Below are 44,852 nucleotides of genomic sequence, written 5' to 3'. Positions count from 1 at the left end.
ACGAAACCGACGGCTGGGGAAGGATTACGAGTACCACCCTGAGGTAACGGAAGCCTGGATGTATTTAGGCATGATACGCTTGCTGGTGAAGCGGCTGGCCAGGGCCGCTTAGGCTGGATAAGGAGGGTTTTACGACAGTCTCTAAGAAAGCGGAACAGCCTTTTCATTTGCGTCACCTCCTCTGGCAAGGCTCGGCGTAGTTAGGTCAATGTATACGGGATAACTCTGGTCCACACATATTGTACAACAAACCTGGCTTAGCTTACAATCCCCCCATGCTTGCTTCTCCTCTAGTAGCCTTCTCCCTCGAGCCCCACCCTGGCCTCGCCCCCTTGAAGGACCACCCCCTCCTCATCCTGGTGGGCCTCACCGGGGTGGGGAAGAGCACCCTGGTGGAGGCCCTGGGCTTTCCCCGGCTTCCGGACCGCAGGGAGCTGGTGGACCTCTATGTCCTTCCCCGCTACGGGGCAACCCCTCCCATTCCCCGGGAGGAGCGCTTCCGCCTGACCCGCCGCTTCCGGGAGGAGTTCCCCGGGGGGGTGGCGGAGGTCCTGGCCCGGGGGTTTGTGGAGCCCCGCTTCCCCCTTCTTTTTGATGGGCTTAGGGGGGAGGCGGAGGTGGCCTATGCCCTGGCCCACCTGCCCAAGGCCCTCTTCGTGATCCTCCACGCCCGGGAGGCCACTCGGCTTAAAAGGCTTCTTTCCCGCCAAGACGCCTTTGACCGGGTGGCCCTACGCCCGGAGGAGATGGGGGAGCTCAAGGCCCTGGCGGAAGGGGTTTTGTCGCCTGGGGAGCTGGAGGAAGCCTTGGCCCTGGCCCCTTGGGAGGAGGTCTTGGCCAAGCTGAAAATCGTGGCCGAGGAGAAGCGGAACTACGATCCCATAGGCCCCTTGCGCCTCCTTGGGGACCACCCCCGGGCCTTAATCTTGGACACGGAAAGGCTTTCCCTGGAGGAGGAGACGGAGGCGGTTAGGGGTTTCCTCAAGCGGTTTGGCCTCTAAAATGGCCTCATGGCCAGTATCCGCCACCTCAGGCTGATCCCTTTTCGCATCCCGCTAAAGGCCCCTTTGCGTTGGGGCAAGGCCTCGGAGTTGGCCCATTTGGAACACGCCCTTTTGCAGGTGGAGCTCAGCGATGGCTCCTTGGGACGGGCGGAAGTGGCCATCCGCCCCACCATCTACGGGGAGACGCTGGGGAGTGTTAAGGCGGGGCTCGAGTACCTGAGGCCCAAGCTTGTGGGCCTCGAGGCGGACGACCAGGAGGCCATCCGTGCAGCCTTGGAGGCCTTTCCCTGCAACCTGGGCCTCAAGGGGGCCCTGGACCTGGCCCTTTGGGAGGCTTGGGCGAGAAGCGAGGGGGAGGAGCTACACCAGGTCCTGAAGCCTGCCAAGCACCGGGTGCGGGTCGCCTACATCCTGGGTATAGCCTCGGAGGAGGAGATGCTCTCCGACGCCCGCATGGCCTACGGGGCAGGGGTGCGGGTTTTCAAGGTGAAGGTGGGCCGGAACCTGGAGGAGGATGGCCGGAAGATCGCCCGCCTTAAGGAGGCCTTCCCTGAGGCCGAGCTTTACGCCGATGCCAACGAAACCCTTTCGCCTAAGGAGGCGGAAGCCTACCTCATGGCCTGGAAGGAGATGGGCCTCCTTTACGTGGAAGAGCCCCTGCCCATAGAGGAGGTGGAGGCCAGGAGAAAGCTCAGGGAGAAGAAGATCCTTCCCCTCATCGCCGACGACTCGGCCATGACCCCCAAGGACCTTCGCCGGGAGCTTCTTCTGGACACCTTTGACATCCTGAACCTGAAGCCGGCCCGCACCGGGGTCACCTGGACCCTGGAGATGCTCTCCTTAGCCCGGGAAAAGGGCAAACGGGCCATGGTGGGAAGCCAGGCGCAAACCTCTTTTGGCGCCTACCAGTCCGCCCTTTTGGCCTTTCAGCAGGGGGTTACCGAGCCCAACGAGCTGGCCTTCCACCTCAAGGCGGAAGGGGGCTTCCTGGACTTCCCCCCTTTCCGCCAGGGGTGGCTTTACTGGGAGGACCTGGTGGAGGCCCGGTTTGACGAGGAGGCCTTCGGGAGGTATGCCCTAGAGGAGGGCTAAGGCTTCCCGGAAGTCCCGCAAAACCCCCTTCGCTCCCGCCTCGAGGAGCCCTCCCTCTTCGTGCCCCGTAAGAAGCCCGTAGGTGGCTATCCCCGCCCCCACGGCGCTTTTTACCCCCGAGGGGGAGTCCTCAAAGGCCAGGGCTTCCTCTGGGAGGATGCCTAGCCTTTTCAGGGCCACCCGGTAGGGCAGGGGGTCGGGTTTGCCCCGGCCCACCTCCTCCGCCAGGACCAGCAGGGGAGGTTCCAGACCCAAGGCCTTAAGCACGTGAAGGGCATTCTCCCTAGGGGCATTGGTCACCACGCCCCAGCTAAGCCCTTGGGCCCAGGCCCATTCCAGAAGCTCCAGAAGGCCGGGCGTGGGCCTTAGGTCCTGGGCCAGGGCTCGGAAACGGGCCTCCTTGGCTTCCACAAGCCGGGTAGCCGCCTCCCCTTCCAGCCCCAAAAGATCCCTCACGATATCCGGGTTGAGCCGGCCAGAGATGCGCTGGCGGTAAAAGGCCTCGTCCACCTGGATGCCAAAAGGCGCCAGGGCTTCCCGCCAGGCCAGGAGGTGGAGGGGGTCGGTGTCGGCCAGGGTGCCATCCAGGTCAAAGAGCAGGGCCTTAAGCATAGACCACGCTCCGTTCCAGACTGGAGATCAAGAGGAAAAGGGCCGTAGCCAGGAAGAGGAGCCCATAGGGGATTCCCGTGGTGGGCAACAGGGCAAAAAGGGCAGGGATCACGGTGCTTCCTGTGGCCCCCGCATAGAGCAATCCACCCAGGGCCCGGTGGCCGTATCGGGCCTGCACCAGGGCAAAAAGGGTGGAGAAAAGGGGGCCCAGGAGGAAACCGGTCAGGGGAAAAAGGAGGGCTGTGGCGGGGAGGAGGTTGAGGGTGAGGAGGGCTAGGACCCCAAGGAGAAGCCCTTTTAGGGCGCCTAAGGGGTTCTGCGCCACCCGCCTGGCCAAAAAGAGGCGGCCCAGGGCTAGGAAAAGCCAATACAGGGAAAGGAGGAAGCCGCCCAGGGCCGGGGAATGGCCCAGGTGCTCCAGATAAGCCCGGTTCCAGGCGGCCAAGGCCCCTTCCAAGCCCGTGTAGACCGCCACCACCAACAGGAAGGGCCAAAGCCCGGGCCCGCGTTCCCTGGGTGCCTGGTTTACCGCTGGCGCCTGCCAAAGGAGGAGGGCCCCCACCCAGGCCAGGAGGCCGGCTAGGGTGAGCACGCCGGCATAGGGCAAAAGGGTGAGGGCGAAGGGGGTGAAGACCGCCCCTAGGCCGAAGGCCACGTTCACCCGGTTGAGGAGTTCCACCCGCCTTCTGGGGTCAAGCTCGCCCACCAGGCTGTTGCCGTGGACGTTCATCACCCCTTCCCCGAGCCCCAGGAGGAAGGCCAGGGCCACCACCAAGGGGAAGGTGGGGGCCAGGGCCGTCCCCCAAAGGGCCAGGCCCACAAGCCCAAGGGCGGCGGGGAAAAGGGGGTGGCGCCTTCCCCCTTGGGCCAGGCGGATCCCCAGGAGGAGGCCCAGGAGAAGGGCGGTAAAAAACCAGGAAACCTCCTCACCCACACCGTAGCGTGCCCGCCACTGGGGGAGGGCGGCCCCGGGCAGGGCCACGATCACGCCCACCAGGAAAAGCGCCAGGAAGGAGCCCCAGAAGAGGCGCACCTTGGCCATTCTCCCCCTATCTGACCCTTTGGTCAATAATGGGAAGCATGGAGGAGGCTTTGGAAAGGGCTTTGGCGGGCGAGGGGTATTTCGCCTTTCCCGGGGTTTTGCTGGTGCGGGGGCCCGATGCCCTTTCCTTTCTCCAGGGCCAGTGCACCCGGGACCTGAGGCGGCTATCCGGGCCCCTGGGGGCCCTCTTCCTCAACCATCGGGGCCAGATTGAGGAGGCGGCCACGGTATTTCCGCATCCGGAAGGCTTTCTCCTAGCCCCCTGGGGTACCCTGGAGGGCTTAAGGGCCCGGCTTAGGCGCTACATCGTCTTTGATCAGGTGGAGCTTTTGGACCTCCCCCTCTACCGCCGGCTTTATGCCCATGGCCGGGAGGAGGTGGCCGAGGAGATGGGGGAGGCTTACCCGCAGGACCTTTATCCCCTTTTCTCCCTTCTCAAGGGGTTTTACCTTCTTTCCGACATCCGGGGGGAGCTGCCCCAAAGCGTGGGGCTTCTTCACCTGGTGGACTACGGCAAGGGGTGTTACGTGGGCCAGGAGATCATGGCCCGCCTCGAGGGGAAGGAGGTGCACCACCGCCCCGCGGGCCTCGTATCCTTCCCTCCTTACCGGGAGGGGGAAAGCCCCTTGCCCCTCTTTTGGGAGGGGCGGGAGGTGGGGGAGGCCAAGCGGGTTATGGCCACCCCCTACGGGGCTTTGGGCTTTGGGGTGGTGCGCCGGGAGGTGCCCTTGGGCGCGGTGGTGGCAGGGGATGGGGGGCGCTTTCGGGTGGAGGCCTGGCCCTTAGAGGAGGCTATATGGAGCGGGCGGAGATCATCGGAGTAGGCACGGAGCTCATCTACGGGGAGACCCTGGACACCAACACGGCGGAGATCGCCAGGAGCCTCGAGGCCTACGCCCTCAAGGTGGAAAGGACCCTCAGGGTGGTGGACGAACCCCTGCCCCTGGCCCGGGAGGTGGCCCAGGCCTGGGAACGGGCCAGGCTCTTGGTGCTTTCCGGGGGATTAGGCCCCACCCCCGACGACGTGACCCGGGAGGCGGTGGCTGAGGCCTTGGGGGAGCCCTTGGAGCTGGACGAGGGGATGCTTTCGGAAATAGAGGCCCTCTTCCGGACCCGGGGGCGGAGCATGCCCGAGGCGAACCGCAAGCAGGCCTTGAAGATCCCCTCCGCCACCTGGCTTAAAAACCCCCGGGGCACCGCCCCCGGCTGGTGGGTGCGCAAAGGGGGGAAGGACCTGATCCTCCTCCCTGGGCCCCCGCCCGAGTGGCGGCCCATGTGGGCGGAGGTCTTGCCCAAGCTGAATCTCCCCCGCCGCCCCTACGCCAAGCGGGTTTTAAAGACCTGGGGCATCGGGGAGTCGGAGATCGTGGAGCGGCTTGGGGAGCTTTTTAAACGGAACGGGGAGGTGGAGGTGGGCACCTACCCCAAGCTCCAGGGGGTGGAGGTGGTGGTGAGGGGCCGGGAGGACCTGGTGGCGGACCTGACGGACAGGATAAAGAAAAGGCTTCTTAAGGAGGTCTGGGGGGAGGGGGACTTGACCTTGGCCGAGGCGGTGAAGCGCCGCCTGGAGCTGGAAGGGGCCACCCTTGCCACCATGGAAAGCCTCACCGGGGGGCTTTTGGGGGCGGAGATCACTCGCCTTCCCGGGGCGAGCCGCTTCTACCTGGGGGGCGTGGTATCCTATTCCATAGGGGCCAAGGCCCGCTTCGGTGTGCCGGAGGAACTCCTCTCCAAGACGGTTTCCGCCGATACGGCCAAGGCCATGGCGGAGGCCAGTCGGGTGCTTTTCGGTTCCACCTATGCCCTTTCCACCACGGGGGTGGCGGGGCCGGACCCCTTGGAGGATCAACCCGTGGGCACGGTTTTCGTGGCCCTGGCGGGGCCTAAGGGGACGGAGGTGCGCCGCTACCGCTTCCCCGGGGACCGGGAGACCGTGCGGCTCCGAAGCGTGTATGCCGCCTTGGCCTTACTCCTAACATGAGGCTCTTCTACGCGATCTTTCTTCCTGAAGAGGTGAAGCGGGCCTTGGTGGAGGCTCAGGGAAGGGTGGCCCGCTACAAGGGGTGGAGGGAGGTGGCGCCCCACCACCTCCACGTTACCCTTCTTTTCCTGGGGGAAAGGCCGGAAGGGGACCTGGCGGATCTCCTGGCCTTGGGCCACCGCCTTGGGCGGCTTCATCCCCCTTTTACCGCCCGCATCCGGGGCACGGGCTACTTTCCCAACGAGGGCACCCCAAGGGTCTGGTTTGCCAAGGCGGAAGGAGAAGGGTTCGCCCTGTTGGCGGAAGGGCTTCGGGAGGGGGTTCGGGAAACCCTGGGGGAGGAGGCTCTCCTGGCCGGTGGGGACAAGCCCTTTAAGCCCCACATCACCCTGGCCCGGCGCAAGGCCCCGGCTCCCCGGGTGCCCCCGGTGGTCTTCGGCCTGGAGTGGCCAGTGACGGAGTTCGCCCTGGTGCGCTCGGAGCTTAAGCCCAAGGGGCCCGTCTATACCATTTTGGAAAAGTTCCCTTTGCGAGGTGAGCATGGACGAGAACAAGAGGAAAGCGCTGGAGAACGCTCTCAAGACCATTGAGAAGGAGTTCGGCAAGGGCGCGGTCATGCGCCTGGGGGAGATGCCCAAGTTGCAGGTGGACGTGATCCCCACGGGCTCCTTGGGCCTGGACCTGGCCTTGGGGATCGGGGGCATTCCCCGGGGAAGGGTCATTGAGATCTACGGCCCCGAGTCCGGGGGGAAGACCACCTTGGCCCTCACCATCATCGCCCAAGCCCAGAAGCAAGGGGGTGTAGCTGCGTTTGTGGATGCGGAGCACGCCTTAGACCCCCTTTACGCCCAGAAGCTGGGGGTAAAGGTGGAAGACCTCCTGGTCTCACAGCCCGACACCGGGGAGCAGGCCCTGGAGATCGTGGAGCTTCTGGCCCGCTCGGGGGCGGTGGACGTGATCGTGGTGGACTCGGTGGCCGCCTTGGTGCCCAAGGCGGAGATCGAGGGGGAGATGGGGGATCAGCACGTGGGCCTGCAGGCCAGGCTTATGAGCCAGGCCCTGCGCAAGCTCACCGCGGTGCTTTCCAAGAGCAACACCGCCGCCATCTTCATCAACCAGGTGCGGGAGAAGGTGGGGGTGATGTACGGCAACCCCGAGACCACCCCTGGCGGCAGGGCCCTTAAGTTCTACTCCAGTGTGCGCCTGGACGTGCGCAAAAGCGGCCAGCCCATCAAGGTGGGCAACGAGGCGGTGGGCATACGGGTCAAGGTGAAGGTGGTGAAGAATAAGCTGGCCCCGCCCTTCCGTGAGGCGGAGCTGGAGATCTACTTCGGCAAGGGCTTGGACCCGGTGATGGACCTGGTGAACGTGGCCGTGGCCGCAGGCGTCATTGAGAAGGCGGGAAGCTGGTTCTCCTACGGGGAGGCCCGCCTGGGCCAGGGTAAGGAGAAGGCCGCGGACTACCTTCGGGAGCGGCCCGAGCTTTTGGAGGAGATCCGGGCCAAGGTGCTGGAGAGGGCCCACGAGGTGGTGCTGGCGGGAAGCGAGGAAGGGGAGGAGTAGATGACCCTGACCCTTTTGGACCTGGGGCTTTTTCTCCTGGTCTTGGTCCTCTTGGGGGCCTTGCTCCTTAGGCGCAAGGGGGAGGACCGCACGGGGGTGGAGGCCAGAAGGCTTCTGGAGGCGGCCCGAGAGGAGGCCAAGGAGGCCCTCGAGGCGGCCCGAAAGGAGGCCAAGGAGATCCTGGAGGCGGCCCGGGCCGAGGCTAAAACCCTGCGCCAGGAGGCGGAGGAGCGGGCCAAGGCCCTGCGCCAGGAGCTGGAATCGGAGCTCAAACGCCGCACGGAGGCCTTGGAGGCGGAGGCCAAGAAACGTTTGCAGGAGGCGGAGGAGCGCCTAAGGGCCGAGCGGGAGGAGCTTAAGGCCGAGCGGGAAAGGCTTAAAGCCCTGCAGGAGGAGCTGAAGGCGGAAAGGGAGCGCCTCAAGGGGGAGCGGGAGGAACTTAGGCGGGAAGCGGAAAGGCTTTCCAAGCGGGGTGAGGCCTTGGACGCCCGGGCCCTGAAGCTGGATGCCCTGGAGGAATCCCTCTCCCAAAGGGAGGAGGCCTTAAGGGCCCGGGAAGCCCAGCTTCAGGAGCGGGAAGGGGAGATAGAAAGGCGGCTTTACCAGGTGGCGGGCCTTTCCCCGGAGGAGGCCCGGCGCCTCATCCTGGAGAAGCTGGACCGGGAGCTGGAGGAGGAAAAGGCCCAAAGGGTGCGGGCGGCTTTGGAGAGGGTGCGCCTCGAGGCCCGCAGGGAGGCCCAGAAGATCCTGGCCCAGGCCATGCAGCGTCAGGCCTCGGAAACCGCAGCCCAGCTGGCGGTCTCCGTGGTGCCCATCCCCTCCGATGCCATGAAGGGGCGGATCATCGGGCGGGAGGGGCGGAACATCCGCACCTTTGAGGCCTTGACCGGGGTAGACCTCATCATTGACGACACCCCGGAGGCCGTCTTGCTCTCCTCCTTCAACCCCATCCGCCGGGAGATCGCCCGCATGGCTCTGGAAGAGCTCCTTAAGGATGGGCGCATCCACCCAAGCCGCATTGAGGAGGTGGTGGAAAAGGCCAAGCAGGAGATGAAGACCTTCATCTACGAGCGGGGTGAGGAGGCGGCTTTGGAGGCGGGGGTGGTGGGGCTCAAGCCCGGCCTCATCCAGCTTCTCGGGCGGCTTCACTTCCGCTCCAGCTACGGGCAAAACGTCCTCAAGCACTCCGTGCAGGTGGCCCACCTCTCGGGCATCATGGCTGCGGAACTGGGTCTGGATGCCGCCTTGGCCCGGCGGGCAGGGCTCCTTCACGACATCGGCAAGAGCGTGGACCGGGAGGTGGAGGGAAGCCACGTGGAGATCGGGATTGCCCTGGCCCGCCGCTTCGGGGAGCCTTTAGAGGTCATAGACAGCATCGCCCACCACCACGACCCGGAGAATGCGGAAACCGTGTATGCGGTTTTGGTGGCGGCCGCCGACGCCCTCTCCGCCGCCCGGCCCGGGGCCAGGCGGGAGAGCCTGGAGGAGTACTTGCAGCGCCTCGAGGCCCTGGAGCGCATCGCCCTTTCCTTCCCTGGGGTGGAAACCGCCTTTGCGGTCCAGGCGGGAAGGGAGGTTAGGGTCATCGTCAAACCCGACAAGATCACCGACGCCAAGGCCACCCTCCTGGCGCGGGAGATCGCAGGCCGCATTGAGCGGGAGATGAACTACCCGGGCCAGGTGCAGGTGACGGTGGTGCGGGAGACCCGGGCGGTGGAGTACGCTAAGTAGCATGGACTGGCGTAGGCGGATCACCGTGGACCCGGAGGTTATGGGAGGGCGGCCTTGCATTCGGGGTATGCGCTTTCCCGTAGCCGCCCTCCTCCAACTCCTCAAGCACCAGACTCCTGAGGAGATACTCGAGGATTACCCTTATTTGGAGCGGGAGGATCTAGAGGCGGCCTTGGACTTCGCCGCCTACCTTGCCGAAGGGCGTGAGGTGGTCCTTTGAAGGTGGTGGTGGACGTGTGTTTGAGTCCTAAGTGGGTCCCCTACCTGAGGGCCAAGGGGTTGGAGGCTTTGCTTAACGTGGAGAGGTACTTGGAAGGAGGGGGCGTGGCGGTGGTGGAGGACCAGAGGGTCCGCTACCGGTCCCTTCCTTGAGTAGAATGGGGCGATTATGTTGAAGGGCGAGGACATCGGGATCGACCTGGGAACGGCCAGCGTTCTCATCTACGTGCGGGGGAAGGGGATCGTCTTGCGCGAGCCCTCCGTGATTGCGGTGGTGCAGGGGAAGCGGGAGGTGAAGGCGGTGGGGGCCGAGGCCTACCGCATGCTGGGGCGCACCCCCGGGAACATCGTGGCGGTGAGGCCCCTTAAGGACGGGGTCATCGCCGACTATGCCCTCACGGAGCGGATGCTTCTTTTGTTCCTCCAGAAGGTTCTTTCCCCCATGAGCCGCTTTTTCCGGCCCCGGGTCATGGTGGGGGTGCCCTCGGGGGTCACCGACGTGGAGAGGCGGGCGGTGGTGCAGGCAGTTTCCTCCATGGCCCACAAGGTCTACCTCATAGAAGAGCCTTTGGCGGCGGCCATCGGAGCGGGGATCAACGTGGCCGAGCCCACGGGCAATATGGTGGTGGACATTGGGGGAGGTTCCACGGACATCGCCGTCATCTCCCTGGGGGGCATTGTGCGCTCCGAGAGCCTGAGGATCGCCGGCAACGAGATGGATCAGGCCATCATCCGCTACGTGCGGCAAAAGTACAACCTCCTCATCGGGGAGCGCACGGCCGAGGAGCTCAAGATCCAGCTGGGGCGGGCCAAGATCCTTCCCGGCGAGGAGAAGGAGGTGGCCGAGGTGCGGGGCCGGGACCTCATCACCGGCCTTCCCCGGACGGCGGAGATTCCCGCCGAGGACGTGGCCGAGGCCTTGAAGGAACCCTTGGACAAGATCTTCCAGGGGGTTAAGGCGGTCTTGGAAACCACACCCCCCGAGCTGGCCTCGGATATTTACGAGAGGGGGATTCTCCTCACCGGGGGCGGGGCGCTTCTCAAAAACTTGGACGTGGCCCTGCAGGAGGCCACGGGGGTGCCGGTGGTGGTGGCGGAAAACCCCATTGAGGCGGTGGCCCTAGGCACGGGCAAGGCCTTGGAGATGCTCCACGTGCTGGAGGACACCATCCTCTCCTCGGACGACGTGCTTAAGAGGTGAGCGGTGGAGATCGCCGAGATTCTCCGCCTGCTGCCCCACCGGTACCCTTTTCTCCTCATTGACCGGGTTCTTCATGCCGATGAGAGGACCTTCCGGGCCCTGAAGAACGTCACCTTCAACGAGCCCCACTTTCAGGGGCATTTCCCCGGCTACCCCATCATGCCCGGGGTGCTGATCCTCGAGGCCATGGCCCAGGCGGCGGTGGGCGCCATCGCCCGGCAGCCGGGCTTCAAACCCGGGGGCCTGGTCTTTCTGGTGGGGGTGGAGGAGGCCCGCTTCAAAAAGCCCGTGGTGCCGGGGGATACCTTGATCCTGGAGGGGGAGCTTCTCCTCTTCCGCCGGGGCCTGGGCAAGGTGGCGGTTAGGGCCTTGGTGGAAGGGGAGGAAAGGGCCAGCGCCCGCCTAAGCTTTGTGGTCCGGGAGGGCGCGGAGTAGGGGGTGCCAGACCTCGAGGATCCGCCCCAGGATGGGGAGGGGAAGGGCTTGGGGGTCATGTGCCGCCCCGTGGCCAAAGCCCATCCTGGCCGGCATTCGCTAGGAGAGGCTTGGGGAGATCAGCCCGGCCTTTTCCAAGGCGGAGGGCTTCCCTAAGCCTTGCCCCTTCCCTTGGGGTATCATCTTTCCTGGTGGCGGACCTCATGGCCTACCTGAAGCGGGCCCGGGGCGGACGGGTGGTGGAAACCGGCTTCCTGGACCCGGAGGAACAGGCCCTTCTGGAGGAAAGGGCCCGGATGGAAGGGCTTAAGGTGGCCTTTTTCGGGGGATTCCCCCTGGCAAAGAGGAAGGTGGCGGTGCTGTATCCCCCGGAGGTCCCTTCCGTGCACGATCCGGTGGCGGTGGTCTTCCTGGAGAAGGAACCCCCGGACTTGGGGGAGGCCATGGGGGACCAGGAGGCCTTTGGCGAAGGCCACCTGGTGGCGGTGTCCGCCAAGGGGAAGCAGGCCTTGGAGGAGGCGGGTTACACCCTCCTTCCACCTCCGGAAGGGGCCTTGCGGGCGGCGAACGAGCGGGTGCGCACCCTGGTGGTGCCTTCTTTAAGGGTGGACGCCGTGGGGGCCAAGGGCTTTGGGGTTTCCCGTAGCTATTTCGCTCAAGGGGTGAGGGCGGGGAAGGTGCGGCTAAAGGGCAAGGTGGCCTCGCCCAAGGACGAGATGGCCCCCGGGGATACCCTGCTGGCCGAGGGCTTAGGAAGCCTTAGGCTTTTGGAAGTGCTTGGCGAAACCCGGCGGGGGAACTATAAAATCAAGGTGGAGGTGGAACGGTAGGAGCAAAAAGGCCAGGGTCGGGTAGGCTTGACGGCTTAAGGCACTGCCCTATAAGCTAAGGTTTGTGCTCTTTGGTCGGGCCAAGGGAGCACGGTAAGAGCCAGCCGCCGCAAGGGGAGGCCCCCTTGCGGAAGAACCCTGTTAGCTTACCTCGGGCGGCCCGCTTTCCCAGAGGTGACGCATGGAGATTAAGCGATTCGGTCGCATCCGAGAGGTTATACCCCTTCCCCCTTTGACGGAAATCCAGGTGGAGTCCTATAGAAAGGCCCTCCAGGCCGATGTTCCCCCGGATAAACGGGAGGATGTGGGCATCCAGGCGGCCTTCAAGGAGACCTTCCCCGTGGAGGAGGGGGACAGGGGCAAGGGCGGTATGGTCCTGGATTTCTTGGAGTACCGCATCGGGGAGCCGCCCTTTTCCCAGGACGAGTGCCGGGAGAAGGACCTGACCTACCAGGCTCCCCTCTACGCCCGCCTCCAGCTCATCCACAAGGACACGGGGCTCATCAAGGAGGACGAGGTCTTCCTGGGCCACATCCCCCTCATGACCGAAGACGGCTCCTTCATCATCAACGGGGCCGACCGGGTGATCGTTTCCCAGATCCACCGCTCCCCCGGGGTCTACTTCACCCCGGACCCCGCCCGGCCCGGGCGTTACGTGGCCAGCATCATCCCCTTGCCCAAGCGGGGGCCTTGGATTGACCTGGAGGTGGAGCAAAACGGCACCGTTTCCATGAAGGTCAACAAGCGCAAGTTCCCCCTGATCCTCCTCCTCAGGGTTCTGGGCTACGATGCGGAAGCCCTGAACCGGGAGCTTGGGGCCTACGGGGAACCCTTGGGGGGCCTTCTGGACGAGGCGGTGCTGGCCATGCGCCCGGAGGAGGCCTTGGTGCGCCTCTTTACCCTGCTCCGCCCCGGCGATCCCCCCAAGAAGGACAAGGCCCTGGCCTACCTCTTTGGCCTTTTGGCCGACCCCAGGCGGTACGATCTGGGGGAGGCGGGGCGGTACAAGGCGGAGGAGAAGCTGGGCGTGGGGCTTTCCGGCCGCACCCTGGTGCGCTTTGAGGACGGGGAGTTCAAAGACGAGATCTTCCTGCCCACCTTACGCTACCTCTTTGCCCTGATGGCCGGGGTTTCCGGGCACGAGGTGGACGACATTGACCACCTGGGCAACCGCCGCATCCGCACCGTGGGGGAGCTCATGGCCGACCAGTTCCGGGTGGGCCTAAGCCGCCTGGCCCGCGGGGTGCGGGAGAGGATGGTGATGGGCTCCGCCGATACCCTTACCCCGGCCAAGCTGGTGAACAACCGGCCCCTCGAGGCGGCCATCCGCGAGTTCTTCAGCCGCAGCCAGCTTTCCCAGTTCAAGGATGAGACCAACCCCCTCTCCTCCCTGCGCCACAAAAGGCGCATCTCCGCCTTGGGGCCTGGGGGCCTCACCCGGGAGCGGGCAGGCTTTGACGTGCGGGACGTGCACCGCACCCACTATGGCCGCATCTGCCCGGTGGAGACCCCGGAAGGGGCCAACATCGGCCTCATCACCTCCTTGGCCGCCTACGCCCGGGTGGATCCCTTGGGCTTCATCCGCACCCCCTACCGCCGGGTGAGGGGTGGGGTGGTGACCGACGAGGTGGTCTACATGACCGCCACCGAGGAGGACCGCTACACCATCGCCCAGGCCAACACCCCCCTGGAGGGGAACCGGATCGCCACCGATCGGGTGGTGGCCCGGCGCCGGGGGGAGCCGGTGATCGTGGCTCCGGAGGAGGTGGAGTTCATGGACGTGAGCCCCAAGCAGGTCTTTTCCGTCAATACCAACCTCATCCCCTTCCTGGAGCACGACGACGCCAACCGGGCCCTGATGGGTTCCAACATGCAGACCCAGGCGGTGCCTCTCATCCGCGCCCAGGCCCCGGTGGTGATGACGGGCCTCGAGGAGCGGGTGGTGCGGGACTCCCTGGCCGCGGTGTACGCCGAGGAGGACGGGGAGGTGGTGGCGGTGGATGGCCGCCGCATCGCCGTGCGCTACGGGGACGGCCGCTTGGTGGAGTACGCCCTGCGCCGCTTTGCCCGTTCCAACCAGGGCACCGCCTTGGACCAGCGCCCCCGGGTGACCGTGGGCCAGAGGGTAAAGAAGGGGGACCTTTTGGCGGACGGCCCCGCCTCCGAGGAGGGCTTCTTGGCCCTGGGGCAGAACGTCCTGGTGGCCATCATGCCCTTTGACGGCTACAACTTTGAGGACGCCATCGTCATCAGCGAGGAGCTCCTAAAGCGGGACTTCTACACCTCCATCCACATCGAGCGCTACGAGATCGAGGCCCGGGACACCAAGCTGGGCCCGGAGCGCATCACCCGGGATATCCCCCACCTCTCCGAGGCGGCCCTGAGGGACCTGGACGAGGAAGGGGTGGTGCGCATCGGGGCTGAGGTGAAGCCCGGGGACATCCTGGTGGGCCGTACCAGCTTCAAAGGGGAACAGGAACCTTCTCCCGAAGAGCGGCTTCTTCGCTCCATATTCGGGGATAAGGCCCGGGACGTGAAGGATACCTCCTTGAGGGTTCCCCCGGGCGAGGGGGGCATCGTGGTGGGCACCCTGCGCCTGAGGCGGGGGGACCCCGGGGTGGAGCTGAAGCCCGGGGTGCGGGAGGTGGTGCGGGTTTACGTGGCGCAAAAGCGCAAGCTCCAGGTGGGGGACAAGCTGGCCAACCGCCACGGGAACAAGGGGGTGGTGGCCAAGATCCTCCCCGTGGAGGACATGCCCCACCTGCCGGACGGCACCCCCGTGGACATCATCCTGAACCCCCTGGGCGTGCCCAGCCGGATGAACCTGGGGCAGATCCTGGAAACCCACTTGGGCCTGGCGGGCTTCTTCCTGGGCCAGCGGTACATCTCCCCGGTCTTTGACGGGGCCACGGAGCCGGAGATCAAGGCCCTTTTGGCCGAGGCCTTTGACCTCTACTTCGGCAAGCGCAAGGAGGAGGGCTTCGGGGTGGACAAGAGGGAGCTGGAGGTGCTGGCCCGGGCGGAGAAGCTGGGCCTGGTGAGCCCCGGCAAGAGCCCGGAGGAGCAGCTTAGGGAGCTTTTCACCCAGGGCAAGGTGGTCCTCTACGACGGCCGCTCCGGGGAGCCCATCGAGGGCCCCATCGTGGTGGGGCAGATGTTCATCATGAAGCTCTACCACATGGTGGAGGACAAGATGCACGCCCGCTCCACTGGCCCCTACTCCCTCATCACCCAGCAGCCCTTGGGTGGCAAGGCCCAGTTCGGCGGCCAGCGCTTTGGGGAGATGGAGGTGTGGGCCCTCGAGGCCTACGGGGCCGCCCACACCCTGCAGGAGATGCTCACCTTGAAATCCGACGACATCGAGGGCCGCAACGCCGCCTACGAGGCCATCATCAAGGGGGAGGACGTGCCCGAGCCCAGCGTACCCGAGTCCTTCCGGGTTCTGGTAAAGGAGCTTCAGGCCTTGGCCCTGGACGTGCAGACCCTGGATGAGCGGGATAACCCCGTGGACATCTTCGAGGGCTTGGCGTCCAAGCGGTAAACCGCACGGAAGAAGCGGGATTGCTCTCAGCGGAGGAAGAATGAAAAAGGAAGTTCGCAAGGTCCGCATCGCCCTGGCCTCTCCGGAAAAGATCCGCTCCTGGAGCTACGGGGAGGTGGAGAAGCCCGAAACCATCAACTACCGCACCCTGAAGCCCGAGAGGGATGGGCTCTTTGACGAGCGCATCTTCGGCCCCACCAAGGACTACGAGTGCGCCTGCGGCAAGTACAAGCGCCAGCGCTTTGAGGGCAAGGTGTGCGAGCGCTGCGGGGTGGAGGTCACCAAGAGCATCGTGCGCCGCTACCGCATGGGGCACATCGAGCTGGCCACCCCGGCGGCCCACATCTGGTTCGTGAAGGACGTGCCCTCCAAGATCGGGACCCTTCTGGACCTCTCCGCCACCGAGCTGGAGCAGGTCCTCTACTTCAGCAAGTACATCGTCTTGGACCCCAAGGGGGCGGTGCTGGATGGGGTGCTGGTGCAGAAGCGGCAGCTCCTCACCGACGAGGAGTACCGGGAGCTCCGCTACGGCAAGCAGGAAACCTACCCCTTGCCCCAAGGGGTGGACGCCCTGGTCAAGGACGGGGAGGAGGTGGTGAAGGGGCAGGAGCTTTTCCCCGGGGTGGTGAGCCGCATGGATGGGGTGGCCCTTTACCGCTTCCCCCGGCGGGTGCGGATCGATTACCTGCGCAAGGAGCGGGCAGGCCTCCGCCTCCCCCTCTCCGCCTGGGTGGAGAAGGAGGCCTATAGGCCAGGGGAGGTCTTGGCCGAGCTGCCCGAGCCCTACCTCTTCCGGGCGGAGGAGGAGGGGGTGGTGGAGCTGAAGGGGCTGGAGGAGGGCCACCTCCTCACCCTGCTCAAGGACGACGAGCCCGTGGCCCGCTACTTCCTCCCCGTGGGGCTTGCCCCCTTGGTGGTCCAGGGGGAGGTGGTGGAAAAGGGCCAGCCCCTGGCGGAAGGGCGGGGGCTTTTGCGGATGCCCCGGCACATGAGCGCCAAGGAGGTGGAGGCGGAGGAGGAGGGGGATACCGTCTACCTCACCTTCTTCCTGGAGTGGACGGAGCCTAAGGACTATGCGGTGGCCCCCCACATGAACGTGGTGGTGCCCGAAGGGGCCCACGTCCAGGCGGGGGAGAAGGTGGTGGCGGCCATTGACCCCGAGGAGGAGGTGATCGCCGAGGCCGAGGGGGTGGTCCACCTGCACGAGCCCGCCAGCATCGTGGTGATGAAGGCCCGCCTCTACCCCTTTGAGGACGACGTGGAGGTGACCACCGGGGACCGGGTGGCCCCGGGGGATGTCCTGGCGGATGGGGGCAAGGTCAAGAGCGAGATCTACGGCCGGGTGGAGGTGGACCTGGTGCGGAACGTGGTGCGGGTGGTGGAGTCCTACGACATCGACGCCCGCATGGGGGCCGAGGCCATCCAGGCCCTTCTGAAGGAGCTGGACCTGGAGAAGCTGGAGGCCGAGCTTTTGGAGGAGATGAAGCACCCCTCCCGGGCCCGGCGGGCCAAGGCCAGGAAGCGCCTCGAGGTGGTCCGGGCCTTCCTGGACTCCGGCAACCGCCCGGAGTGGATGGTCCTGGAGGCGGTCCCCGTGCTACCTCCCGACCTCCGGCCCATGGTGCAGGTGGACGGGGGGCGCTTCGCCACCAGCGACCTCAACGACCTCTACCGCCGCCTCATCAACCGCAACAACCGCCTGAAGAAGCTCCTGGCCCAGGGGGCTCCGGAGATCATCATCCGCAACGAGAAGCGCATGCTCCAGGAAGCGGTGGATGCGGTCATCGACAACGGCCGCCGCGGCTCTCCCGTCACCAACCCGGGCTCCGAACGGCCCCTTAGGAGCCTCACCGACATCCTCTCCGGCAAGCAGGGCCGCTTCCGTCAGAACCTCTTGGGCAAGCGGGTGGACTACTCGGGGCGAAGCGTGATCGTGGTGGGGCCCCAGCTCAAGCTCCACCAGTGCGGCCTGCCCAAGCGCATGGCCCTGGAGCTCTTCAAGCCCTTCCTCCTTAAGAAGATGGAGGAAAAGGGCATCGCCCCCAACGTGAAGGCGGCCCGCCGGATGCTGGAAAGGCAGCGGGACATCAAGGACGAGGTGTGGGATGCCCTGGAGGAGGTAATCCACGGCAAGGTGGTGCTCCTGAACCGGGCCCCCACCCTGCACCGCCTGGGCATCCAGGCCTTCCAGCCGGTCCTGGTGGAGGGGCAGTCCATCCAGCTCCACCCCCTGGTGTGCGAGGCCTTCAACGCCGACTTTGACGGGGACCAGATGGCGGTGCACGTGCCCCTCTCCTCCTTCGCCCAGGCGGAGGCCCGCATCCAGATGCTCTCCGCCCACAACCTCCTCTCCCCGGCTTCCGGGGAGCCCCTGGCCAAGCCCAGCCGGGACATCATCCTGGGGCTTTACTACATCACCCAGGTGCGCCGGGAGAAGAAGGGGGCGGGCCGGGAGTTCGCCACGGTGGAGGAGGCCCTGGCCGCCTACCAGCGGGGGGAGGTGGCCCTAAACGCCCCCATCAAGGTGGCGGGCAGGGAGACCAGCGTGGGCCGCTTGAAGTTCGCCTTCGCAAGCCCCGACGAGGCCCTTTTGGCGGTGGCCCACGGCCTTCTGGACCTGCAGGACGTGGTCACGGTGCGCTACCTGGGCAAGCGGCTGGAGACTAGCCCAGGCCGGGTCCTCTTCGCCCGCATCGTGGGCGAGGCGGTGGGGGACGAGAAGGTGGCCCAGGAGCTTTTGCAGATGGACGTCCCCCAGGAGAAGAACTCCCTCAAGGACCTGGTCTACCAGTCCTTCCTGCGCCTGGGGATTGAGAAGACCGCAAGGCTCTTGGACGCCCTCAAGTACTACGGCTTCACCCTCTCCACCACCAGCGGGATCACCATCGGCATCGACGACGCCGTCATCCCTCCCGAGAAGCAGAGGTACCTGGAGGAGGCGGACAGGAAGCTCCGGCAGATCGAGCAGGCCTACGAGATGGGCTTCCTCACCGACCGGGAGCGCTACGACCAGGTGATCCAGCTCTGGACCGAGACCACGGAAAAGGTCACCCAGGCGGTCTTCAAGAACTTTGAGGAGAACTACCCCTTCAACCCCCTCTACGTGATGGCCCAGTCCGGGGCCCGGGGTAACCCCCAGCAGATCCGCCAGCTTTGCGGCATGCGCGGCCTCATGCAAAAACCCTCGGGGGAGACCTTCGAGGTGCCGGTGCGCTCCTCCTTCCGGGAGGGCCTCACCGTCTTGGAGTACTTCATCTCCAGCCACGGGGCCCGCAAGGGTGGGGCCGACACCGCTCTTAGGACCGCGGACTCCGGGTATTTGACCCGGAAGCTGGTGGACGTGGCCCACGAGATCGTGGTGCGGGAGGCGGACTGCGGCACCACCAACTTCATCTCCGTGCCCCTCTTCCAGCCCGACGAGGTCACCCGCACCCTGCGCCTGAGGAAGCGCTCGGACATCGAGTCCGGCCTCTATGGCCGCGTGCTGGCCCGGGAGGTGGAGGTCCTGGGCCAACGCTTGGAGGAAGGGCGGTACCTGACCCTCGAGGACGTGGCCCTCCTCATCAAGGCGGCGGAGGCAGGGGAGATCAAGGAGGTGCCGGTGCGGAGCCCCCTCACCTGCCAGACCCGCTACGGGGTGTGCCAGAAGTGCTACGGCTACGACCTCTCCATGGCCCGGCCCGTGTCCATCGGCGAGGCGGTGGGGGTGGTGGCGGCGGAGTCCATCGGCGAGCCCGGCACGCAGCTCACCATGCGCACCTTCCACACGGGTGGCGTGGCGGTGGGTACCGACATCACCCAGGGTCTGCCCCGGGTCATCGAGCTCTTTGAGGCCCGCAGGCCCAAGGCCAAGGCGGTCATCTCCGAGATCGACGGGGTGGTGCGCATTGAGGAAACCGAGGAGAGGCTTTCGGTCTTCGTGGAGTCTGAAGGCTTTTCCAAGGAGTACAAGCTCCCCAAGGATGCCCGCTTGGTGGTGAAGGATGGGGATTATGTGGAAGCCGGCCAGCCCCTAACCCGCGGGGCCGTGGACCCCCACCAGCTTTTGGAGGCCAAGGGCCCCGAGGCGGTGGAGCGCTACCTGGTGGACGAGATCCAAAAGGTCTACCGGGCCCAGGGGGTGAAGCTCCACGACAAGCACATCGAGATCGTGGTGCGGCAGATGCTCAAGTACGTGGAGGTCACCGACCCCGGGGATAGCCGCCTTCTGGAGGGCCAGGTCCTGGAGAAGTGGGACGTGGAAGCCCTGAACGAACGGCTCATCGCCGAGGGCAAGACCCCGGTGGCCTGGAAGCCCCTCCTCATGGGGGTGACCAAGAGCGCCCTTTCCACCAAGAGCTGGCTTTCCGCCGCCAGCTTCCAGAACACCACCCACGTGCTCACCGAGGCGGCCATCGCCGGCAAGAAGGACGAGCTCATTGGCCTTAAGGAAAACGTGATCCTGGGCCGCCTGATCCCCGCCGGCACGGGAAGCGACTTCGTCCGCTTCACCCAGGTGGTGGACAAAAGGACCCTCAAGGCCATCGAGGAGGCCAGGAAGGAGGCGGTGGAGGCCAAGGAGCCCGCCCTTCGCCGCCCTGCTCGCCGGGAGCAGCCCGGCAAACAGGCCTAAGGCCACCCCATGGGGGACGGGTTCCCTGGCTTCCGCCCAGGACCCTGGTAATACCACCCCACCCTGGCTTGCGCCAGGGTGGGGGCCCCGGAAAGGGCCTCCGGTAGGCGTCATCTCGTTGGGGCTTAGCGAAGGAAACAAGAGGAAAGGGTATAAGGCCTTTTTCCAGGGCGTTGCCGGACCCCGATAAAGGGCATTGCCCGGTGGCCCTGTTAGGGCCGGGAGTGCGCCATAATGGGGCCATGTTGGCCCGGCTTTATGGGGTCTTTCGTCAGGTGGGGGAGGACCTCTTCCACCATAGGCTCATCTCCGCCACCGCGGGGAACTTTTCCGTGCGCACCAAGGAGGGCTTTCTCATCACCAAAAGCGGGGTGCAGAAGGGGAGGCTTACCCCGGAGGACCTGGTGGAGGTGCCCCTGGAGGGTCCCTTTCCCCAAGGGGCCAGCGTGGAAAGCGTTATCCACCGGGAGGTCTACCTAAGGACCCCAGCCCGGGCCATCGTCCATGCCCACCCCCGGGTGGCGGTGGCCCTCTCCCTGCACCTGGATCTTCTTGTTCCCCTGGACCTCGAGGGCCAGTACTATCTAAAGGAAGTGCCGGTGCTGGCCCCCAAAACCGCGAGCGCCACCCTCGAGGCGGCCATGGCCGTGGCCGAGGCCCTTAAGGAGCACCGGGCCTGCCTCTTAAGGGGGCACGGGGCCTTTGCCATAGGGCTTAAGGAAAAGCCCGAGGAGGCCCTTTTGGAAGCCTATAGCCTCCTCACCACCTTGGAGGAGAGCGCAGAGATCCTCTTTTACCACCGCCTTTGGGGGAAGGGATGAGGGTGCTTTTCGTGGAGGGGAAGGACAAGGGGGCCCTTCTGGCCCTAGCCCGGCAGCTTCCCTACCCCTTTTGGCTTCTTGAGGGGGAAGGGGTGTGGCTTCTGGAGGTATTCGGCGCCGGGGAGGAGGCCTTGGGAAAGGCCCAGGCCCTCCCCGGGGTTAAGGTTTGGGCCTTTACCCTGCAGGATGGGGTAGTCTATAGGGGATGCGGGAAGAAATCGGCTACATCCCCGTAGGGGAAGCGGAGCTCTACGTGGAGGACGTGGGGGACGAGCATGCCCCCGCCATCCTCGTTCTCCACGGCGGGCCTGGGGGCAACGCCTATGCCCTTAGGGAAGGGCTTCAGGACTACCTGGAGGATTTCCGGGTCATCTACTTTGACCAGCGGGGGTCGGGCCGGAGCCTGGAGCTTCCCCAAGACCCGAGGCTCTTCACCGTGGACGCCTTGGTGGAGGACACCTTAGCCCTGGCCGAGGCCCTAGGGATCGAGCGGTTTCACCTTCTGGCCCACGGCTTCGGGGCCCTGGTGGCCCTGGGGCTCCTTCGCCGCTACCCAGAGGTGGATGGGGCCCTCCTGCTGGCCCCATGGGTGAGCTTCCCCTGGCTTTCCGCAAGGCTGGCGGAGGCGGCGGGCCTGGAGCCTTTGGGGGATCCGGAGGAAAACCTGAGGGCCGCTTTGCAGAAGGCGGAGCCCAAGGCTCTCTTTGACCGCCTCATGTTCCCCACCCCCCATGGCCGCCTGGAGTACGAGTGGGTGGCGGAGGGCTCGGGCATCCTGGGCCCCGACACGCCCGCCTGGGCGTTCCTGAGAAACGGCCTTTGGCGGCTGGACTATACCCCCCACCTTACCCCAAGCCGCAAGCCGGTGGCGGTGGTGGTGGGGGAAAGGGACGGCACCAGCTACCCCTACGCCGAGGAGGTGGCGGAGCGCCTTCGGGCTCCCATCCGCGTGGTCCCGGAGGCCGGGCACTACCCCTGGATCGACCAGCCGGAGGCCTTTGGCGAGGTCTTTCGGGAGAGCCTCGAGGGCCTGCTGGCTCCTTGGAGGGTGTGAAAGGGGCCTGGGTTGCCCTTCTGGGGCCGGGGAGGGTGGTAAACTCTAGGCGTCACCGGGGGTGCTCCTCCCATGGGGCTGAGAAATACCCTTGGAACCTGAACCGGGTAATGCCGGCGTAGGGAAGGTGACCAAGGCCCCTCCCGGTGACAAGGAGGGGTTGTATGTTAAGGCTTTGGTCTTTGCTGGTCCTTTTGGCTTTGGGCTTTGCCCAGGAAGTCACCGTCCTCACCCACAGCAGCTTTTCCCTGGATAAGGGGCTCATCGCCCGGTTTGAGCGGGAAACGGGCCTGAAGCTCCGCTTCCTCAAGGGGGGGGATGCCGGGGAGACCCTGAACCGGGCCATCCTCACCAAGGGGGCCCCCATCGCCGACGTCATCTATGGGTTGGATAACACCTTTCTTTCCCGGGCCCTCGAGGCGGACATCCTACTTCCCTATCGCAGCCCGGAGATCCGCAACCTGAAGGCCACCTTGCTTCTGGACCCCACCCTTCGTGCCCTGCCCGTGGACTACGGCTGGGTGAGCCTGAACTACCACCGGGCCTACTTCAAGGACCGGCCCTTGCCCAAGGTACCCGACGACCTCGCCCGGCCCGAGTACGCCAGGCTTTTGGTGGTGCAAAACCCCGCCACCAGCTCCCCGGGCCTGGCCTTCCTCATGACCACGGTGGCCCGTTTTGGCGAGGACGGTTACCTGGACTTCTGGGCCCGGCTTCGGGATGGGGGGGTGCGGGTGGCCAAGGGCTGGAGCGAGGCCTACTACACCCACTTCACCCTCTACAAGGGGGATAGGCCCCTGGTGGTTTCCTACACCACCAGCCCCGCCGCCGAGGTCTACTACTCTGAGGGGAAGTACCAAGAGCCCCCCACGGGGAACCTTTTCCCTGAGCTGGCCTTCTTCCAGGTGGAGTTCGTGGGGATCCTGAAGGGGACCAAGAACCTGGAAGGGGCCAGGAAGGTGGTGGACTGGTTCCTTTCTAAGCCGGTGCAGGAGAACATTCCCACGGAGATGTGGATGTACCCGGCCCGCCGGGAGGCAAGGCTTCCTGAGGTCTTCCGCTTTGCCCCAGAGCCCTTGGGGAGCGTGCGTCTGGACCCTAAGGCCATGGCCCAGAACCGGGAGCGCTGGATTGAGGAATGGACCAAGGTGGTCCTCCAAGGGCAAAGCCCCGAGGCGGTGCGCCGTTCCCGGCGCTAACGCGCCAAGGGGTTATACCACCCCCTGGCTTGCGCCAGGGTGGGGGCCCCGGAAAGGGCCTCGGGTAGGCATCATCTCGTTGCGGCTTAGAGAACGAAACAGGAGGAGAGGGCATTTGGGGGCCATGGCCTACGGGGGTCTATTGGTCTTCCTCTTCCTGGGCTTGGCCCTTTTCTACCCCTTGGGGCGCATCCTGGCCCTGGGGGTGGGGGAGGGGTTCGCCAGGGCCCTGACGAACCCCTACTACTGGGAGCGGTACCTTTGGAGCCTGGAGTACGGGGTTCTTTCCGCCCTCCTGACCCTGATTCTGGCCCTACCCCTGGCCTTTTCCTTCCGCCGCCGCTTCCCCTTAAGGGAGGTCTTCCTGGCCCTTTCCACCCTGCCCTTCGTTCTGCCTACCCCGGTGGTGGCCCTGGGGTTTTTGGCCCTCCTGGGGCCCAGGGGGCTTTTGGGGGTGGACCTTTACGGCACCAAGGCCCTCCTCTTCCTGGCGGCGGTGTTTTACAACCTGGGCCTGGCCCTAAGGATTCTCCTGCCGGTGGCCCTGAACCTGGAGGGCCCCTTGCAGGCGGCCCGGGTCCTGGGGGCCACGCCCTTTAGGGCGTTTTTGCGGGTGGGGTTTCCCCTGATCCTTCCCGCCTTGGGCTCTGCGGGACTTTTGGTGTTCATCTACGCCTTTTCCGCCTTTGGGGTGCCCCTTCTCTTGGGCGGGCCCCGGTACGCCACCCTCGAGGTGGAGGTCTATACCCTCTTGGCCTACCGCCTGGCCTTTCCCGAGGCCAGCGCCCTGATGCTCCTGGAGATCCTCACCCTGGCCCTGGCTGTGGCCCTCTATCTCTGCCTCAAGCCCTACCCCCTGCCACCAGGAGGCCTCCTCCCCGCTCCCCCTTGGGCCTACGCCCTGGGCCTAGGGGTCTTCTTTTTGCTCCTCTTTGCCCCCTTGTGGGGGCTTCTTCTGCGCCTGGACCTGGGGGCCTTGGCCTCCGCCTGGGCCTCGGAGGACTTCACCCCCCTTTCCCTAGCCTTGGGAAATAGCCTCCGCTTCACCTTTCTGGCCCTCCTTTTGGCCTTACCCCTGGGGGTGGCCTATGCGGCGGCGGCCCGGAGGAACCCCCTCATGGACCTTTTGGGCCTTTTTCCCCTTATGGTGAGCCCGGTGGCGGTGGGCCTCGGCTACCTTCTCGCCTACCCCCAGCTTCGGGGCTCCCTGCTCCTCCTGCTTGCCGCCTATGCCCTTCTGGCCTACCCCCTCCTTGCCCGGGCCCTCTTACCTGCCTTGCGCAGCCTATCCCCGAGCCTCCTCGAGGCGGCCCGGGTCCTGGGGGCCACGCCCCTTAGGGCCTTTTTCCGGGTGGAGATCCCCTTGGTCCTTCCCGCCTTGCAATCCGGGCTTGCCCTGGCCTTGGCGGCCATCCTGGGGGAGTTTGGGGCCAGCCTGGTGCTCTGGCGGCCCGAGTGGACCACCCTGACCCTGGCCATTTACGAGCGCCTGGGCCGGCCCGGGGAGGCTCCTTTCCGGGAGGCCTTGGCCATAGCCGCCCTTTTGGCCCTTCTTTCCGGGGTCATTTTTTACCTGCTGGACCGGGGCAGGGGGCGGGTGGGCTAGGGTCCTTGGCACCGCGGGCAGTAGTGGGTGCTCCTTCCCGCCACCACCCTCTTGGCGATGGGTGCGCCGCAGGCGGGGCAGGGAAGGCCCGTTCGCCCATAGACGGCGTGTTCCTTCTGGAAGCTCCCCGGAAGGCCATCGGGCTGCTGGTAGGTGCGGTCGGAAAGGGTGCTTCCCCCTAGGGCCACCGCCTCGGCCAGCACCTCCTTAAGGGCCAGGAAAAGCCTTTGGGCCTCCTCCTCCCCAAGCTCCCGCCCCCGGCGGAAAGGGGAGAGGCGGGCCCTGAAGAGGGCCTCGTCGGCGTAGATGTTCCCCACACCGGCGGCCAGGCGCTGGTCCAGGAGGAGGGCTTTGAGGGGCTTTTGGCTTCGCCTCAGCCCTTCCCAGAACCCGGGGAACCGGAACTCCTCCGAAAGGGGCTCCGGGCCCAGGCGGGAGAGGAGGGGGATTTCCCCATACTCTCCCTTCCGCACCACAAGGATCCGGCCAAAGCGCCTAGGATCGTGGAAGAAGACCTCCCGGTCCTCGAGGCGGATGACCACCCGGGTGTGGGGGGTTTCCTCCAGGCGGAAGCCCCCCGTCATACCCAAGTGGACCACCATCTCCCACCCTTCCGTGAGGCCAAAGAGGAGGAACTTACCCCGGCGGCAGAGGTCCTCCACCCGTTGGCCAAGGGCCCGCTCCGTGTTCCGGTAGCGAAGGGGGTCTTGGTGCTGGATCGCAAGAAGCCTCTTCCCCAGGAAGAGGGGAAGGAGCTTCCTCCTGGTGGTTTCCACCTCGGGTAGCTCGGGCATGGCTAGTCCACGGGCACGGGCTGGCCCTTCTCGTTCACCGCCACGTAGGTGAGCTCCCCCTTGGTGGCCAGCACCCGGCCGTTCTCCTGGCCAAAGCGCTCCTTGTAGACCTCCACCTCCACGGTCAAGGAGGTGCGCCCCACCCGCACCACCTTGGCCACCACCTCCAGGAGGTCCCCGGTGCGGATGGGTACCTTGAACTCCACGCTGCTTACCGCCACGGTCACCACGGGTTTTCTGGCCCTCCTGGCGGCGGCGTAGGAGCCCACCTTGTCCATGAGGCCCAGCACGAAGCCACCGAACGCAGCGCCTAAGGGATTGGTGTGCTCGGGGAAGACCAGCTCTAGGGTGCGCGCCTCCATACCCTTCCTAGGCTACCCTAGGAGGTCGGTGAGGCGGGCCATCTCCCGGTCCTTTTCCGTGATGCCCCCGGCGCTATGGGTCCACCACTCCACCGTCACCCGTCCCCACTCCAGGGTGAGGCGGGGGTGGTGGTTTTGGGCCTCTGCCAGTTCCCCCACCCTGTTGGCGAAGGCCATCGCCTCTTGGAAGTTGGCAAAGCGGAAGGTCTTAACCAGGCGCTCAGGGTCTTGTTGGATCTCCCAGTCCATGCCCCCAGGGTAAGGGAAAGGCCCAGACCCCATGGGGTCTGGGCCCTCTTTTGGTTGCGGGGGCGGGATTTGAACCCGCGACCTTCGGGTTATGAGCCCGACGAGCTACCAGGCTGCTCCACCCCGCGTCGCCATCCTTAACTATAGCCAGGGGAAAAGCTTATGTCAAGCACCTTGCCCGGGTTCAAAAGCCCCTCGGGGTCCAAGAGGGCCTTTAGTTTTCGCATCCAATCCAAGGCGGGGCCGTGTTCCAAGGGAAGGTACTTTTTCTTCCTTAGCCCCACCCCGTGCTCGGCGGTGCAGGTGCCGCCAAGCTCCAAGGCCCTTCGCACCAAGGCCTCGGCGTAGGCTTCCGCCTTGGGGTAGTCCTGGGGGAGAACGGGCACCAGGGTGTGGAAGTTCCCATCCCCCACGTGGCCCAGGATGTTTCCCGTAAGGCCCATTTCCCCTAGAAGCCCTTGGGCGTAGCGCACCATGGTGGGGAGGTGGGAAAGGGGAACGGCCACATCGGTGATCACGAAGCGGTGCCCCGGAAAGAGGTGCACCAAGGCCCAGTAGGCCTGGTGGCGGGCTTCCCACTGGCGCCGGCGCTCCTCTTCCGTCTTGGCGGCCTCCACCTCGAGGGCTCCCTCCTCCCGCATGATCTCCAGGGCCAGGGCGCTTTCCGCCTCCAGGGCCTCCTTGGTGGAGGAGTGGAACTCCAAAAAGAGGGCCGGCTTCTCGGGAAAGCCCGCTTGCAGGTGGCGGTTTAGGGCCCTGAGGGCCAGCTCGTCCAGTAGCTCCAGCCGGGCCACGGGAAGCCCGCTGGCCATCACCCGGTAGCTGGCCAAGGCGGCTTCCTCCACCCCGGGGAAGAAAACCCTTAAGGTGTGGATGTGTTCGGGCAGGGGGTGGAGCCTAAGGGTGAGGCGGGTGATGATCCCCAAGGTCCCCTCCGAGCCAATGAAGAGGTCCTTTAGGTCGTAGCCCGCGCTGGTCTTACGCACCCCCCGGCCCAGTTCCAATACCTCCCCGCCTGCCAAGACCACCTGGAGGGCCAAAACATTGGCCCGCATCCCCCCGTAGCGCACCGTGGTGGTGCCGCTGGCATTGGTGGCGGCCATGCCGCCCAAGGTGGCGTCGGCCCCGGGGTCCACGGGGAAGAATAGCCCCGTGCCCTTGAGGGCTTCGTTTAAGGCCTTGCGGGTGAGGCCAGGCTCCACCACGCAAAGGAAGTCCTCGGGGCGCACCTCCAGGATGCGGTTCATGCGGCTGAAGTCCAGGCTCAAGGTTTCCTTAAGGGGGTAAAGGTGACCCTCGAGGCTGGTCCCCGCCCCAAAGGGAATCACCGCCAGGCCCTTTTCCCTGGCAAATCTCAAGGCCTCTTGCACATCCGCCACGCTTTCCGGGTAGACCACCGCCAGGACCTCCCCCTCCTCGGGGTACCCCTCGTCCCGCCCATGCCGGCGGCGCTCCGAGGGGGAGGCGTCCACCTTGCCCGGGAAAAGGCGCCTTAAGGCTTCCAGGGTGTCCATGGAGGCCAGTTTAGTCCGGCTTGGCGTCGGGGAGAAGGGTTTCCGCTTCCCGCACGTGGGGGATCAGGTATCCGGAAAGGCCCCATACAACTCCCAGGCTACGGATCCACCTGGGGCTGGCCCCGGCGCCGAAATAGGCCCCTTTACGCCTCGCCTTTCAGGATGGCCTCAATCCGCTCCAGGGCTTCCTTGGGCAGATCCACCCCAGCGGCCCCCAGGCTTTCTCGGATCTGCTCCGGCCGGGTGGCCCCGGTGATGGCGCTGGTGATCCCCGGGAGCCTGAGCACCCAGGCAAGGGCCAGCTGGGTGCGGGTGAGGCCCAGCTCATCCGCCACCGCCTTAAGCTTCTGCACCTTCCTCCGGTTTTCCTCCGTGAGGAAGCGCTCGGCGAACTGGGGGTAGCGGGCGAAGCGGCTTTCCGGCGGGATGCCTTGGTCGTACCGTCCGGTGAGCATGCCCATGGCCAAGGGGCTCCAGACCACCAGGCCCATGCCGAAGCGCTGGGCTTCGGGGAGGATCTCCCCTTCCACCCGCTCGCGGTAGAGCATGGAGTACTGGGGTTGCTCCACCACGGGCGGGTGGAGGCCGTTTTCCCGGGCGAAGGTCACCGCCTCAGCGATCCGGGGGGCGGGCCACTCCGAGGTACCCCAGTAGAGGGCGTAGCCCTTCTCCACGATGGTGTGCATGGCGTAGACGATCTCCTCCATGGGCACCTCGGGGTCATAGCGGTGGGCGAAGAAGAGGTCCACGTACTCGGTCCTTAGGCGCTTTAAGCTTTGGGTGATGCTTTCCAGAAGGTGCTTACGGCTTAGGCCGCGGTCGTTGGGGTCTTCCGACATGGGCCAGTAGGCCTTGGTGGAGAGGACCAGGGTGTGCCGGGGAAACTCCCTGAGCACCTCCCCCATGACCTCTTCCGCCAGGCCCCGGGCGTAGACGTCGGCGTTGTCAAAGAAGTTCACCCCGCCCTCGTAGGCGATCTTGACGATCTCCCGGATGGTTTCCTTGTCCTTCACCACATCCCCAAAGGTGACCCAGGCCCCCAGGGAGATCTCCGAGACCTTCAGGCCCCACTTGCCCAGTTTGCGGTAGCGCATCTCGCCCATGGCTCCCCGAGTGTACCCCTTGGGGCCGGGGATGACCAGCGGGTCAGTCTTCCACCTCCAGTACCCCGCCCGGGGCCTGGAAGCCGATCCTCTTGTGGGTGCCGTCGCAGAAGGGTTTATTGACCGAGCCTCCGCAGCGGCACAGGAAAACCCGGGGCCTTTCCAAGACCTCCTCCCTTTCCCCCATCCGGATCCGGAAGCGTTTTCCCTCTAGCCGGATGGGGCCGTTTTCCAGGAACTCGAGCCGCATGGGGCCATTTTAGCCCCTGAGCGTTGGGCTAAGTGGTATACTCGGTCCAACTATGAAACGCCTCTTGCGGGTTTTAGCCTGGCTTCTGGGGCTGGCGGTTGCCGCCCTTGGCCTTTTGGCCTTGGGGGCCTATGTGACCTTGCGGGCTTCCCTGCCCCAGGTGGAAGGGCGTATGGCCCTAAAGGGCCTGGATGCCCCGGTGGAGGTGGGGCGGGATGCCAAGGGGGTGGTGCGCATCCGGGCCCAGAGCCTACAGGACCTCTTCTTTGCCCAAGGCTTTGTCCACGCCCAGGAGAGGCTTTGGCAGATGGAGTTCCAGCGCCGGGTGGGCCAGGGAAGGCTTTCCGAGGTGCTGGGAGAGGCCACCTTGGCCCAGGACCGCTTCTTGCGCACCTGGGGCTTTTACCGGGCGGCCCAAGGGGCCTACGAGAGGCTTTACCCTGAGGAAAAAGAGGCGGTGGATGCCTATGTGGCTGGGGTGAACGCCTTCTTGGGAAGCGGGGCGCCCTTGCCTCCGGAGTTCCGCCTTCTGGGGTTCCGCCCCGAGCCCTGGACGGGCCCCGACGTCCTGGTCTGGGCCAAGATGATGAGCTTTGACCTCAGTGGCAACTGGGAGGAGGAGCTTTTGCGCCACCGCCTCCTAAGCCGGGGGATAAGCCCCCAGAGGCTCCTCGAGCTCATCCCCCCCTACCCTGAGGACGCCCCCACCATCCTGCAAGGGGAGGACCTAAGGCTTCCCATGGAGCGGGAAGAGGCCCCGGCGGCCTTACTTGAGTTGGCCCCACCCCGGTTCCTGGAGGCCAGCAACAACTGGGTGGTGGCGGGAAGCCGCACGGTCACGGGAAAGCCCCTCCTGGCCAACGACCCCCACCTGCGCCTGGGGGCGCCAAGCCTTTGGTTTCTCATGGCCCTGGAGGCCCCCGGCTACCGGGTCATCGGGGCCAGCCTCCCCGGGGTCCCCGGCATCGTGATCGGGCGCAACCACCGCATCGCCTGGGGGGTGACCAACGTGGGGGCGGACGTGCAGGACCTCTACCTCCTGGAGGACGTGGAGGGGAAAGGGTACCGCTACAAGGGCCAAATCCTCCCCTACAGGGTTAGGGAGGAGCGCATCCGGCTAAAAGGGGGCAAGGAGGAGGTCCTGCGGGTGCGGGAAACCCTCTATGGGCCGGTGATCACCGACGCCCTGGAGGACCCCCCTAAGACCCCTATGGCCCTGCGCTGGGTGAGCCTGGATGCGGAGGACCACATCCTCATGGCCTATCTGGGGATCAACCGGGCGCAAAGCTGGCAGGAGTTCGTGGCCGCTCTAGGCCACTACTCCGCCCCCAGCCAAAACTTCGTCTACGCCGATGTGGAAGGGAACATCGGTTACATCGCCCCTGGGAAGTTCCCCATCCGCAAGGAGGGGCACACCGGGATGGTACCGGTGCCGGGCAATGGGGAGTGGGACTGGCTGGGCTACCGCAAGCCGGAGGAGTGGCCCAAGGTGCTGAACCCCAAGGAGGGCTTCCTGGTCACCGCCAACAACAAAGTCACGCCCAAGGGCTTCCCTTACGCCCTCACCTACGACTGGGCCGAGCCCTACCGGGCGGAGCGCATCCGGGAGCTTCTTCTCTCCAAGGAGAAGCTTTCCCTGGAAGACATGAAAGCCGTCCAGCAGGACCAGAAGACCCTCCTCTTCCGGGATTTCCGTCCTGCTTTGGAGCTTCTCCATCCCCTTTCCGAAAGAGGCCGGGCCTGGCGGGAAAGGCTTTTGGCCTGGGATGGGGTGATGGACAAGGCCTCGGAGGAGGCCCTGGTCTTCGCCCTCTGGTATACCGAGCTCACCCGCTTGCCGAGGGGAGAGGTGGGGGATGAGTTTTGGGACGAGCCTCGGTATCTCCTAAGAGCCCTTAAGGAGGGGGACAAGAACTGCGACCAGCCAGAGACCGAGTACCGGGAGTCCTGCCTGGACTTCGCCACCTTGGCCCTGGAAAGGGCCTTGGATCGGAAGGAGGCCCTAAAGGTCCGCTCTTGGGGCGAGGCGCACTGGGCCACCTTCCCCCATGCGGTCCTCACTCACACCCCCTTGAGGCGCTGGACGGACCGTAGGGTTCCCTTTGGCGGCGACCGGTACACGGTGAACGTGGGCCCCTTTGATCCCAAAACCCTCCTCATGTCCCACGGGCCCAGCTATCGGCAAATCGTGGACCTGGCCAATCCGGAGGCCTCCCTCTTCGTCCACCCCATGGGCCAGACGGGGCATTTCCTATCCGCCCATTACGCGGATCTCCTTCCCGGGTGGGCCCAAGGCCGCTACCTTTCCATGGCCTTCCGGGTGGAGAGGGAAAAGGTTCTGCTTTTAGAGCCGGGGCGGTAGGGTTGGGCCACCCCGGCCAATCCTTTTTCGGGCCACGCCCTTGGGCACCCACGGAGCACCTTGGGGGGAGGAAGGGGATCATACCACCCCACCCTGGCTTGCGCCAGGGTGGGGGCCCCGGAAAGGGCCTCCGGTAGGCGTCATCTCGTTGGGGCTTAGCGAAGGAAACAAGAAACAAGAGGAAAGGGTATCACTCCTCCTTCTCTAGCTTCTGGAAATGCTCCAGCACCTCCCGCACCCTATCGTGGACCCAGTAGGCCTTGCGCCCGAAGAGGAGCTCTATGGCCTCGTCCACCCCCTCCACCGCATAGAGGTGGAAGCGCCCTTTCTCCACCACTTCCACCACCTCCTTGCGCAGGGTGAGGTGGGGAAGGTTAGCCTTGGGAAGCACCACCCCCTGGCTTCCCGTAAGCCCTAAGGTTTGGCAGACCCGGAAAAACCCCTCCACCTTCTCCGCCACCCGGCCCACGGCCAGGACCCTCCCCGTCTGGTCCAGGCTTCCGGTCACCGCCAGGTCCTGCCTCAGGGGAAGCCCGGAGATGGCGGAAAGCACCGCCAAAAGCTCCGCTAGCCCCGCGGAATCCCCTTCAATGCCCCCATAGCTTTGCTCAAAGACCAGGCTCACCGTGGCGGAAAGGGCCCCCAGGCTGGCATAAGTGCCCCGCAGGTAACCCGCCAGGGTGAGGACCGCCTTGTGGAAGACCTGCCCCCCCAGGCCCACCTCCCGGTCGATGGAGAGGATGCCTTCCCGCCCGGGGCCCGCCTGGGCGGTGATGCGCACCGGCCGCCCCTGGGGCAGGGGGCCTTCCACCACCACCAGACCGTTGATCTCTCCGATCCGCATCCCCTGGACCTCGAGGGCCACCACCCCCTCCTCCAGGTCCTTCAGGTAAAGCTCCTCCTCCAAGCCGAACCGCTCCTGCCTTGCCAGGAGGGCCTTTTCCACCGCATCCCGGTCCACGGGCTCTTTCAGGGCCGAGGCCTCTTTGGCCAGGTCCAGAAGGCGGTAAAGCCTGGCGTCCAGGCGTTCCTTATGCCCCGCCCAGCGCCGGGCCTCGTCCGCCAGGGCGGAAAGGCCCTCGGGGGTCAGGGCCACCCCCTCGGCCTCTAAAAATCCCCCCAGGTAGGCCACGTTCTCCTTCGTGTAGGGGATGTCGGGACTGAACTCCACGCGGAAGGGGAATAGCTCCAAAAACTCCTCGTCCTCCTCCAGGAAGGCGATCACCTCCGGGGGGCCCACCAAAAACACCTGGGCCTTGAGGGGGGCGGGCTTGAGGCGGGGGCCCTTGACCTCGGGCCTGGGGGCTAAGGGCTCCACCTCCCCTGTGGCCAGGGCCCGCTTTAAGAGGGTGTAGCTTCCTAGCTCCCACACCCGGTGGGCCTCGAGGACCAAAACCCCCCCCGTGGCCCGGTGCAGGGCCCCGGGGCGCAAAAGCCCCAGGTGGGTGGAGAGGTGGCCCTCTTGCATCTCGTACTCCAGGTGGCCGAAAAGCCTTTCCGGACTGGGGTTGGGTTCGTAGACCACCCGGCTTCCCCCCTCCACCAGAAGGCGGGGTAGGAGCCTTTCTAGGGCCGGGGTTTCCTCGAGGGCGGCCGCCCGCAGGAGGGTTTCCGTGATCCAGTCCAGGTACCGCCCCGCCTGGGGAAAGCGCCCTTTCAATTCCTGGGCCTTGGGCAGGAGGAAGCGCTCGGCAAAACCCCGCCTCAAGGCGGCCACCTCCGCCTCCGCGCGCTGGCGCACGTCCACGTAGGCTAAGACGGTTTCCTCCAGCTTGGCGGAAAGCTCCGGGGGTAAGGGGCCCTTGCCCGAAAGCCTCAGGCCTTCTTCGCCTTCCAAAAGGGCAAACCCATAACCCTCCGCCTCCTGGGCCAAGGCCTTCAGGAGGGCTTCGGCCTCCTTCTCGTAGCGGGATTCCACCAGGCTTTTGGCGTAGAGGAAGCCCTTTTCCCGGAATAGGGCGGGAGTGAACTCGGTCATGAGGGCCTCCACCCCTTCCACCAGGGCCCGGCCTTGGCCCTCGGGGAAAAGAAGGGGAAAGGCTTCCTCCCCCAAGGGCAGGTAGACCAGTTCTTCCTTGGGAAAGGTGCGCCCTTCCAGGAGGGCGAGGAGGCGCTTTCGTTTGCCTAGGCCGCTTGGCCCCACCAAATAGCCGTGCCCCCCCTGGCGGAAGGCGGCCTCGAGGGCCTTTAGAGCCCGCTCCTGGCCGAAGAAGAGGGGCGCAGGCTTGGGATGAATGGCCGGGGTGAACCAGCGCAAGGGGAAGACCCGCATCGGGCTTCACTATACCCGGACGTTTGCCCCAGGGCTTTGGGGTAAACTGGCGGGCAAAGGAGGGATTCTATGGTGAAGGTGGAGGTTTTGGGGATGATCCTGGCGGGGGGGCAGGGAAGCCGCCTTTATCCCCTTACCGCCAAGCGGGCGAAACCTGCGGTGCCCTTCGGGGCCAAGTACCGCATTATTGACTTTGTTCTTAATAACTTCGTGAACTCCGGGATCTACTCCATCTACGTGCTCACCCAGTTCAAGGCCCAGTCGCTCACCGAACACATCCAGCGCTACTGGCGTTTCGGGGCTTTTTTGGACGACCACTTCATCCTCCTGGTGCCGGCCCAGATGTACCGCTATGAGGAACTGGGCCCCGTGTGGTACCGCGGCACCGCCGACGCCATCTACCAGAACCTGCACCTGGTGCACAACCATGCCCCCCAGGCGGTGGCCATCTTCGGGGGGGACCACATCTTCAAGATGAACATCCGCCACATGGTGGAGTACCACTACGAAAAACGCGCCGACATCACCATCGCCGCCTACCCCGTGCCGGTGGAGGAGGCCAGCCGCTTCGGGGTTTTGCAGGTGGACGAGGACTGGCGCATCACCGAGTTCCAGGAGAAGCCCAAAAGCCCCAAACCCCTACCCAACAAGCCCCACCTGGCCCTGGCCTCCATGGGCAACTACATCTTCCGCACCGAGGCCCTCTTTGAGCTTCTGGAGGCCGACGCCCGGGACAGCACCTCCAGCCATGACTTCGGCAAGGATGTGATCCCCAGGGCCCTCAAGGAGGGGTATAGGGTCTTTGCCTATGATTTCCACCGCAACCCCATCCCCGGCCAGGAGGGTCCCAACCTGTACTGGCGGGATGTGGGCACCCTGGACGCCTACTTTGAGGCCAGCATGGACCTGGTCAAGGTCATTCCCGAGTTTGACCTCTTCAACCCCGAATGGCCCCTAAGGACCGCCAACCTCTTCAGCCCCCCTGCCAAGTTCGTGCACGAGACGGGGGAGCGGGTGGGCCGGGCGCTGAACAGCCTTCTGGCCGGGGGCGTCATCGTGAGCGGCGGGACGGTGCGGGAGTCGGTCCTCTTCCGCCGGGTGCGGGTGAACTCCTACAGCCTGGTGGAGCGCTCCGTCCTCTTTGACGACGTGGAGGTGGGCCGCTACTGCAAGATCCGTAACGCCATCATTGACAAGGACGTGAAGATCCCTCCCCATACCGAGATCGGCTATGACCTCGAGGCCGACCGGGCCCGGGGGTTCACCGTTACCCCGGAAGGGGTGGTGGTGGTGCCCAAGGGTTACCGCTTCTAGCCATGGAGAAGCATCCGGGTAAGCTTTTCTACCGCCTTTCCCGCCTGGCCCAAGGGGAGGAACTTCCCCTAAAGCGGAGGCCCAAGGCTAAGGTCTACGCCAATCCCCTGGAAACCCAGGCCCTGCCCCCCTTCCGGGAGGAGGGAGGGCCGCCTTTGTTCCGGGTGCTTTCCCAGCTCAGGCCCCTTTTGCCCGAGGTGGGCTCGGCCCTTACCCTGAAGGACCTTTCCCAGGTCCTCTATCCCTTGGCGGAACGCTTGGGGAGGCGGGGGTTTCCCTCGGCGGGGGAGGCGTACCCCTTGGAGGCCTATTTGGTGGTGCGCCGGGTGGAGGGGGTGTTCCCTGGGGTGTACCATTACTTCCCCAAGGAGCACCAGCTCTTCCAGATTGCCGCCAAGGTGGAGGAGGCCTCCTGGTCGGAGGCGCTTTTGGGGCTGGATTTGGGGAAGGCGGCGGCCCTTTTGGTCTTCACCCTGGTGCCGGAACGGAGCGAGGCCTTGTTTGGGCTAAGGGGGTACCGGTATGCTCTTTTGGAGGCAGGCTATGCTGCGGGCCTGGTCCTCTTGGCGGCGGTGGGCCAGGGTTTGGCCGCCTACCCGGCGGAAACCTTTTATGATGAGAGCGTGGCCCGGCTCTTGCGGCTTCCGGAAGGGGAGTATCCTGGAGTGGTGGTGATTCTTGGGCGTTAGGATTAACGGGGTATTCAGGAAGGCATTATGGCGCGGATTCTCTTGGTGGAGGACGATCCCCAGGTGGGGGAGCTGGTCAAGCGATTTCTGGAAAAGGAGGGGCTTGGGGTGGACTGGGCCCGCACGGGCCGGGAGGCCTTACATCAGGTCTGGAATAAGGCCAAGCCGGACCTGGTGGTCCTGGACCGGGGGCTTCCCGACCTGGAGGGCCTCGAGGTCCTCAAGGCCTTGCGGGACCTGGACCCAATGCTTCCGGTTTTGCTCCTAACCGGTAAGGCGGACGAGGATAGCCGGGTGGAGGGGCTATTGGAGGGGGCGGACGACTACCTGGGCAAGCCCTTCTCCCTTAGGGAACTTTTGGCCCGCATCAAGGCCCTTCTCCGCCGAAGCGGCAAGGAGGGAAGGCGGCATTTCGGCCCCCTGGAGCTGGACCTGGAGGCCAAGAAGGCCTACCTGGAGGGTCAGCCCTTGAAGCTTTCCGCCACCGAAACCAACCTCCTCTTTGTTCTGGCCCAGACCCCGGGAAGGGTGTACACCCGGGAGGAACTTTTGGAAAGGGTTTGGGGACCTGAGTTTGAGGGCTCCGAGCGGGTGGTGGACGCCTATATCCGGCTCCTGCGGAAAAAGCTCAAGGACAACCCCCAAAGCCCCCGGTTCATTGAAACCGTGGTGGGGATGGGCTACCGCTTCCTGGGCGAGTGATGGAGCGGGTGTTTGTCTACGGCACCCTGAAGCGGGGGGAAAGGAACTACCCTTTGGTGGAGGGGCTGGTGGTGAAGGTCCTGCCCGGGCACGTGGAGGGCTTTCGCCTTTTTCACCTGGCCGAGGGGCGGGACCGCCCTTACCCCTATCCCGGCATGGTTCCCGGGGAGGGAAGGGTCTACGGGGAGGTCCTCTTTTTGCCGGAGGAGGCCCTTTCCCTCCTGGACGGGCTGGAGGAGGAGGGGGAGGAGTACCGGCGGGTTCGGGTCTGGGTGGAAACGGAGGAGGGCCCCCTTTCCGCCTGGACGTACCTCTACCTGGGGGACCTCGAGGGGGCTATCCCCCTGCCCCAAGGGGAGTGGCGGGGTTAGGCTTCCCCCGGGTCGGGGAGTACGGGGAACCCTTCCCTAAGAGCCGCTCCTGCCAAGCGCAGATCCAGGGTTACAAAGGGAAGGTCCTGGGGCCGTCCCCGGCTGGCCACCCAGGCTGCAGCCAGCTGCAGGGCATCCCCGGTGCGCAAGGGGTGGGCGAAGAGGAGGCGGCGCACGGTTTTCCGCACCTCCTCCCCCGGTAACACCTCGTACCATGCCCTTTGTAACCTTTCCAGACGATCCAGGGCTTTGGCCAGGGGCGCATCCTTCAGGACTCCCTCGCGGGCTTTACGGGCAAGAGCGGAAAAGAGCTCCGGCTCAGTTCCCCACCAGACCACCACCAGGGGATTTTCCAGATAGAGCCTTTGCATCCTTTCCGTGGCGGCCTCCAGGGCCAGGAGGGGAAGAAGAGCTGAGGCGTCCCAGAACCTCATCCTTCCTCCCGGCGCTCCTCCAAAAGGGCCTCCACCAGCCCGGGTATCCGGGGCATTCCGGCAAAGTCCAGAACCTCCCCACTCCCCGGACGCACCATTCCCAGGCGCACCAGCTCTTCCAGGCCCTCGGGCAAGGCGGCGGGCACCAGCCTGGCCACGGGTCTGCCGCGGTCCAGGATGAGGATCTCCTCCCCTGAGCGCACTTCCCTTAGGAGCTTGGAGAGGTGGGCCTTGGCCTGGCTCACCGACACCCTACGCATACGACCATTATAGTCGATTATATTGTGACCATGAAGGTCCTTATGGTGGCCCCTGAGGCCTACCCCTTGGTAAAGGTGGGCGGGCTTGCGGATGTGGTGGGGGCCTTGCCCAAGGCCTTGAGGCCCTTAGGGGTGGAGGCCTGGGTTCTTCTGCCTTGGCACCGGGGTCTTGTGGCCGAAAGGGTAGGGGAGGTGGCCTATACCTTTGCGGGCCGGGAGGAAAGGGCCCCTTTGGGAGAGCGGGTGGAGGGAGGGGTGCGGTTTTTCCTCCTGGGCGTGAGTGGTTTTGACCGGGAGAGGGTCTACGGCTACCCCGACGATGCCGAGCGCTACCTGCGCTTTGCCCTGGCGGCAAGCCGGGTGGCCCGGGGGTTTGACCTGGTCCACGCCCATGACTGGACGGCCGCGCTCCTTGCCCTGACCGCCCCCGTGCCCGTGGTCTACACCATCCATAACCTGGCCCACCAGGGCCTTGTGGATCCCGCCCTGTTCTTTCACTGGACGGGGCTTCCCTGGAGCCTATTCCATATGGAGGCCCTGGAGTTCTTCGGCCAGGTGAACCTGATGAAGGGGGGCATCGTCTTTGCCCGGGCGGTGACCACGGTGAGCCCCTCCTATGCGGAGGAGATCCAGACCCCGGAGTTCGGCATGGGGCTGGACGGGGTGCTGAGGCGGCATAGGGAAAAGCTCTTTGGCATCCTGAATGGCTTGGACCTGGAGGTCTTTGACCCCGCCCGTGACCCCCACCTTCCCGCTCCCTACTCCCAGGAGGATCCCAGGGGCAAGGCCCTGGCGCAAAAGGCCCTTTCCCAGCGCACAGGCCTGGCCCAGCCCATTTTGGCCTACGTGGGCCGCCTGGATGGGCAGAAGGGCCTGGACCTCATCCTAGAGGCCATCCCCCGCTTGCGGGAGCTGGGTTTTCGCCTCCTAGTCCAGGGGGTGGGGGAGGAGGGCTTGGGGAAGGCCCTTAGGCGGGCGGAGGAGGAGAACCCTGGCTTTGTGCGGTTTGTGGAGGCCTACGACGAGGCCCTGGCCCGCCTGGCCTATGCGGGGGCCGATGCCCTTTTGGTTCCGAGCCGCTTTGAGCCCTGCGGCCTGGTGCAGATGATCGCCCAGCGCTACGGCACCCCTCCCGTGGCCCGGGCGGTGGGGGGGCTTAAGGACACCGTTGAGGACGGGCGCACGGGGGTGCTCTTCCAAACCTACCACCCGGAGGGCCTGCTCTATGGGGTCCTGCGCCTTTTCCGCTTGGGGCCGGAGGCCCTGGGTCTAAGGGGCATGGAAAAGGACTTCTCCTGGGCCAAAAGCGCTGAGGCCTACCGCCGGGTTTACCGTTTGGCCTTAGGCTAAAGGGGATGGTGAAGGACCTCGAGGCCAAGGCCCTGGCGGGGGATCTCGAGGCCCAGGCCCTGCTTCACTTCGTGCGGCTTCTTCGGCACAAGGACTATCCCGGGGCCAGGGCCTATGCGGAAGGCTTTCCCGAAGGGCCTAAGGAAAGGCTTTTAGCGGGGCTTCGCCTCTTGGAGGAGGCTCCGGAGCGTTTGGAAGACCCCCTGTTCGCCGCGGAAAGGGAGGTGGTCCTGGGGGTCAAGGCGGTGGGGGAGGGGAGGCGGCAGGAGGCCGAAGCCCACTTCCACAAGGCCCTTTCCCTTGATCCCCAGCACCACCGGGCCCTGGTCAACCTGGGCAACCTCTATCAGGAACGGGGGGAACTGGAGGCGGCCTTGGACCTTTACCAGCGGGCCTTGAAGCTGGCCCCGGACGACCCCTTGGTCCACGAGAACCTGGCGGCCCTTTATAAGAAGAAGGGGGACCTGGACAGGATGGTGGCCCACATGAAGCGGGCCACCCGGCTCAAGATGCGCCCGCCTGTCCCCCTAGATCCCCTGACGGGAAAGCCCCAGCCCCGCCCGCTTCACCGCCGCATTCCCCTTTGGGTTTGGGTTTTCCTCCTCGCCCTCCTGGCCTACTTTCTCCTGAAGAAGCCTTAGGGCCTGGTCCAAGGCATCCAGGGAACGCCCTTCCGAAAGGAGGCGCCGCCAAAGCCTTCCCCCGGCTTGTCCCCGGAAGAGGTTCAGCAGGTGCCTCAGCACCGCCCAAGGGGGGGTGCCCCTTTCCGCCTCTTCCGCCAAATAGGCCCGCATGCGCTGGGCCACCTCCAGGCGGTTTGGCCTGTGGTCCAGGCCATACACCTGCCGGTCCGCCTCCGCCAATACAAAGGGGTCCTCGTAGACCGCCCGGCCCATCATGACCCCATCCACCTTCTCCAGGTGGGGAAGGGCTTCCTCCAGGGTGCGTACCCCCCCGTTCAGGACGAAGGTGAGGTGGGGGAAATCCTCCTTGAGCCGGTGGACCCAGTCGTGGCGCAAGGGGGGAACCTCCCGGTTCTTCCGGGTGGAGAGCCCCAGCAAGGCGCTACGGGCATGGACGATGAACACCCTGACCCCCGTTTCCCCATAGCGTTCCACCCAACGGGCGAGGAGGGGATACCTTTCCCCCTCCACCCCCAGGCGGAGCTTCACCGTGACGGGGATTTCCACCGCCTCCACCATGGCCCTGAGGATCTCGGCCACCCTTATGGGGTCTAGGAGGAGACAGGCGCCAAACCCTCCCTCTTGGGCCTTCTCCGAGGGGCAACCCAGGTTCAGGTTCACCTCGTCGTACCCCCAGGCCTGGCCTATCCGCGCCGCCTCCGCCAGGCTCTTGGGGTCCGAACCCGCAAGTTGCAAGGCGATGGGGTGCTCCGCTGGGTGGAAGGCGAGAAGCCGTTCGGCCTTTCCCCGGAGCACCGCCTGGTCCACGGTCATTTCCGTGTAAAGCCGCACCTTACGGCTTATCTGGCGGACCAGGTAGCGGAAGTGCCGGTCCGTCCGGTCCACCATGGGGGCCACGGAAAGGCGGTGGTCAGACACCCCTTAAGACCTCCTCCGGGGACAGGGCCCTGGGTTCGCGGAAGACGATGCCCTCCTCCTCGCCTTCCTCGATCACCTCGAGGCCCGGATTTTTTGCCTGCAGGAGCGCCACCAGCTCCTGCACCAGGTCCTCAGGGGTGCTGGCGGCGGAGGTGATCCCCACACTCTCGGCACCCTGAAGCCATTCCTCCCGGAGATCCCGGGCGCTTTCCAGGCGGTAGGCCCTGCCGGTGAGGCTCTGAGCCAGTTCCAAAAGGCGCATGCCGTTGGAGGAGTGGGGGCTGGTGAGCACCAGGAAGAGATCCACATGGGGAGCGATGCGCCGGACCGCCTCCTGGCGGTTCTGGGTGGCGTAGCAGAGGTCTTTTCTGGCGGGGACCACCAGTTTGGGGAAGCGCTTTTTTAAGATTTCTATGGTCTTAAGGGTGTCCTCCACACTCAGGGTGGTCTGGGTGAGGACCACCACCCGCTCCGGGTCGGGAACCTCCACGGTACGGGGATCAGCCAAGCGGGGGTCCTTGCCCACGTGGGTGTGCACCGCCACCAGGATGGTCCTTTCCGGGGCCTCCCCGTAGGTGCCCTTCACCTCCTGGTGGTCGGCGGAATCCCCCACCAGGAGGATCCAGTACCCTTCCCGGGCGTAGCGCCTGGCCTCGGTGTGCACCTTGGTGACCAAGGGGCAGGTGGCGTCCAGGATGTGGAAGCCCATCTCCGCCGCCTTTTTGCGCACGGCGGGGGGGTGGCCGTGGGCGGAGAAGACCAGGGTGCCGGCCAAGGGTCTTTCTTGGCGAAGTCTTTCTATTTCGGCGAGGTCCTCCACGAAGTGCACCCCCTGGGCCTTAAGGCGTTCCACCACGGTCCGGTTGTGGACGATCTCGTGGTAGACCACAAGCTCCCCCCTTGGCCGCAAGGCCTCGGCCCAGCGCTCCACCGTCTGGATGGCCATCACCACCCCGGCGCAGAAACCCCTGGGCCGGGCCAGGTACACCCGCTTAAGCCCCATGCCCCCCATTCTAGGCCTTCTTCTCCTCTTCCTTTGTGGTTTGGGCTAGGGCCTTTTGGGCCATTTCCCGGGCGAAGGGGGTCTGGGCCCTTTCCAGGGCCTTTCTGGCGGTTTCCCGCCCCTTGCCCCCTGGGCGGAATCCCTCCTGGGCCAGGGCCAGGAGGGCGAGGGCCGTGGCGGGGAAGGGAAGCCCTTCCTTTTCCAAAATCCCAAGGCCCTCCCCGTAGCGATGGAGGGCTTCCCGGTACGCACCCCTTAGGAGGGCCAGGCTTCCCTCCTGGAAGGCACGGGCGGCCCTTAGAAGGCCATCCCCTTCCACCAGGGGTTCGCCCTCCTGGGCGGAGAGGTGGGCGGCCTCGAGGAGCCTCTCCAAGGCCAAGCCCCGCTCCGCTTCCGGCAGAAGGGGGGAGTAATGGGCTTGGAACAGGGGGGCAAACCAGGAAAGGCGGAGGGGTTTTGCCAGGCGGAAGGTTTCCCCGTGGGCCTCCACCCCTTCGCCCAGGGCCCTGAGCAGGGGAACCAGCCTGGGAAAGCGGGCCCGCACCTCTTCCCGCCTGGCCTCCCCCCTGAGGGCCAGGAAAAAGAGAAAGCCCCCTACTCCTTCCACGCCTCCACTTCCTTGTAGTGCACCAAGGCAGCGAAGAGGGGAGAAGCTCCCCCAGCCACGGAGAACTTGACCTCCACTAGAACCACATCCTCAGGCAGGTCTTCCACAAACCGATTGAGCCTTTCCTGGAGGATGTCGGGGTCGTTGGCGGTGAGGATCTTAAAGCGCACACCCTGCATGGCCCTATTATGCCCTGCGTTCCACCAAGGCGGTGAGGAGGGCTTGCAGGTGGGAGGCGGCATCCCGTCCGGGTAGTTGCTCCAGGTGGGGGATAAGGGCGCCTAGGCCCTCGTGCGCTAGCCTCTTGGCCTCCTCCTTGGCCCAGGCCACCGCCCCCGAGGCCAAAAGCCGTTCCCAAAGCCACCGCACCTCGGCCTCGGGCTTGGCCTCCCGGGGGAGGCGTAAGAGGGCCTCGGCCCGGGTGCGTTCCTCGGGAGGCGCTTCCTGGAGGTAGCGGATCAGGATCAAGGTGCGCTTGCCCTCGTAGAGGTCCCCGGCCAGCTCCTTGCCATAGGCCTCGTCCCCCTCCAGGTTGAGGACATCGTCCATGATCTGGAAGGCCACCCCTAGCTTAAGCCCCGCTTCCTGGTAGAGGGTTGGGGGGCTGTGTCGGGAGAGGAGGGCCCCCAGCCGTAACGGGGCCACGGCGGTGTAGTAGGCGGCCTTGTGGGCCACCATGCGGAAGTAGTCCTCGGGGGCCAGGTCCAAGCGGCCGGAGAGGGTCCAGAGGAGGTCCAGATGCTGCCCGTAGGCGGTGCGGCGCACCACCTGGTGGAACTCGGCCAGAACCGTGGGGGGCAGAATGCCGGCCTCGAGGCCCTTCACCAGAAGCCCCCACATCTCCCCGTGCAGGGCATCCCCCGCGTTCAGGGCCAGGGGCATGGGGTAGAGGCGGTGGAGGGCGGGTCTTCCCCGGCGTTCCTCGGAGCCGTCCTCTATGTCGTCGTGGATAAGCACCCAGTTCTGGAAAAGTTCCAAAGCAGCCCCTGCCCAAAGGCTGGCCTCGAGGGAAGCCCCGTGGGCCAGCCCCGCATAGACCACCAAGAGCCCCCGGAGCCTCTTGCCTCCCCGGGATGGGTACTCCTGAAGAAGAGCCTGGTAAACGGGATCGGAATGGACCAGGTGGCCTAGGAGCCTTTCCTGAAGGGCATCCTTCACTTCCTGGGGGGAAGGCACCATGCTATACACTTTAGGCCATGCGCGGCTACGCCCTGGGCCTTTTTGCCCTCAACCTCCTCACCCTCCTTTGGGGCACCACCTTTGTGGTGGTCAAGGGGGCGGTGGGGGAGATGGCCCCAAGCCTGTTGGTCTTTCTCCGTTTTCTTCTGGCCAGCCTCTTCTTCCTGCCCTGGGCCTTCCGGCTGCCCAAGGGGGTTTGGGGACCGGGTATGGAGCTGGCCTTCTGGCTTCTTCTAGGCTATGCCTCCCAGGCGGTGGGCCTCCTGTACACCTCGGCGAGCCGTAGCGCCTTTATTACGGCCCTCAATGTGGTATTGGTGCCTTTGATCCTGGGACTGGTGGGCCGCAGGCTGGGGGGGATCTGGGTGGCCGCCCTTTTGGCCTTTTTGGGGGTGGGTTTCCTTTCCTACGATCCCCGGCAGCCTCCTCTGAACGTGGGGGACCTTTGGACCCTTCTCACCGCCCTCACCTACGCCCTTTACATCGTGCGCCTCGAGGTGCACGCCAAAACCTTTCCCTCCCTGCCCCTCACTGCGGTGCAGGTCTTCGGCACGGCCTTCCTGGCCCTGCCCTGGGCCCTTTGGGAAGGGGTACGGTGGGAAGGGGTGCCTTGGGGGGCGGTCTTCTACCTGGGGGTAGTGGCCACGGCCCTCACCACCTGGCTCCAAACCTGGGGGCAGAGGTACGTGCCCGCCCCCCAGGCGGCCATCCTCTACACCCTGGAACCCGTCTGGGCTACCCTTTTTGCCTTTATCCTCCTGGGCGAGCGGTTAGGGCTTTTGGGTGTTCTGGGAGCGCTTTTGGTGATCCTTGCCACCTTGCAGGCTATCCGCCGATCCCCAGCATGACCCGCTTCCTTAGCGTGGGGAGGGTGTTGCCGAAGGCGGGCTTGCGGTTGGTGGCGATCAGAATGGCATCCACCAAGGCCTCCACCGGCTCCTGGGCGGCGAAGGCCCAGGAGATATCCATCTCCAAATCGGTAAGGAGGCAGGGCCTAAGCTTCTTGTCCGAGGTGAGGCGAAGCCGGGAACAGTTGGAGCAAAAGGGCTCGGTGACGGGGTTGATGAAGCCCAAAGTGCCCTGGGCCCCCGGGATCCGGTAGACCCGGGCTGGGGAGGTGGGGTCGTGGGGGACGGGTTCTAGGGGACCATAGACCTCTTCTATCCGTGCCCGGATCTCCTTCCCCGACACGAAGCGACGGCGGTACTCCTCGGGGTCGGAGTTGTCCAGGTGCATGTACTCGATGTAGCGCATGTGCAAGGGGCGGTCCAGGGAGAGGCGGGCTAAGGGCACTACCTCTTCCTCGTTCATCCCTCGGATCACCACGGCGTTGAGCTTGACGGGATGAAGGTCCAGTTCCAAGGCGGTTTCTATGGCCTGCAACACCCGCTCCACCTTTCCTCCCCGGGTAATGCGGGTAAAGACCTCAGGGGTAATGGCATCCAAGGAGATGTTCACCCGGTTTAGGCCTGCCTGGACCAGTTCCTTGGCCCTTTTGGCGAAGAGGAGACCGTTGGTGGTGATGGCCACGTCCTCGATCCCCTCCTTGGTCCGGGCCTTTTCGATCATCTGGGGTAGCTCCTTACGCACCAGGGGCTCCCCACCCGTGAAGCGCACGGCGGAGAGGCCTAGAAGGGAAGCGGCCTCGAGGAAGTGGTCCACCTCCTCCACCGTGAGGGTTCCCGGGGGCTCGGCCATCTCGAGGCCTAAAGGATGGCAGTAAAGGCAGTGCAGGTTGCACCGGGGGGTAACAGAGATACGAAGGTCTTTGATAACACGCCCGTAGTTGTCCAGTAGCTTCATGCCCTTTCCCCCTTTGGGCCACCATACTACGCCCCCGGCCATAGGGCAAGGGATAAAAAAACAAACCCCCAGGCATAAGCCTGGGGTTTTGTTGGAGCGGGAGACGGGACTTGAACCCGCGACCCCGAC

At 65.4% G+C, this 44,852-nt stretch carries 44 protein-coding genes, 1 tRNA gene and 1 riboswitch; of the genes, 27 read left to right on the top strand and 18 right to left on the bottom strand.

Annotated features, from left to right (window positions below; translation table 11 throughout):
- The first annotated feature begins 275 nt into the window (after positions 1-275).
- Both DK874_RS10125 and DK874_RS10120 read left to right on the top strand, forming a co-directional pair.
- A complete protein-coding gene (locus DK874_RS10125; RefSeq protein WP_114313904.1) occupies positions 276-1,001 on the top strand; it encodes a DEAD/DEAH box helicase family protein in 726 nt (241 codons plus the stop codon).
- 9 nt (positions 1,002-1,010) lie between these two features.
- Positions 1,011-2,096 (top strand): enolase C-terminal domain-like protein, encoded by a 1,086-nt coding sequence (locus DK874_RS10120; protein WP_114313903.1) that lies wholly within the window; start codon positions 1,011-1,013, stop codon positions 2,094-2,096.
- On the opposite strand, the gene DK874_RS10115 is transcribed toward DK874_RS10120, so the two are convergent.
- A complete protein-coding gene (locus DK874_RS10115) occupies positions 2,082-2,708 on the bottom strand; it encodes an HAD family hydrolase (protein ID WP_114313902.1) in 627 nt (208 codons plus the stop codon). The genes DK874_RS10120 and DK874_RS10115 overlap by 15 nt on opposite strands.
- Positions 2,701-3,750 (bottom strand): MFS transporter, encoded by a 1,050-nt coding sequence (locus tag DK874_RS10110; protein ID WP_114313901.1) that lies wholly within the window; start codon positions 3,748-3,750, stop codon positions 2,701-2,703. The genes DK874_RS10115 and DK874_RS10110 overlap by 8 nt, the downstream gene beginning before the upstream one ends.
- Positions 3,751-3,788: 38 nt before the next feature.
- Between DK874_RS10110 and DK874_RS10105 the strand changes: the two genes are divergently transcribed.
- From DK874_RS10105 to DK874_RS10030, 17 genes are all read left to right on the top strand, one after another.
- The gene (locus DK874_RS10105) at positions 3,789-4,574 is read left to right on the top strand and encodes a YgfZ family protein (protein ID WP_114313900.1); all 786 of its coding nucleotides are present in this window, start codon (positions 3,789-3,791) and stop codon (positions 4,572-4,574) included.
- The gene (locus tag DK874_RS10100) at positions 4,547-5,731 is read left to right on the top strand and encodes a CinA family nicotinamide mononucleotide deamidase-related protein (protein WP_114313899.1); all 1,185 of its coding nucleotides are present in this window, start codon (positions 4,547-4,549) and stop codon (positions 5,729-5,731) included. Before DK874_RS10105 ends, DK874_RS10100 begins: the two co-directional genes overlap by 28 nt.
- Complete coding sequence (thpR, locus tag DK874_RS10095) at positions 5,728-6,321, top strand: RNA 2',3'-cyclic phosphodiesterase (protein WP_114313898.1); 594 nt, start codon at positions 5,728-5,730, stop codon at positions 6,319-6,321. The genes DK874_RS10100 and thpR overlap by 4 nt, the downstream gene beginning before the upstream one ends.
- Positions 6,272-7,294 carry a recombinase RecA gene (gene recA, locus DK874_RS10090; RefSeq protein WP_114313897.1) on the top strand — a complete coding sequence of 341 codons (1,023 nt, stop codon included), beginning with the start codon at positions 6,272-6,274 and terminating at the stop codon, positions 7,292-7,294. Before thpR ends, recA begins: the two co-directional genes overlap by 50 nt.
- A 6-nt stretch (positions 7,295-7,300) precedes the next feature.
- Positions 7,301-9,025 carry a ribonuclease Y gene (gene rny / locus DK874_RS10085; protein WP_114313907.1) on the top strand — a complete coding sequence of 575 codons (1,725 nt, stop codon included), beginning with the start codon at positions 7,301-7,303 and terminating at the stop codon, positions 9,023-9,025.
- Position 9,026: 1 nt separating this feature from the next.
- Positions 9,027-9,245: a DUF433 domain-containing protein gene (locus DK874_RS10080; protein ID WP_114313896.1), complete on the top strand. Its 219-nt coding sequence runs from the start codon at positions 9,027-9,029 to the stop codon at positions 9,243-9,245.
- 20 nt (positions 9,246-9,265) lie between these two features.
- Positions 9,266-9,397, top strand: coding sequence for a hypothetical protein (locus DK874_RS12000; protein ID WP_275887335.1), 132 nt, complete (start codon positions 9,266-9,268; stop codon positions 9,395-9,397).
- A 16-nt stretch (positions 9,398-9,413) separates the two neighbouring features.
- Positions 9,414-10,445 carry a rod shape-determining protein gene (locus DK874_RS10075; RefSeq protein ID WP_114313895.1) on the top strand — a complete coding sequence of 344 codons (1,032 nt, stop codon included), beginning with the start codon at positions 9,414-9,416 and terminating at the stop codon, positions 10,443-10,445.
- 3 nt (positions 10,446-10,448) lie between these two features.
- Positions 10,449-10,880 carry a 3-hydroxyacyl-ACP dehydratase FabZ gene (gene fabZ / locus DK874_RS10070; RefSeq protein WP_114313894.1) on the top strand — a complete coding sequence of 144 codons (432 nt, stop codon included), beginning with the start codon at positions 10,449-10,451 and terminating at the stop codon, positions 10,878-10,880.
- A gap of 191 nt (positions 10,881-11,071) precedes the next feature.
- The gene (locus DK874_RS10065; protein WP_114313893.1) at positions 11,072-11,710 is read left to right on the top strand and encodes a S4 domain-containing protein; all 639 of its coding nucleotides are present in this window, start codon (positions 11,072-11,074) and stop codon (positions 11,708-11,710) included.
- A gap of 181 nt (positions 11,711-11,891) precedes the next feature.
- Positions 11,892-15,251 carry a DNA-directed RNA polymerase subunit beta gene (rpoB, locus tag DK874_RS10060; protein ID WP_114313892.1) on the top strand — a complete coding sequence of 1,120 codons (3,360 nt, stop codon included), beginning with the start codon at positions 11,892-11,894 and terminating at the stop codon, positions 15,249-15,251.
- A gap of 40 nt (positions 15,252-15,291) precedes the next feature.
- Positions 15,292-19,863: a DNA-directed RNA polymerase subunit beta' gene (rpoC, locus tag DK874_RS10055; protein WP_114313891.1), complete on the top strand. Its 4,572-nt coding sequence runs from the start codon at positions 15,292-15,294 to the stop codon at positions 19,861-19,863.
- A 242-nt stretch (positions 19,864-20,105) separates the two neighbouring features.
- Entirely contained in the window at positions 20,106-20,684 is a 579-nt protein-coding gene (locus DK874_RS10050) for a fuculose-1-phosphate aldolase (RefSeq protein WP_114313890.1), read from the top strand.
- On the top strand, positions 20,681-20,920 hold the full coding sequence (locus DK874_RS10045; protein WP_114313889.1) for a hypothetical protein: 240 nt from the start codon (positions 20,681-20,683) through the stop codon (positions 20,918-20,920). The genes DK874_RS10050 and DK874_RS10045 overlap by 4 nt, the downstream gene beginning before the upstream one ends.
- Positions 20,890-21,738, top strand: a complete 849-nt coding sequence (locus DK874_RS10040; RefSeq protein WP_114313888.1) for an alpha/beta fold hydrolase — start codon at positions 20,890-20,892, stop codon at positions 21,736-21,738. The genes DK874_RS10045 and DK874_RS10040 overlap by 31 nt, the downstream gene beginning before the upstream one ends.
- A gap of 47 nt (positions 21,739-21,785) precedes the next feature.
- Positions 21,786-21,881: riboswitch (TPP riboswitch) on the top strand.
- A 21-nt stretch (positions 21,882-21,902) separates the two neighbouring features.
- Positions 21,903-22,937, top strand: coding sequence for a thiamine ABC transporter substrate-binding protein (locus DK874_RS10035; protein WP_114313887.1), 1,035 nt, complete (start codon positions 21,903-21,905; stop codon positions 22,935-22,937).
- 124 nt (positions 22,938-23,061) lie between these two features.
- Positions 23,062-24,543, top strand: coding sequence for an ABC transporter permease (locus DK874_RS10030; protein ID WP_114313886.1), 1,482 nt, complete (start codon positions 23,062-23,064; stop codon positions 24,541-24,543).
- Here DK874_RS10030 and mutM read toward each other — a convergent pair.
- The 7 genes from mutM to DK874_RS09990 form a co-directional block, all read right to left on the bottom strand.
- Positions 24,540-25,337, bottom strand: coding sequence for a DNA-formamidopyrimidine glycosylase (mutM, locus tag DK874_RS10025; protein ID WP_114313885.1), 798 nt, complete (start codon positions 25,335-25,337; stop codon positions 24,540-24,542). The two genes, DK874_RS10030 and mutM, sit on opposite strands and share 4 nt — an antisense overlap.
- A 2-nt stretch (positions 25,338-25,339) precedes the next feature.
- Positions 25,340-25,699 (bottom strand): acyl-CoA thioesterase, encoded by a 360-nt coding sequence (locus DK874_RS10020; protein ID WP_114313884.1) that lies wholly within the window; start codon positions 25,697-25,699, stop codon positions 25,340-25,342.
- 12 nt (positions 25,700-25,711) lie between these two features.
- Positions 25,712-25,948, bottom strand: a complete 237-nt coding sequence (locus tag DK874_RS10015; protein WP_114313883.1) for a 4a-hydroxytetrahydrobiopterin dehydratase — start codon at positions 25,946-25,948, stop codon at positions 25,712-25,714.
- A gap of 51 nt (positions 25,949-25,999) precedes the next feature.
- Positions 26,000-26,076 (bottom strand) — tRNA-Met (locus DK874_RS10010).
- Positions 26,077-26,085: 9 nt separating this feature from the next.
- The gene (locus DK874_RS10005; RefSeq protein WP_114313882.1) at positions 26,086-27,462 is read right to left on the bottom strand and encodes an FAD-binding oxidoreductase; all 1,377 of its coding nucleotides are present in this window, start codon (positions 27,460-27,462) and stop codon (positions 26,086-26,088) included.
- A gap of 143 nt (positions 27,463-27,605) precedes the next feature.
- Entirely contained in the window at positions 27,606-28,565 is a 960-nt protein-coding gene (locus DK874_RS09995; RefSeq protein WP_162798778.1) for an aldo/keto reductase family protein, read from the bottom strand.
- A 43-nt stretch (positions 28,566-28,608) separates the two neighbouring features.
- Positions 28,609-28,815, bottom strand: coding sequence for a CDGSH iron-sulfur domain-containing protein (locus DK874_RS09990; RefSeq protein WP_114313881.1), 207 nt, complete (start codon positions 28,813-28,815; stop codon positions 28,609-28,611).
- 52 nt (positions 28,816-28,867) lie between these two features.
- Between DK874_RS09990 and DK874_RS09985 the strand changes: the two genes are divergently transcribed.
- Positions 28,868-31,177 carry a penicillin acylase family protein gene (locus DK874_RS09985; protein ID WP_162798777.1) on the top strand — a complete coding sequence of 770 codons (2,310 nt, stop codon included), beginning with the start codon at positions 28,868-28,870 and terminating at the stop codon, positions 31,175-31,177.
- A gap of 190 nt (positions 31,178-31,367) precedes the next feature.
- On the opposite strand, the gene DK874_RS09980 is transcribed toward DK874_RS09985, so the two are convergent.
- Positions 31,368-33,449: an AAA family ATPase gene (locus tag DK874_RS09980; RefSeq protein WP_114313879.1), complete on the bottom strand. Its 2,082-nt coding sequence runs from the start codon at positions 33,447-33,449 to the stop codon at positions 31,368-31,370.
- 69 nt (positions 33,450-33,518) lie between these two features.
- Here DK874_RS09980 and glgC point away from each other — a divergent pair, with 69 nt between their 5' ends.
- From glgC to DK874_RS09960, 4 genes are read left to right on the top strand one after another with little or no spacing between them, the layout of a single operon-like run.
- Positions 33,519-34,763 (top strand): glucose-1-phosphate adenylyltransferase, encoded by a 1,245-nt coding sequence (glgC, locus tag DK874_RS09975; protein WP_114313878.1) that lies wholly within the window; start codon positions 33,519-33,521, stop codon positions 34,761-34,763.
- A gap of 2 nt (positions 34,764-34,765) precedes the next feature.
- The gene (locus DK874_RS09970) at positions 34,766-35,452 is read left to right on the top strand and encodes a SagB/ThcOx family dehydrogenase (RefSeq protein WP_114313877.1); all 687 of its coding nucleotides are present in this window, start codon (positions 34,766-34,768) and stop codon (positions 35,450-35,452) included.
- A gap of 27 nt (positions 35,453-35,479) precedes the next feature.
- Positions 35,480-36,154 (top strand): response regulator transcription factor, encoded by a 675-nt coding sequence (locus tag DK874_RS09965; RefSeq protein WP_114313876.1) that lies wholly within the window; start codon positions 35,480-35,482, stop codon positions 36,152-36,154.
- Positions 36,154-36,525 carry a gamma-glutamylcyclotransferase family protein gene (locus DK874_RS09960; protein ID WP_114313875.1) on the top strand — a complete coding sequence of 124 codons (372 nt, stop codon included), beginning with the start codon at positions 36,154-36,156 and terminating at the stop codon, positions 36,523-36,525. The genes DK874_RS09965 and DK874_RS09960 overlap by 1 nt, the downstream gene beginning before the upstream one ends.
- Here the strand turns inward: DK874_RS09960 and DK874_RS09955 are convergent.
- Positions 36,522-36,959 carry a type II toxin-antitoxin system VapC family toxin gene (locus DK874_RS09955; RefSeq protein WP_114313874.1) on the bottom strand — a complete coding sequence of 146 codons (438 nt, stop codon included), beginning with the start codon at positions 36,957-36,959 and terminating at the stop codon, positions 36,522-36,524. The two genes, DK874_RS09960 and DK874_RS09955, sit on opposite strands and share 4 nt — an antisense overlap.
- Complete coding sequence (locus DK874_RS09950) at positions 36,956-37,219, bottom strand: type II toxin-antitoxin system Phd/YefM family antitoxin (RefSeq protein ID WP_114313873.1); 264 nt, start codon at positions 37,217-37,219, stop codon at positions 36,956-36,958. The genes DK874_RS09955 and DK874_RS09950 overlap by 4 nt, the downstream gene beginning before the upstream one ends.
- A gap of 30 nt (positions 37,220-37,249) precedes the next feature.
- On the opposite strand from DK874_RS09950, the gene DK874_RS09945 reads away from it, so the two are divergent.
- Both DK874_RS09945 and DK874_RS09940 read left to right on the top strand, forming a co-directional pair.
- On the top strand, positions 37,250-38,569 hold the full coding sequence (locus tag DK874_RS09945; RefSeq protein ID WP_205387579.1) for a glycogen synthase: 1,320 nt from the start codon (positions 37,250-37,252) through the stop codon (positions 38,567-38,569).
- 5 nt (positions 38,570-38,574) lie between these two features.
- A complete protein-coding gene (locus DK874_RS09940; RefSeq protein ID WP_114313872.1) occupies positions 38,575-39,210 on the top strand; it encodes a tetratricopeptide repeat protein in 636 nt (211 codons plus the stop codon).
- On the opposite strand, the gene dusA is transcribed toward DK874_RS09940, so the two are convergent.
- The 5 genes from dusA to DK874_RS09915 are packed head-to-tail and all read right to left on the bottom strand — an operon-like array spanning position 39,097 to position 42,920.
- On the bottom strand, positions 39,097-40,131 hold the full coding sequence (dusA, locus tag DK874_RS09935) for a tRNA dihydrouridine(20/20a) synthase DusA (RefSeq protein ID WP_114313871.1): 1,035 nt from the start codon (positions 40,129-40,131) through the stop codon (positions 39,097-39,099). The genes DK874_RS09940 and dusA overlap by 114 nt on opposite strands.
- Positions 40,124-41,143, bottom strand: a complete 1,020-nt coding sequence (gene ispH, locus DK874_RS09930; RefSeq protein WP_114313870.1) for a 4-hydroxy-3-methylbut-2-enyl diphosphate reductase — start codon at positions 41,141-41,143, stop codon at positions 40,124-40,126. The genes dusA and ispH overlap by 8 nt, the downstream gene beginning before the upstream one ends.
- A gap of 1 nt (position 41,144) precedes the next feature.
- Positions 41,145-41,741, bottom strand: coding sequence for a hypothetical protein (locus tag DK874_RS09925; RefSeq protein ID WP_114313869.1), 597 nt, complete (start codon positions 41,739-41,741; stop codon positions 41,145-41,147).
- Positions 41,729-41,920 (bottom strand): hypothetical protein, encoded by a 192-nt coding sequence (locus DK874_RS09920; RefSeq protein ID WP_114313868.1) that lies wholly within the window; start codon positions 41,918-41,920, stop codon positions 41,729-41,731. The genes DK874_RS09925 and DK874_RS09920 overlap by 13 nt, the downstream gene beginning before the upstream one ends.
- 7 nt (positions 41,921-41,927) lie before the next feature.
- Positions 41,928-42,920, bottom strand: coding sequence for a polyprenyl synthetase family protein (locus DK874_RS09915; RefSeq protein ID WP_114313867.1), 993 nt, complete (start codon positions 42,918-42,920; stop codon positions 41,928-41,930).
- Between the two features lie 17 nt (positions 42,921-42,937).
- Here DK874_RS09915 and DK874_RS09910 point away from each other — a divergent pair, with 17 nt between their 5' ends.
- A complete protein-coding gene (locus tag DK874_RS09910) occupies positions 42,938-43,768 on the top strand; it encodes a DMT family transporter (protein WP_114313866.1) in 831 nt (276 codons plus the stop codon).
- Here DK874_RS09910 and moaA read toward each other — a convergent pair.
- Positions 43,746-44,723 carry a GTP 3',8-cyclase MoaA gene (moaA, locus tag DK874_RS09905; RefSeq protein ID WP_114313865.1) on the bottom strand — a complete coding sequence of 326 codons (978 nt, stop codon included), beginning with the start codon at positions 44,721-44,723 and terminating at the stop codon, positions 43,746-43,748. The two genes, DK874_RS09910 and moaA, sit on opposite strands and share 23 nt — an antisense overlap.
- Between the last annotated feature and the right edge of the window lie 129 nt (positions 44,724-44,852).

It is taken from the genome of Thermus caldifontis (genome assembly GCF_003336745.1).
In the GTDB taxonomy this organism is placed as follows: domain Bacteria; phylum Deinococcota; class Deinococci; order Deinococcales; family Thermaceae; genus Thermus; species Thermus caldifontis.
Note: the sequence above shows the minus strand (reverse complement) of the source record. Positions and strands in the feature narration are given on the sequence as shown.

What these genes read in the sequence shown, in the direction of transcription:
- DK874_RS10125 (WP_114313904.1), top strand. Translation starts at nt 276, where the DNA reads ATGCTTGCTTCTCCTCTAGTAGCCTTCTCCCTCGAGCCCCACCCTGGC.
- DK874_RS10120 (WP_114313903.1), top strand. Translation starts at nt 1,011, where the DNA reads ATGGCCAGTATCCGCCACCTCAGGCTGATCCCTTTTCGCATCCCGCTA.
- DK874_RS10115 (WP_114313902.1), bottom strand. Translation starts at nt 2,708, where the DNA reads ATGCTTAAGGCCCTGCTCTTTGACCTGGATGGCACCCTGGCCGACACC.
- DK874_RS10110 (WP_114313901.1), bottom strand. Translation starts at nt 3,750, where the DNA reads ATGGCCAAGGTGCGCCTCTTCTGGGGCTCCTTCCTGGCGCTTTTCCTG.
- DK874_RS10105 (WP_114313900.1), top strand. Translation starts at nt 3,789, where the DNA reads ATGGAGGAGGCTTTGGAAAGGGCTTTGGCGGGCGAGGGGTATTTCGCC.
- DK874_RS10100 (WP_114313899.1), top strand. Translation starts at nt 4,547, where the DNA reads ATGGAGCGGGCGGAGATCATCGGAGTAGGCACGGAGCTCATCTACGGG.
- thpR (WP_114313898.1), top strand. Translation starts at nt 5,728, where the DNA reads ATGAGGCTCTTCTACGCGATCTTTCTTCCTGAAGAGGTGAAGCGGGCC.
- recA (WP_114313897.1), top strand. Translation starts at nt 6,272, where the DNA reads ATGGACGAGAACAAGAGGAAAGCGCTGGAGAACGCTCTCAAGACCATT.
- DK874_RS10080 (WP_114313896.1), top strand. Translation starts at nt 9,027, where the DNA reads ATGGACTGGCGTAGGCGGATCACCGTGGACCCGGAGGTTATGGGAGGG.
- DK874_RS10075 (WP_114313895.1), top strand. Translation starts at nt 9,414, where the DNA reads ATGTTGAAGGGCGAGGACATCGGGATCGACCTGGGAACGGCCAGCGTT.
- rpoB (WP_114313892.1), top strand. Translation starts at nt 11,892, where the DNA reads ATGGAGATTAAGCGATTCGGTCGCATCCGAGAGGTTATACCCCTTCCC.
- rpoC (WP_114313891.1), top strand. Translation starts at nt 15,292, where the DNA reads ATGAAAAAGGAAGTTCGCAAGGTCCGCATCGCCCTGGCCTCTCCGGAA.
- DK874_RS10050 (WP_114313890.1), top strand. Translation starts at nt 20,106, where the DNA reads ATGTTGGCCCGGCTTTATGGGGTCTTTCGTCAGGTGGGGGAGGACCTC.
- DK874_RS10045 (WP_114313889.1), top strand. Translation starts at nt 20,681, where the DNA reads ATGAGGGTGCTTTTCGTGGAGGGGAAGGACAAGGGGGCCCTTCTGGCC.
- DK874_RS10040 (WP_114313888.1), top strand. Translation starts at nt 20,890, where the DNA reads ATGCGGGAAGAAATCGGCTACATCCCCGTAGGGGAAGCGGAGCTCTAC.
- DK874_RS10035 (WP_114313887.1), top strand. Translation starts at nt 21,903, where the DNA reads ATGTTAAGGCTTTGGTCTTTGCTGGTCCTTTTGGCTTTGGGCTTTGCC.
- DK874_RS10030 (WP_114313886.1), top strand. Translation starts at nt 23,062, where the DNA reads ATGGCCTACGGGGGTCTATTGGTCTTCCTCTTCCTGGGCTTGGCCCTT.
- mutM (WP_114313885.1), bottom strand. Translation starts at nt 25,337, where the DNA reads ATGCCCGAGCTACCCGAGGTGGAAACCACCAGGAGGAAGCTCCTTCCC.
- DK874_RS10020 (WP_114313884.1), bottom strand. Translation starts at nt 25,699, where the DNA reads ATGGAGGCGCGCACCCTAGAGCTGGTCTTCCCCGAGCACACCAATCCC.
- DK874_RS10015 (WP_114313883.1), bottom strand. Translation starts at nt 25,948, where the DNA reads ATGGACTGGGAGATCCAACAAGACCCTGAGCGCCTGGTTAAGACCTTC.
- DK874_RS10005 (WP_114313882.1), bottom strand. Translation starts at nt 27,462, where the DNA reads ATGGACACCCTGGAAGCCTTAAGGCGCCTTTTCCCGGGCAAGGTGGAC.
- DK874_RS09995 (WP_162798778.1), bottom strand. Translation starts at nt 28,565, where the DNA reads ATGGGCGAGATGCGCTACCGCAAACTGGGCAAGTGGGGCCTGAAGGTC.
- DK874_RS09990 (WP_114313881.1), bottom strand. Translation starts at nt 28,815, where the DNA reads ATGCGGCTCGAGTTCCTGGAAAACGGCCCCATCCGGCTAGAGGGAAAA.
- DK874_RS09985 (WP_162798777.1), top strand. Translation starts at nt 28,868, where the DNA reads ATGAAACGCCTCTTGCGGGTTTTAGCCTGGCTTCTGGGGCTGGCGGTT.
- DK874_RS09980 (WP_114313879.1), bottom strand. Translation starts at nt 33,449, where the DNA reads ATGCGGGTCTTCCCCTTGCGCTGGTTCACCCCGGCCATTCATCCCAAG.
- glgC (WP_114313878.1), top strand. Translation starts at nt 33,519, where the DNA reads ATGGTGAAGGTGGAGGTTTTGGGGATGATCCTGGCGGGGGGGCAGGGA.
- DK874_RS09970 (WP_114313877.1), top strand. Translation starts at nt 34,766, where the DNA reads ATGGAGAAGCATCCGGGTAAGCTTTTCTACCGCCTTTCCCGCCTGGCC.
- DK874_RS09965 (WP_114313876.1), top strand. Translation starts at nt 35,480, where the DNA reads ATGGCGCGGATTCTCTTGGTGGAGGACGATCCCCAGGTGGGGGAGCTG.
- DK874_RS09960 (WP_114313875.1), top strand. Translation starts at nt 36,154, where the DNA reads ATGGAGCGGGTGTTTGTCTACGGCACCCTGAAGCGGGGGGAAAGGAAC.
- DK874_RS09955 (WP_114313874.1), bottom strand. Translation starts at nt 36,959, where the DNA reads ATGAGGTTCTGGGACGCCTCAGCTCTTCTTCCCCTCCTGGCCCTGGAG.
- DK874_RS09950 (WP_114313873.1), bottom strand. Translation starts at nt 37,219, where the DNA reads ATGCGTAGGGTGTCGGTGAGCCAGGCCAAGGCCCACCTCTCCAAGCTC.
- DK874_RS09945 (WP_205387579.1), top strand. Translation starts at nt 37,250, where the DNA reads ATGAAGGTCCTTATGGTGGCCCCTGAGGCCTACCCCTTGGTAAAGGTG.
- DK874_RS09940 (WP_114313872.1), top strand. Translation starts at nt 38,575, where the DNA reads ATGGTGAAGGACCTCGAGGCCAAGGCCCTGGCGGGGGATCTCGAGGCC.
- ispH (WP_114313870.1), bottom strand. Translation starts at nt 41,143, where the DNA reads ATGGGGGGCATGGGGCTTAAGCGGGTGTACCTGGCCCGGCCCAGGGGT.
- DK874_RS09920 (WP_114313868.1), bottom strand. Translation starts at nt 41,920, where the DNA reads ATGCAGGGTGTGCGCTTTAAGATCCTCACCGCCAACGACCCCGACATC.
- DK874_RS09915 (WP_114313867.1), bottom strand. Translation starts at nt 42,920, where the DNA reads ATGGTGCCTTCCCCCCAGGAAGTGAAGGATGCCCTTCAGGAAAGGCTC.
- DK874_RS09910 (WP_114313866.1), top strand. Translation starts at nt 42,938, where the DNA reads ATGCGCGGCTACGCCCTGGGCCTTTTTGCCCTCAACCTCCTCACCCTC.
- moaA (WP_114313865.1), bottom strand. Translation starts at nt 44,723, where the DNA reads ATGAAGCTACTGGACAACTACGGGCGTGTTATCAAAGACCTTCGTATC.